At 68.0% G+C, this 54,419-nt stretch carries 41 protein-coding genes (1 of these 41 only partly in view); 24 read left to right on the top strand and 17 right to left on the bottom strand.

The features are described 5' to 3' along the window. Both nagE and VGD28_RS18220 read left to right on the top strand, forming a co-directional pair. Nucleotides 1-1,670: N-acetylglucosamine-specific PTS transporter subunit IIBC (gene nagE / locus VGD28_RS18225; protein WP_331029779.1), on the top strand; the 1,670-nt coding region annotated here is incomplete at its 5' end. Next, nucleotides 1,663-2,694 carry an SGNH/GDSL hydrolase family protein gene (locus tag VGD28_RS18220; RefSeq protein ID WP_331029778.1) on the top strand — a complete coding sequence of 344 codons (1,032 nt, stop codon included), beginning with the start codon at nucleotides 1,663-1,665 and terminating at the stop codon, nucleotides 2,692-2,694. The genes nagE and VGD28_RS18220, both read left to right, overlap by 8 nt. A 6-nt stretch (nucleotides 2,695-2,700) precedes the next feature. Here the strand turns inward: VGD28_RS18220 and VGD28_RS18215 are convergent, their stop codons facing one another. The 5 genes from VGD28_RS18215 to dgcN all read right to left on the bottom strand — a co-directional run bounded on the left by VGD28_RS18215 (nucleotide 2,701) and on the right by dgcN (nucleotide 10,721). After that, nucleotides 2,701-4,278, bottom strand: a complete 1,578-nt coding sequence (locus VGD28_RS18215) for an N-acyl-D-amino-acid deacylase family protein (RefSeq protein ID WP_331029777.1) — start codon at nucleotides 4,276-4,278, stop codon at nucleotides 2,701-2,703. Between the two features lie 38 nt (nucleotides 4,279-4,316). Then, a complete protein-coding gene (locus tag VGD28_RS18210; RefSeq protein WP_331029776.1) occupies nucleotides 4,317-5,675 on the bottom strand; it encodes a serine hydrolase domain-containing protein in 1,359 nt (452 codons plus the stop codon). 24 nt (nucleotides 5,676-5,699) lie between these two features. Beyond that, complete coding sequence (locus VGD28_RS18205; protein WP_331029775.1) at nucleotides 5,700-8,558, bottom strand: TonB-dependent receptor plug domain-containing protein; 2,859 nt, start codon at nucleotides 8,556-8,558, stop codon at nucleotides 5,700-5,702. 193 nt (nucleotides 8,559-8,751) lie between these two features. Continuing rightward, nucleotides 8,752-9,726, bottom strand: coding sequence for an N-acetyl-D-Glu racemase DgcA (gene dgcA, locus VGD28_RS18200; protein WP_331029774.1), 975 nt, complete (start codon nucleotides 9,724-9,726; stop codon nucleotides 8,752-8,754). Next, nucleotides 9,711-10,721, bottom strand: a complete 1,011-nt coding sequence (gene dgcN, locus VGD28_RS18195; protein WP_331029773.1) for an N-acetyltransferase DgcN — start codon at nucleotides 10,719-10,721, stop codon at nucleotides 9,711-9,713. The genes dgcA and dgcN overlap by 16 nt, the downstream gene beginning before the upstream one ends. 210 nt (nucleotides 10,722-10,931) lie before the next feature. Here dgcN and VGD28_RS18190 point away from each other — a divergent pair, with 210 nt between their 5' ends. Next, entirely contained in the window at nucleotides 10,932-12,239 is a 1,308-nt protein-coding gene (locus VGD28_RS18190; protein WP_331029772.1) for a dicarboxylate/amino acid:cation symporter, read from the top strand. Here the strand turns inward: VGD28_RS18190 and VGD28_RS18185 are convergent. The 4 genes from VGD28_RS18185 to VGD28_RS18170 form a co-directional block, all read right to left on the bottom strand. After that, nucleotides 12,236-13,333: a hypothetical protein gene (locus VGD28_RS18185; protein WP_331029771.1), complete on the bottom strand. Its 1,098-nt coding sequence runs from the start codon at nucleotides 13,331-13,333 to the stop codon at nucleotides 12,236-12,238. The genes VGD28_RS18190 and VGD28_RS18185 overlap by 4 nt on opposite strands. Next, nucleotides 13,330-15,591, bottom strand: a complete 2,262-nt coding sequence (locus VGD28_RS18180) for a serine hydrolase (protein WP_331029770.1) — start codon at nucleotides 15,589-15,591, stop codon at nucleotides 13,330-13,332. Before VGD28_RS18180 ends, VGD28_RS18185 begins: the two co-directional genes overlap by 4 nt. Before the next feature lie 218 nt (nucleotides 15,592-15,809). Then, nucleotides 15,810-16,823 carry a class A beta-lactamase gene (gene bla / locus VGD28_RS18175; protein ID WP_331029769.1) on the bottom strand — a complete coding sequence of 338 codons (1,014 nt, stop codon included), beginning with the start codon at nucleotides 16,821-16,823 and terminating at the stop codon, nucleotides 15,810-15,812. Between the two features lie 66 nt (nucleotides 16,824-16,889). Further along, entirely contained in the window at nucleotides 16,890-19,739 is a 2,850-nt protein-coding gene (locus VGD28_RS18170) for a TonB-dependent receptor domain-containing protein (RefSeq protein WP_331029768.1), read from the bottom strand. Between the two features lie 228 nt (nucleotides 19,740-19,967). Here VGD28_RS18170 and VGD28_RS18165 point away from each other — a divergent pair, with 228 nt between their 5' ends. From VGD28_RS18165 to VGD28_RS18115, 11 genes are all read left to right on the top strand, one after another. Beyond that, nucleotides 19,968-20,639 carry an XRE family transcriptional regulator gene (locus tag VGD28_RS18165; protein ID WP_331029767.1) on the top strand — a complete coding sequence of 224 codons (672 nt, stop codon included), beginning with the start codon at nucleotides 19,968-19,970 and terminating at the stop codon, nucleotides 20,637-20,639. Between the two features lie 106 nt (nucleotides 20,640-20,745). After that, the gene (locus VGD28_RS18160; RefSeq protein WP_331029766.1) at nucleotides 20,746-22,398 is read left to right on the top strand and encodes an N-acyl-D-amino-acid deacylase family protein; all 1,653 of its coding nucleotides are present in this window, start codon (nucleotides 20,746-20,748) and stop codon (nucleotides 22,396-22,398) included. After that, nucleotides 22,395-23,405 (top strand): dipeptide epimerase, encoded by a 1,011-nt coding sequence (locus tag VGD28_RS18155; protein WP_331029765.1) that lies wholly within the window; start codon nucleotides 22,395-22,397, stop codon nucleotides 23,403-23,405. Before VGD28_RS18160 ends, VGD28_RS18155 begins: the two co-directional genes overlap by 4 nt. Further along, nucleotides 23,386-24,408, top strand: coding sequence for a DUF1611 domain-containing protein (locus tag VGD28_RS18150; protein WP_331029764.1), 1,023 nt, complete (start codon nucleotides 23,386-23,388; stop codon nucleotides 24,406-24,408). Before VGD28_RS18155 ends, VGD28_RS18150 begins: the two co-directional genes overlap by 20 nt. Nucleotides 24,409-24,440: 32 nt before the next feature. Then, a complete protein-coding gene (locus VGD28_RS18145) occupies nucleotides 24,441-26,198 on the top strand; it encodes a D-aminoacylase (protein WP_331029763.1) in 1,758 nt (585 codons plus the stop codon). A gap of 260 nt (nucleotides 26,199-26,458) precedes the next feature. Next, the gene (rfbF, locus tag VGD28_RS18140; RefSeq protein ID WP_331029762.1) at nucleotides 26,459-27,280 is read left to right on the top strand and encodes a glucose-1-phosphate cytidylyltransferase; all 822 of its coding nucleotides are present in this window, start codon (nucleotides 26,459-26,461) and stop codon (nucleotides 27,278-27,280) included. Next, the gene (gene rfbG / locus VGD28_RS18135; protein WP_331029761.1) at nucleotides 27,273-28,433 is read left to right on the top strand and encodes a CDP-glucose 4,6-dehydratase; all 1,161 of its coding nucleotides are present in this window, start codon (nucleotides 27,273-27,275) and stop codon (nucleotides 28,431-28,433) included. The genes rfbF and rfbG overlap by 8 nt, the downstream gene beginning before the upstream one ends. Next, nucleotides 28,424-29,635 carry a DegT/DnrJ/EryC1/StrS family aminotransferase gene (locus tag VGD28_RS18130; protein WP_331029760.1) on the top strand — a complete coding sequence of 404 codons (1,212 nt, stop codon included), beginning with the start codon at nucleotides 28,424-28,426 and terminating at the stop codon, nucleotides 29,633-29,635. The genes rfbG and VGD28_RS18130 overlap by 10 nt, the downstream gene beginning before the upstream one ends. A gap of 16 nt (nucleotides 29,636-29,651) precedes the next feature. Next, complete coding sequence (locus tag VGD28_RS18125; protein WP_331029759.1) at nucleotides 29,652-30,872, top strand: class I SAM-dependent methyltransferase; 1,221 nt, start codon at nucleotides 29,652-29,654, stop codon at nucleotides 30,870-30,872. 14 nt (nucleotides 30,873-30,886) lie between these two features. After that, nucleotides 30,887-31,828: an NAD(P)-dependent oxidoreductase gene (locus VGD28_RS18120; protein ID WP_331029758.1), complete on the top strand. Its 942-nt coding sequence runs from the start codon at nucleotides 30,887-30,889 to the stop codon at nucleotides 31,826-31,828. Continuing rightward, a complete protein-coding gene (locus VGD28_RS18115) occupies nucleotides 31,825-32,868 on the top strand; it encodes a glycosyltransferase family 2 protein (RefSeq protein ID WP_331029757.1) in 1,044 nt (347 codons plus the stop codon). Before VGD28_RS18120 ends, VGD28_RS18115 begins: the two co-directional genes overlap by 4 nt. Here VGD28_RS18115 and VGD28_RS18110 read toward each other — a convergent pair. Further along, the gene (locus VGD28_RS18110) at nucleotides 32,796-34,406 is read right to left on the bottom strand and encodes a hypothetical protein (RefSeq protein ID WP_331029756.1); all 1,611 of its coding nucleotides are present in this window, start codon (nucleotides 34,404-34,406) and stop codon (nucleotides 32,796-32,798) included. The genes VGD28_RS18115 and VGD28_RS18110 overlap by 73 nt on opposite strands. A 166-nt stretch (nucleotides 34,407-34,572) precedes the next feature. Here VGD28_RS18110 and VGD28_RS18105 point away from each other — a divergent pair, with 166 nt between their 5' ends. Then, nucleotides 34,573-35,418 carry a hypothetical protein gene (locus tag VGD28_RS18105; protein ID WP_331029755.1) on the top strand — a complete coding sequence of 282 codons (846 nt, stop codon included), beginning with the start codon at nucleotides 34,573-34,575 and terminating at the stop codon, nucleotides 35,416-35,418. A gap of 3 nt (nucleotides 35,419-35,421) precedes the next feature. Here the strand turns inward: VGD28_RS18105 and VGD28_RS18100 are convergent, their stop codons facing one another. From VGD28_RS18100 to VGD28_RS18070, 7 genes are all read right to left on the bottom strand, one after another. Then, nucleotides 35,422-36,777, bottom strand: coding sequence for a pectate lyase (locus tag VGD28_RS18100; protein ID WP_331029754.1), 1,356 nt, complete (start codon nucleotides 36,775-36,777; stop codon nucleotides 35,422-35,424). Nucleotides 36,778-36,845: 68 nt separating this feature from the next. Continuing rightward, a complete protein-coding gene (locus VGD28_RS18095) occupies nucleotides 36,846-38,111 on the bottom strand; it encodes an outer membrane beta-barrel protein (protein WP_331029753.1) in 1,266 nt (421 codons plus the stop codon). Between the two features lie 11 nt (nucleotides 38,112-38,122). Continuing rightward, nucleotides 38,123-38,683, bottom strand: coding sequence for a polysaccharide biosynthesis/export family protein (locus VGD28_RS18090; RefSeq protein WP_331029752.1), 561 nt, complete (start codon nucleotides 38,681-38,683; stop codon nucleotides 38,123-38,125). An 88-nt stretch (nucleotides 38,684-38,771) separates the two neighbouring features. After that, complete coding sequence (locus VGD28_RS18085; RefSeq protein WP_331029751.1) at nucleotides 38,772-40,058, bottom strand: O-antigen ligase family protein; 1,287 nt, start codon at nucleotides 40,056-40,058, stop codon at nucleotides 38,772-38,774. After that, nucleotides 40,055-40,897 carry a sulfotransferase gene (locus VGD28_RS18080; protein WP_331029750.1) on the bottom strand — a complete coding sequence of 281 codons (843 nt, stop codon included), beginning with the start codon at nucleotides 40,895-40,897 and terminating at the stop codon, nucleotides 40,055-40,057. The genes VGD28_RS18085 and VGD28_RS18080 overlap by 4 nt, the downstream gene beginning before the upstream one ends. 13 nt (nucleotides 40,898-40,910) lie before the next feature. Beyond that, on the bottom strand, nucleotides 40,911-42,146 hold the full coding sequence (locus tag VGD28_RS18075) for a DegT/DnrJ/EryC1/StrS aminotransferase family protein (RefSeq protein WP_331029749.1): 1,236 nt from the start codon (nucleotides 42,144-42,146) through the stop codon (nucleotides 40,911-40,913). A 1-nt stretch (nucleotide 42,147) separates the two neighbouring features. Next, the gene (locus VGD28_RS18070) at nucleotides 42,148-44,127 is read right to left on the bottom strand and encodes a nucleoside-diphosphate sugar epimerase/dehydratase (RefSeq protein WP_331029748.1); all 1,980 of its coding nucleotides are present in this window, start codon (nucleotides 44,125-44,127) and stop codon (nucleotides 42,148-42,150) included. Nucleotides 44,128-44,485: 358 nt separating this feature from the next. Here VGD28_RS18070 and VGD28_RS18065 point away from each other — a divergent pair, with 358 nt between their 5' ends. The 9 genes from VGD28_RS18065 to VGD28_RS18025 all read left to right on the top strand — a co-directional run. Next, nucleotides 44,486-45,739 carry a glycosyltransferase family 4 protein gene (locus VGD28_RS18065; RefSeq protein ID WP_331029747.1) on the top strand — a complete coding sequence of 418 codons (1,254 nt, stop codon included), beginning with the start codon at nucleotides 44,486-44,488 and terminating at the stop codon, nucleotides 45,737-45,739. Then, entirely contained in the window at nucleotides 45,736-46,980 is a 1,245-nt protein-coding gene (locus tag VGD28_RS18060; RefSeq protein ID WP_331029746.1) for a glycosyltransferase, read from the top strand. Before VGD28_RS18065 ends, VGD28_RS18060 begins: the two co-directional genes overlap by 4 nt. Continuing rightward, a complete protein-coding gene (locus tag VGD28_RS18055; protein WP_331029745.1) occupies nucleotides 46,977-48,728 on the top strand; it encodes a sugar transferase in 1,752 nt (583 codons plus the stop codon). The genes VGD28_RS18060 and VGD28_RS18055 overlap by 4 nt, the downstream gene beginning before the upstream one ends. Continuing rightward, nucleotides 48,700-49,608 (top strand): formyltransferase family protein, encoded by a 909-nt coding sequence (locus VGD28_RS18050; protein ID WP_331029744.1) that lies wholly within the window; start codon nucleotides 48,700-48,702, stop codon nucleotides 49,606-49,608. Before VGD28_RS18055 ends, VGD28_RS18050 begins: the two co-directional genes overlap by 29 nt. Next, nucleotides 49,605-50,291, top strand: a complete 687-nt coding sequence (locus tag VGD28_RS18045; RefSeq protein WP_331029743.1) for a PIG-L deacetylase family protein — start codon at nucleotides 49,605-49,607, stop codon at nucleotides 50,289-50,291. Before VGD28_RS18050 ends, VGD28_RS18045 begins: the two co-directional genes overlap by 4 nt. Then, nucleotides 50,291-51,307 (top strand): ATP-grasp domain-containing protein, encoded by a 1,017-nt coding sequence (locus VGD28_RS18040; RefSeq protein WP_331029742.1) that lies wholly within the window; start codon nucleotides 50,291-50,293, stop codon nucleotides 51,305-51,307. The genes VGD28_RS18045 and VGD28_RS18040 overlap by 1 nt, the downstream gene beginning before the upstream one ends. Continuing rightward, entirely contained in the window at nucleotides 51,304-52,011 is a 708-nt protein-coding gene (locus tag VGD28_RS18035; RefSeq protein ID WP_331029741.1) for an HAD family hydrolase, read from the top strand. The genes VGD28_RS18040 and VGD28_RS18035 overlap by 4 nt, the downstream gene beginning before the upstream one ends. Beyond that, nucleotides 52,008-53,270: a glycosyltransferase family 4 protein gene (locus VGD28_RS18030; protein ID WP_331029740.1), complete on the top strand. Its 1,263-nt coding sequence runs from the start codon at nucleotides 52,008-52,010 to the stop codon at nucleotides 53,268-53,270. The genes VGD28_RS18035 and VGD28_RS18030 overlap by 4 nt, the downstream gene beginning before the upstream one ends. 456 nt (nucleotides 53,271-53,726) lie before the next feature. Further along, on the top strand, nucleotides 53,727-54,419 hold the 5' portion of the coding sequence (locus VGD28_RS18025; protein WP_331029739.1) for a response regulator transcription factor. It continues 60 nt past the right edge of the window; 693 of the gene's 753 nt are visible here — the first part of the coding sequence; it begins with the start codon at nucleotides 53,727-53,729; the stop codon falls past the right edge of the window.

Here is a 54,419-nt window from a genome sequence, read left to right as displayed (position 1 = left end):
TGCCGGTGGCGGCGCTGATGCTGCGGCTGGGGCAACCCGACCTGCTGGGGGCGCCGGGTCTCGCCGACCTCGGCGGCGGCGCCTTCGGCGTCATGGCCCAGGCCTTCGCCGCGGCCGGCGGCGCCGTTTTCGGCAACCTCGGCCTGATCTTCGCGGTGGGCGTCGCCGTCGGCCTGGCCCGCGAGAACCACGGCGCCTCGGGCCTGGCGGGCCTCGTCTGCTTCCTGGTCGCCACCGAGGGCGCCAAGGCCCTGCTGGTCGTGCCGCCCGACGTCCTGGCCGCGGCGGCCGAGGGGGCGAAGGACCTCGCCGGCGCCGCCTGGAAGGAGAAGGAGATCGGCAAGCTGTCGATCCCGGCCGGCATCCTCTCGGGCGTCGTGGCCGGCGTGCTCTACAACCGGTTCTCGGACATCCGCCTGCCCGAGTACCTCGCGTTCTTCGGCGGCCGCCGCTTCGTGCCGATCGTCTGCGGCCTGGCCGGCGTGGTGCTGGCCCTGGCGTTCGGCTTCTCATGGCCGACGCTGGAGCGGGGCATGGATGCCCTGAGCGCCGGCATCCTCGGCCTCGGGCCGCTGGGCCTGTTCCTCTACGGCTTCCTGAACCGGCTGCTGATCGTCACCGGCCTGCACCACATCCTGAACAACCTCGCCTGGTTCCTGCTGGGCGACTTCAACGGCGTGACCGGCGACCTGAACCGCTTCGCCGCCGGCGACCCGACCGCCGGGGCGTTCATGTCGGGCTTCTTCCCGGTGATGATGTTCGGCCTGCCCGCCGCCTGCCTCGCCATGTATCACGAGGCACGGCCCGAGCGGCGCAGGGCGGTGGGCGGCATGTTCTTCAGCCTGGCCTTCACCAGCTTCCTGACCGGCGTGACCGAGCCGATCGAGTTCACCTTCATGTTTCTCGCGCCGTTCCTCTACGCGATCCATGCGGTGCTGACGGGCCTTTCGATGGCGCTGATGGACATTCTGGGGATCAAGCTCGGATTCGGCTTCTCGGCCGGGCTGTTCGACTATGTGCTGAACTTCAAGCTCTCGTCCCGCCCCTGGATGCTGCTGCCGGTCGGGGCGGGCTATGCGCTGATCTATTACGGCCTGTTCCGCTTCTTCATCCGCAAGCTCGACCTGGCGACGCCCGGGCGCGAGAAGGGCGAGGCAGCGGCGACGGCCCCGGCCGGCGAGGTGGCCGCCGGCAATGCGCGCGGCGAGGCGTTCGTCCAGGCGCTGGGCGGGGCCGCCAACCTGACCAGCGTCGATGCCTGCACGACGCGGCTGCGGCTGATCGTCGCCGATCAGGGCGCAGTCGACGATGCGGCGCTGACCGCGCTCGGCGCACGCGGCATCATCCGCCCGTCCGCCAATGCGACGCAGGTGGTGCTTGGCCCGATCGCCGATCTCGTGGCGGAAGAAATCCGCGCGGCGATCGGCGGCGGCGCCGCGCCGGCTCCGCGGGCCGCGCCCGCCTCGATGCCCGAGCCGGGCGACGCGCTTCCGGCCGCGATCCTCGCGGCGCTGGGCGGCGGCGACAATATCCGCTCGCTCCGCGCGCTGCATGGCCGGTTCCGCGTCGAGCTGGCCGACGCCGGCAAGGCGAACGAGGCCGGTCTGCTCACCGCCGCGCACGGCGTTGTCTCGCCGCAGCCGGGCGTCTACCACATCCTGCGTGACTAACCTGATCCTCCTTGCCGGGGCAGCGTTGCTGCTTGGCGCCGCGCAGTCCGCCCCACTCCTTCCGGTACATAACGGCGGCCGGATGGTTCTGGAGCCGACTGGTGCAACGCGCTTCGGCTGGCCCGGCGTCTATGTCGAGGCTCGCTTTCGCGGCAGCGCGGTCCGCGTACGGTTCGACGCACCGACCGACCATATCCGCCTATCGATCGACGGTGCGGAGCACCGTTTGTTTCGCGGCGCGGGAGCGGTTGACGTTACCATCACCGGCCTGTCGCCGGACGTGCATGTCGTCCGGCTTGAGAAGCTGACCGAGACTCAGTCGGGGTCGAGCCGCTTCATCGGCTTCGAGGTTCCGGGCGGCATCGATCTGGCGCCGCGCGCACGCAAGCGCCAGATCGAGTTCATCGGCGACAGTTTCACCGTGGGATACGGCAACACCGCGCCCGGCCCCGAGTGCACACAGCAGCAGGTGCACGACCTGACCGACACCAGTCAGGCGTTCGGGCCGCTGGTGGCCAAGGCCATCGGGGCAGACTACCGAATCCATGCCTTTTCGGGCTTCGGCATGGTCCGCAATTACAATGGCGGCTCACCGGACCAGAGCTTGCCCGCCATCTATCCCCGCGCGATCCCCGGCGAGCCGGCCACCGCGGGACCGGACCGCGGCTGGCAGCCGGACACGATCGTCATCAACCTCGGCATAAACGACTTCTCGACCCCGTTAAGGCCGGGCGAGGCATGGCGCGATGCGGGGATGCTGCGCACGGCCTATCGCGACCGCTATGTCGCGTTTGTGACCGAGCTTGCCGCGCGCGACCCGCAGGCGCGGTTCGTGCTGATGGGATCGGACCTGTTCTTCTCCGATGTCGAGGCGGTCGCGAAGCGGCTCCCTCCCAACTTTAGCAAGCGCGTGCGGACGGTGCGCTTCACCGGCCTTGCGCTGACCGGCTGTCACGGGCACCCCTCGCTCGCCGATCACCGGCGGCTTGCAGCGCTGGTCGGCGGCACGATCACCGCAGACTGAGCCACCTCAGGCGGGGCAGGCCCCCGCCGGCGGGCGGTGGCGGATCGCCTTGCCGCCCGCCTTGCCGGTGAGCTTGCCTCCGTCGATCACCGCGGTGCCGTTGACGATCAGCGTGCGCACGCCCTCGCTGGTAAGCTCGGGCTCGAGATAGGTCGCGCGGGGCCTATAGGCCTTGGGGTCGAACACCACGATATCGGCAAAATAGCCGGCCCTGAGATGCCCGCGCCGGTCGAGCTTGTAGAAATCCGCCGTGCGGCCGGTGCTCGAATTGATGAAGGTCGCGAGATCGATCGTCTTCTCCGTCACGACATATTTGGCATATTTGGTCGGGAAGGTGCCGTACATGCGCGGATGCCCCGCCGAGCCGTCCGAGCCGGTCATCACCCAGGGCTGCTGCATCAGCAGCTTGATGTCGGGCTCGATCATGTTGAACGAGACAATCGGCGACCCGCGGCCCTGGTCGGCAAGGATGATGCGGATCGCGGCCTCGATCGGGTCGACCTTCCAGCCCGCGGCCACCACGTCGAGCCGCTTGCCCGCCCAGGGCTGGCCCGCGCCGCGCAGCAGCACCGCATTGGCACCGCCGCGGCGGACGAGGTTGGGCGCCATCTCCGCGACGATGCGCGCGCGATCAGTGGGCGTCTCGAGCCGCTTGACCAGCGCCGCCGCGCCGCCGTCCTGCGCCCAGCGCGGCACGAGCGATGCGACCAGGCTCGAGCCGGATGCCTCATAGGGATATTGATCGGCGGTGACGTTCTGGCCCTTGGCGCGAGCCGCTTCGACCGCGGCGACGATCTCGCCCGCCTTGCCGTGCACGTCCGCACCCAGCGCCTTGATGTGCGCGAAGTGGACCGGAAGGCCCGCGGCGCGGCCGATCTCGATCGCCTCGGCGACCGAGTTCATCAGGCCGATCGAATAGGAGGATTCGTCGCGCTGATGCGTGTCGTAGATGCCGCCGCGCTTGGCCGCTTCCTGCGCGAGCGCGATCACCTCGGGCGTCCTGGAGAAGCTCTGCGGGGCGTAGAACAGCCCCGTCGAAAGGCCGAACGCGCCCTCGCACATGCCCTGCGCGGTCAGCGCCTTCATCTGGTCGAGCTCGGCGGGGGTCGGCGCGCGGTCGTCGTTCCTGAGCACCTTCACCCGCACCGCGCCGAAGCCGACGAACGTCGCGACGTTGGGGCCGATCCCGCCGCTATCGGCATGGTCGAGCAGCGCCTTCACCGTGCCCGCGCCCTGGCCATAGCCGTCGACGCCGGTGAAGATCGTGGTCACGCCCTGCATCAACCACGGCGCGACCAGCCGCTCCTGCGGGGTCTTGCCCCAGATCAGCGCGTCCGAATGGGTATGCGGATCGATGAAGCCCGGAGCGATCACCAGCCCCCTGGCATCGATCACCTTTGCACCGGGATATCTCTTCCCCGCGCCCGGCCCCACCGCGACGATCGCATCGCCGATCACGACGACATCACCGGTGACGGGCGTGGCGGAGCTGCCGTCATAGATGGTGCCGCCGGCGATCACGGTCGCCTGAGGCTCGGCCCCCTGAGGAGTGGGCGCGGGGGCCACCGCGGCACCGGGAAGCATGGCCGCGGCGGCGAGGAGGAGAGGAGCTTTGCGCATCATCAGTTCGTCCGGCTGAAGTGGAGCGTGACGCGGGGGATCTCGAGCGTGAAGCCGCGCGCATCGTCGTCGGGGGTGAGGGTCAGCATGTCGTCCTTGAAGCTGCCGTCCGGCGCGCGCTTGAGTAACCGGGCCGGTGCGTGGCTGCCGTCGGCACGCGTCACGGAGACCTCCAGCGCATCGCCCTTCATCGCCAGCGAATAGGTCGCGGCGAGATTGGGATTGCGATAGGCGCCGTTGATCGCGCTGCCGTCCGAGCTCGGCGCGCCGATCGCGGGCAGGCCCTCATTCAGCGCGGCGATCACCTTGTCGGCGTGCGGCGCAGGATCGACCGCGCCGTTGTTGCAAAGCAGGGCGATGCCCATGCGCTTCTCGCGCAGATGGCCGTAGAGCGTCTTGAAGCCCGCGGCACCGCCGGTGTGGTGAAACCAGTGATCGCCCACCAGCAACGCGTTGCCATAGGCGATCCCGCGCCCGGTGCGCAGCGCTGGCGCGCCGTTGAGGAACCTGCCCGGTTCGGCCATCCACTTGCTGATCTGCGGCGTCCACACCTTGTGCCCGGTGTCGATGTCGTGATCCCATTTGGCGAGATCGCCGACCGTGGTGATGAGGCCGCCCGATCCGCCGAACAGGGGATATTCGTCGGCATCGGTGACCTTGCCGTCCTTCACCACATACCCCCTGGCGACGTCGGGATCGGTGGTGCGACTGCCCAGCATGACGAAGCTGCGCGTCATTCCGAGCGGTTTCAGCACCTTTTCGTTGACATAGATCTCGAAGGACTGGCCCGCGGCGCGCTCGACGATCTCCGACAGCAGCAGATAGCCGCCATTGGTATAGTCGTACTGCGTGCCCGGTTCGAACTTGGCGTCCTGTTGGCGGTACACCGCCTCCAGCGCCTGTTTGCGGGTCGGGCCGGAGATGCGGTCATAGCCCTCGAGTCCCAGCAGCGAGAGCGAATCGCGCACCCCGCCGGTCATGTTGAGCAGCATCTGCACCGTCACCTTGTCGGCATAGGGTGCGAGCTCGGGAATGTATTTGCGGACGCTGTCGGTGAGCTTCACCTTACCCGCCGCGACCTGCTGCAGCAACGCAACCGCGGTGAACTGCTTCGACACCGACGCGGCATAGAATTGCGTGTCCGTCCCGATCGCGCGACCGGACGCGACGTCGGCGAGGCCCGCATTGACCAGCTCAGCCGGCTTGCCGCTCCGGAAGATGCCGACCGCACAGCCCGGCTGCGCCCCGTCCGCCACCCCAAGCACAGCGCGGATGCGGCCGGGTGCAGCCGGGTCGGCGGCGCCTGCAGGCCATGCCGCGAGCGCCGCCAGGGGAAGCATCGTCAGTCCAAACCTCATCATCCCTCTCCCCTCATTTCATGCCGCTCAGAAGTTCAGCCGGACCCCGCCGATGAACTGGCGGCCGATCGTGTCGAACAGCCCCCGCGTGGTGCCATAGCCGCCCGCGCCGGTAATCGGCGGATCGGTGTCGAGTAGGTTCTGCACCGCGGCGAACAGCGCGACCTTGCTCCCCTCGCCTTTCGGCTTGAACAGCGTCACTTCGCCCGACAGGTCGAAATAGACGCGGCCCTTCACCGTCAGCTTGTCGAGGTCCTTCGCCGTCATCGTCCGGTCGATATAGCCGCCGCCGACATAGCGCGCCGTGCCGCTCAGCCGGAAATCCTCCGCGACGTAGCTCGCGTTGACGTTCGCCTTCCAGCGCGGGTTGCCGCCGAGCGCCGCCACCGTCGACTGCGCCATGCTGTTGTCGAGCCGCACCGCCGCGATGCCGTCGTCCAGCTCGGTCTTGATAAGGTAGTTGACCAGCGCCTGGAAGGTGATCCTGTCCACCCCGACCGGCAACGAATATTGCAGCTCGACATCGACGCCGCGGGTCATTGCGCTGGCGAGGTTCACCGGCCCGCTGAACACGCTGGTGATACGGCCGGCGGCATCGCGCGTGATGAACGTGCAGGCGGCGGGGTTGACGGTGAAGCATTGCTGCACCGTTGCGGCGGGCGTGATCTGGATGATCGCGTCCTTGATCTGGATGTCATAGTAATCGACCGAAAGGCGCAGCCCGGGAACCGCGGTCGGCGTGAGCACTAGGCCTGCCGTGAAGGTATCCGCGATTTCGGGCTTGAGGTTCGGGTTGCCGGCGGTCAGCGCGGTGACGAGATAGCTCTGCCCCAGATAGCGCGGATCGAAATCGGTGACGTTGAGGTTGGAGCTGCCGCTCCGCTGGAACAGCTCTGCGAGCGAGGGCGCGCGGATGTCGCGCGATCGTGTGGCGCGCAGCCGGATCGAGTCAGTGAGCGAATAGTCGAGACCTGCCTTCCACGTCTCGACCGTACCCGAGGTGCTGTAATCGGTGATGCGGCCCGCGAGGTCGAGGCTCAACCGCTTGCCGACAGGGGAATCCTTGAGCAGCGGCACCATCAGCTCGCCGAACAACTCCTTGACGTGCACCTGCCCCGAATAGGGCAGGCTGGGCGCGCCGAAAGCCCCGGCCTGTGAGCGGACATCATAGTCGACCGCCAGATCCTGGTCGCGATATTCGGCGCCGATCGCGAACGCGACCGGCCCCGCCCAGGTCGAGAAGGGCTTGCCGCGTATCGTGGCTGCGATCGTGTTCTGGCGAATGTCGCTGGTGAAGCGCTGGACGCCATTCACGTAGAGCAGGGCCGGATCACCGGGATTGACGATGCCGAGCAGGTTCAGCGGCACGCAGCCATTGCCGGGATTGGCGATGGTCGAGCGGCAGATCGGATCGACGATACCGGGCGTGCGCGGATCATCGATCGCATCGAGCGCAAGCGTGTAGTTGCCGGTGACGCGGACGTTGCGCCCGATATTCTCGGTATAGTTGCGGCCATAGGCGTAATAGGCGTCGACCTTCCACCCCGGCGCGAACTCGCCGCTCAGGCCCACCGCGGCCTGGAGCGTGTCGGTGTCGAACCGGGTGCGGATGCGCGAATGATCGAGATTGTTCTTGCCGACGGTGATCGTCGCGACATTGTTGTCGGTCATCGTCTGGCGCAATGCCGCAGGCAGGAAGACATAGTCGGATCGCAGCGAATACTGGAAGCTGGACGGGATGTTGTCCTGCTCCGAATTGAACTTGTGATAGGACAGTTCGGCGAACAGCTCGAAGCTGCTGCCGACCTCCCAGGTCAGGCGCCCAAAGCCGCTGTATCGGGTGATCGGCGTCGCGCCGACCTGCTCGCCGACGCCGTTGAGGCCGTCGCCGCCGAGCATCGATCCCGAGCTGACCTGGGTGCCGAAGTTGAACGGGATCGGCTGGCCGCTGTCCGAGAACTGGATGCCCTTGAGGTAGCCCGGCAGGTTGACGATGCTGGTGATGGGCGAACCGTTGCCCGGGGTGAAGGTCGCACCCGTGATCACGCCGGCATGAGTCACGTTGCTGCTGCGCACGCCGCATTCGGTGACGAAGAAGCGCGGCTGCTCGGGCGTGCCGCGGCCGCCATCGCCCGCGTTGGGATTGGCAAGCAGGCCAGGGCCGCATGCGCTCCAGTCGCGATCGAACAGCCGGCCGATGCCGTTATTGTCGGAGAACTCGCCACCGACGACGAGGTGGAGCCGTTCGGTCACTTTGGTGCCCGCCGCGACCGAAGCGAGGATTTGGCGATAGTCGCCCTCCTCCGCTGCGCCGCCCTGAAGCGTCGCGCGGACGCCCTGCATGCGCGAGTTGATGCGCAGGTTCACCACGCCGGCTACCGCGTCCGCGCCATAGGCGGCCGAAGCACCGCCGGTGACGATGTCGACGCGGTCGATCAGCGATTGCGGAATGTTGTTGATGCTGACCGCGCCGGTCGGGTTGGTCGGCACGTAGCGACGCCCATCGAGCAGCACCATGGTGCGCGCATAGCCAAGCCCGCGCAGGTCGAGAAAGTTGCCGCCGGTCTGGGTGTTGCCGCCCGCATTGACCGCGCTGGTCGGGGTGAGCGACGGACGCACCGCCGGCATCTGGTTGATCACGTCGGCGATGCTAGGGGCAGCGACGCGCTCGATCGCGTCCATGCCGATCACGGTGACAGGCGTCGGCGTGTCGAAGCCGCTGCGCTCGACCAGCGAGCCCGTGATGACGATGTCCTGCGGCTCCTCGGCCGGTTCGGCGGGCGCGGTCTGCGCGAAGGCAGGCACCGCAACGAAGACGGTGGCGAGGAAGGACAGGTGCGCGCGCCGCGCGGCGCTCCTTTGGATGCGTTGCGTGGCGAGCGTCATGATCTGTCCCCCGATTATGTCGCGACGCAACATCCATGGGAGGAACGCCACAAATCTAGAACAAATATTTCGTGGCGCTATAGCTGCAGGTTATAGCGCTTTTCCGGGATTTGAGGGCCAGAGCGATCACACGCAAACGTGCGCACGCAGCCATGCCGCGGCGCAGCAAAATTGCCCGGCAATGACGGGAGCCTCAGTGCCCCCAGAATCCCGGCTCGGGCGGGTACATCAATCCATGCTCGCCCATATGGATGCCCCCCGGCCGATCCTCGGCCAGCCACAACGGCCCGTCGAGATCGGCGCAATCGGCCTGCACCGCGACCCTGAACGCCGCAGCGATCGCAAGCGAGGTCGAGATCATGCAGCCGACCATCACGCCAAGGCCGCGCCCCCGCGCGCCGGCCAGCAGGTCGAGCGCCTCGGTCAGCCCACCGGTCTTGTCGAGCTTGATGTTGACCATCTGATAGCGCGCCGCCAGCCGATCGAGATCGGCGGTTACATGACAGGATTCGTCGGCGCAGGTCGGCACCAGCCCACGGAAGCCTTCGAGCGCCGCATCCTCCGCGGCGGGCAAGGGCTGTTCGAGGAATTCGACATCGAGCTCGGCGAGCAGCGGCTGCAATGCCTCGACCTGCGCCATCGACCATGCCTCGTTGGCATCGACCACCAGCCGCGATCCCGGCACTTCGGGCCGGATCGCTCGCAGGCATGCCTCAGGCTCGTTGCCGTCGACCTTGACCTTGACGATCGCCGCCCCGCGTATCTTCCGGGCGGCAGCAGCCATCGCCTCGGGCGTGTCGATCCCAAGCGTGAGCGCGGTGTGGACCGGTCGGATCGCGACGGGCTGCGCGACGGTGCCGAGCTTCGCCTCCAGATCCCACAGAGCGCAATCGACCGCATTGCGCGCCGACCCGGGCGCCATCAGTGCGCGCAGTTCATCCCGGCCAGCGCCCTGCGCGATCGCGTCCTCGGCCGCGTGGAGCTGCTCCGTCACGCTCTCGACGCTTTCGCCGTAGCGCCCCGTCACCGACCCTTCGCCGCGCCCCACAGCGCCGTTCTGGCGGATGGTCACCACCGCCAGGTCGATCGCGGTGCGCGCGCCCCGCGAGATGCGGAAGGGCGTATGCAGCCCGCGCTGCTCGATGCCGGCGGTTACAGCTCGAAGCATTGGCCGAGCCGGTCGATGATGCGTCCGACGCCGTGCCGGACGGGATCGGAGCAAGGCAAGCCCAGCGCGTCCTCGGCGGCCTTGCACGCCGCGATCGCCGCTGCGTCGTCCAGCCCCTGGGTGTTGAGCGCGATGCCCACCGCGATCACGTCCGGGTTGGTCAGCCGCGCCGCCTCCAGATTGCGTTCGAGGCAGAGCTTCAGGTCGGGCACCGGATGGGTCTTCATATGCCGCATGATTGTGCGCCCCGCCTCGTGGCACAGCACCAGCGCGTCGGGCTGCGCACCGTGCAACAGGCCGAGCGAAACCCCGGCATAGGAGGGGTGGAAGAGCGATCCCTGCCCCTCGATCACGTCCCAGCCGCCATCCGCGCGCGCGGGCGAGAGCTGCTCGACCGAGCCCGAGATGAAGTCCGCGACCACCGCATCGACCGGCATGCCCGATCCGGCGATCAGGATACCGGTCTGGCCGGTCCCGCGGAAATCGGCCGCGATGCCGCGTGCACGCATTTCGCGTTCCAGCGCCAGCGTGGTGTACATCTTGCCGACCGAGCAGTCGGTGCCGACGGTGAGCACACGCTTGCCCGCGCGCGGGGCGCCGTTGCCGACCTTGAGGTCCTTTGGCGGCTCGCGCACGTCCCACAGGGTGCGGCCCAGCTCGGCGGCGCGCGCGGCGATCTCGGGCTGGTCGGACAGGCGCTGGTGCAGGCCGCTCGCGATGTCGAGCCCCGCCTCCATCGCCGCGATCACATCGGCGACCGTCGCGGGCGCCATGAAGCCGCCGGCGTTGGCGACTCCCAGCACCATCGTCCGCGCACCCGCCGCCACCGCCTCGGCGAAGCCCATGTCGGGCACGCTAAGGTCGATCGGCGATCCGGGCGAGCGCACTTGCCCGACTGCCCATTCGGGGCGCCACACCGCGATCCCCCGCGCCGTCTTGGCAGAGATCGGATCGGTCGCCTGGGCGATGTAAAGCAGATAGGGCGGCTGGCTCATAGGTGATTGGGTTCCCCGAAAGATGATCGGGTTGAACGGGAAACCGCCGGTTTCGCCAATAGAAAATTGGGAGCCGGGCCATAGCCCCGGGCTATGCCGGCCCGCCATATATGCACAGGTTCGGCTGCGCCCCGGCCTTGCCTGACGAGACGCAGTTCGTTCTACTGCAGCAACATTCCATGAACGCGCTCCCTACATCCTGACATGAAGGTGACCCGAGATGATCGCACGCCCGGCCAACGCGATGTGCCGCGCATGAGCGTGGTGCGTGCATGGTTCGCGATCGCGCTGTGGAAGCGCGTCGTGCTGGGCATGGCGTGCGGGCTGCTGCTCGCCTTGCTGTGGCCCGCGGCCGCGCCCAAGGTCGCAATCCTGGGCGAGCTGTTCGTGCGGCTGATCCGGATGCTGGTGGTGCCGATCGTGTTCATCAGCATCGCGTCGGGCATCACCGCGCTCGGCGATACCAGGAGGCTAGGATCGGTGGGCCTACGCACCGTGGGCTTGTTCGCGCTGACCACCTTCGCGGCGGTCGCCATCGGCATGACGATCGGCATCCTGCTCGAGCCGGGCGCCGGTGCCAATGTCGGTGGCGCCGCGCCACGCGACCTGGGGGCCGCCAAGACCGTCTATGAGCAGCTGGTCGGGATCGTGCCGCTCAACATCCTGCAGGCGATGGTCGATGGCGACATGCTGGCGATCCTGTTCGCTGCGACCTTGCTGGGCGCAGGCGTGATCGCGGCGGGCGATGCGGGCAAGCCGGTCGCGGGATTCCTCCAGTCGCTCTCCGCGGTGCTGTTCCAGGTCATCCGCATCGTGATGGAGGTGACGCCCTTCGGCGTGTTCGCGCTGATCGCGGGCGCGGTCGCCGCCAACGGCCTTGCCGTGTTCACCCATATCGGCCTGCTTGCGGCGGCGGTGGCGATCGCCTCGCTGCTTCAGATGCTGCTGGTCCATGCGCCGCTGATCCGCTGGGGCGCGGGCATGCCGGTCCCGCGCTTCTTCCGTAGCATCGCCGATGCGCTCGCGGTCGCCTTCTCGACCGCCTCCTCCTCGGCCACCCTGCCCGTCGCGCTGCGCGTCGCGTGCGACCGGCTGCGGATCGACCGCGCGATCGCCTCGACGACGCTGCCGCTGGGCGCGAGCATCGGCAAGGACGGCACGGCGATGTATGTCGGGCTTCTCAGCGTCTTCGCGCTGCAGGCGTTCGGCGTGCAGATCGATGCGGGCGTGTTCCTGACCTTGCTGTTCGTCGGGGCGCTGACCGCGTTCGGCACCGCGCCGATCCCCTCGGCGTCGTTGTTCATGCTGACCGCCGTCCTGCCAACCGTCGGCGTCACGCCCGAGCAGACGGCGCTGCTGGTCGGCTTTATCCTGCCGTTCGACCGGCTGCTCGACATGACCCGCACCGTGCCCAGCGCCTGCGCGAACCTGACCGTCTGCACGATCGTCGCGCGGATGGAAGGGGCGGTCGGGCGTGAGCCGACGCCCGTCGCGGAACCGGCGGAAGCTGCGGCCTAGTCTGCGCCCCGCCGGTGCCGCAGCCGCCAGACACCTAGCGTCAGCAGCGGCAACACGAACACGATGAGCGTAGCGATCGCCATCGCGCGATAGCCGTTGGCAATCAACGCGACGAGGCCGATGGCGCTGGCGATGAACACCGATCCGATCGTGACCGCCGCGGGGACAGCGACACGCACCGATCGCGGCATCGCCCTCCCGCGCCGTTGATAGGCGGCATCGATCCGGGCGTTGAATGCTTGCACAAATCCGACGCTACACTCCAGCAAAGCGAAGAATACCATCGCCTGGAAGGCGAAGTGGAAGAGCGGGCTGCCGAGCGCGTCGAGGACGTGGTTCGAGGGCAGTTCCTCGTTCACGATGCGGGGATAGAAGCCGGTGAGGCAGACGAAGAAGGCGATCGCCGGCGCCATCGCCAGCGGCCCCGCGAGCAGACCCGACACGACCGCGTCGCGCCTGCTGCGCAGATGCCGCAGCACGGGAAGGATCAGCACCGCGCCGATGACGTTGTAGGAGGCATAGGTGACGCCGCCCATAAACCAGCCGTCGGTCGGCACCGGCATGGCGAAGCCCGCGCGGATCTGCGGCGTGTAGAACCACAGCACCAGCACGAGGAAGATCGCATAGACGCCGTAGAGCAGGACGGAGACATATTTGAACACCGCCTCCGCGGCGCTCTGGCCTGCCGCGCACACTGCCAGCACCGACACGACTAGGGCGAGCGTGCCGGCGATGTGCGGCAGCCCGAACAGCGCCGCGCCGATCGCGCCCGCCGCCGATCCGAACACCGACAGGACGAGGATCAGGAAGCCGAAATAGATGATCTCGAACGCGACGTCGAAGCGGCCGAGCAAGGGCCGGAAGAAGCTCTGATAGTCGGTCGCGCCAACCGCATAGGCGAAGCGGAAGGTGATCGCGCAGATCACGCTCCACATCACCATCGCGAGCAGCATGCCCCACAGCCCGCCCACCGGCCCCGCGGGCATGAAGAATTCGACCAGCTCGCGCCCGGTCGCATAGCCGCCACCGATCACCACCGCCTTGAACGCAAAGCCGGGGAGGAGGAAGCGGTTGATCGCCGACACCGCGCTCACTTCGCCAACTCCTCGAAGCTTGCGTTGCCGATCGGGTATCGCTGCCAGCCGTCCCGGTCGAAATGCCACCATTCCTGCGGATAGACGGTGAAGCCGTCGGCCTCCATCGCGCGGCGCAGCACTTCGCGCAGCCAGCGCTGCTCGTCGCTGCCGCCGACATAGTTGGAATAGGAGCGGCTGGAGAATTCGTCGTAGCGCCCGGTGGTGACGATCGGCTTACCGGTCGCGAGCTCGACCATCGTCAGGTCGATCGCCGCGCCGCGATTGTGGCGCGAGCCCTGGCTGGGGTCGGCGACGAACACGCGATTGGCGGGCGGGGTCGCGTCCCAGAACATCTTGGTGACGTACCAGGGACGATAGGCGTCATGGACCAGCAGGCCGAAACCCTGCGGCGCGAGGGACTTATTGATCCGCGCCAATGCTTCGGCCGCCGGACGCTGAAGGAACGCGCCCGACCGCTCGTAGATCTGCTGGCCGAGGAAGTTGTTGGTCCCGGCATAACGGACGTCGAGCCGGATCGCGGGATCGAGCGACTGTATCGCTACGAGATCGGATTTGGCCTTGGGTTCCGGCTCGACGGGGGGCGTCGCATGTCGAGCCGCTTCGCGCACGCCTGCGATGCCGGTCGCCATCAACTTGCGGATCGCAGCCTCGCTCTCGGCGCCGAAGTCGCGGCGGGGGAAACGGATCGCGCCAAGCTTTGCGGCGGTGACCTTGCCGGCGGCATCGCGCTCGAAGGTCAGCGCCTCGAGCGGATAGAGGCCGCGACCCTGCGGGAAGGCATAGTGATCCGCGCCGACGCGGGTGAGCGGAAGCCAGTCGACCCATTCGATGCGGACATAGGGTTTGCCGTCGCGCTGGTAGATGCGCAGCACATTATAGTCCCAGCCATATTCGCCGATCAGCGCGGCGAGTTCGGCATCGGGCGGCGGCGGGCGGCGCCATTGCGCGCGGGTGAAGCGGCGGCCGTCGAGCTCGACCCAGCTGGCGTCGGGCGCAACCGCGACGCCCTCGCGCCAGAGCTGCGCATCGTCGAGCACATAGCGGTTGCCGATGCGGCGCAGCTCGCCGGCCAGCTCGGGCGCATCGAGCACTAGCCGGCCGTCGAACACGCGCAGGTTGAGGCTGTCGCCGCCATTTTCGAAGCGGCCGCTCAGACGAGACGCTTCATCGCCGATGATCGCGGTGCTGCGCTGCCAGGCGGGGAGCGGGCGGCCTTCGCGCGCGGCGAGCCAGCTGCGCAGCGCGTGCGTGCCGATCCGTTGCGCCGCGGTGCCGGAATCGACCGTCGCGAAGAGGACGACGCCAATCCCGGCATCGGGCATCAGCTGCAGGCTGGCGACATGGCCATAGACCGCGCCGCCATGGCCGACGGTGCGCTGGCCATCGAGCGTGCCGAGCACGAAGCCGAGCCCGAAGGCGCGGGGTCCAGTCTTGCCATATTGCTTGCGCCACATCTCGGCGAGGCTCGCCGGGCGCAACACCTTGCCGCCGTCATTGAGCATCGCGCGAGCGAAGGCGCCGAGGTCGATGGTGTTGGTGTAGAGGCTGCCCGCGGCAGGCGTGCCGAGCTCGAGCGGCGGCGCAGGCCAGCGCCCGCCGTCGAAGCTTGCCATCTGCGAGAAGGCCACCGGGGTAGGCAGCGTGGCGCGATCGAACCCGCTCGAAGCCATGCCGAGCGGACGCAGCACCAGATCGACGACCGCCTGCGCGTAGGGCTTGCCGGTGACGCGCGCGACGACCTCACCCACCACGGCGATGCCGGCGTTGGAATATTTGGTGATCGCGCCGGGGGCGGCGACCAGCCGCGTCGCGTTGAGGCTGGCGACCGCGTCGGCCTGCCCTTTCGCGTCGTCGTCGAAATAATGGCCGCGCGGCGATTCGCGCACCAGTCCGCTGCGATGCGTCATCAGCTGGCGCAGCGTGATCGCGCCGCCGAACGGATTCTGCGGGCGGAAGTCGGGAAGGTAGCGCGTCACCGGCGCGTCCAGATCGAGCTTGCTCTGCTCGGCCAGCCGCATCACCGCGACATCGGCGAACAGCTTGCTGACCGATCCGGCGCGGTAGAGCGTCGCGGGGGTGGCGGGTACCGTGCCCTCCGCATCGGCATTGCCCCAGGCGCGCGACCAGACCACCCCGCTACGATCGATCAGCGCGACCGCGATCGAGGGGATTTCCTTGTCCGCAAGCTCGGCCTGCGCCGCCGCCTCGATCGAGGCAGTGACCGGAGCCGGGGCGGATAGAGTTTCACTTCTCAATCCTCCCCCGCCAGGGGGAGGTGTCAGCCGCAGGCTGACGGAGGGGGAGGAAACCCCACGCACGTGGCCGTGTCCTCCCCCTCCGTCACGCTTCGCGTGCCACCTCCCCCTAGCGGGGGAGGATTGAGAATTTGGCTGGATGTCGATTGCTCCCAGCGGGGCGGGCTGCGCAGCGGCGGGCGCGGCGCAGATCAGCGCCGCCGCCATCAGGGCGCGGATCACTGGCCGCCCAGAAGGTAATAATCGTAAGCGGTGCGCGCGATCTCGGCGATCACGCGTTCCTGCGTGTCGACGCCCTTGGTATCGCCCTTCACGAACACCGCAATGGCGAACTTGCCGCCGTCGGGCAGGGTGACGATGCCGACATCGTTGGCGATGCTCATCAGCGTGCCGGTCTTGTGCGCAACCACGGTGCCGGGCGGGAGCAGGCCCTTCAAGCGCTTCTCACCGGTGATGCAGCGTTCCATGATCGCGATCAGCTCTCTGGTGCTCGATGCGCTGAGCGCCTTGCCCGACTGGATGATCGTCAGCAGCTGAAGCATCGCTTCGGGGGTCGAGGCATCGCGCGGATCGGCATTGAACGGCGCATTGGGGATTCGCTTCTGGTCCATGTCGCGCTTCGCCGGATCGGCGGCGAAGGCGCGGTCGATACTCTCGCGGAAGGTGCCCGGCCCCGGGGTGATGTCGAGCGCGCGATAGATCAGCCGCGCGGTATCGGCATCGACACGCTGGCCGCTGGTCACGCCCACCTTGCGCAGCCAGGCCGTCACTGCCGCCGGCCCGCCCGCCTGGGCGACCATCACGTCGGTCGCGGTATTGTCGCTGCGCGTCAGCATCAGCTCGAGCAGATTGTGTACCGACAATGCGACGCCGGGATGCTTCATCTGCTCGGCGATCCCCGCCGAGTTGACGATCACAGCGGGGTCGACGGTGACCATCGTGTCGAGCTTCAGCTCGCCCCGGTCGATCCGGTCGAAGATCGCACCGGCGACCGCGATCTTGAAGGTGCTCGCCATCGGGAAGGTCTGCCCGGCATTGAGCGTGAGCAACGGCCCGCCGCCGATCCGCTGCACCGCCACCCCGACGGTGCCGTCGGTCTGCTTGGCGAGCGCCGCGAAGGCGGTTTCGAGCTTTGTCTGAATGGGTGCCGCCGGCGCCTGTGTGGCCTGGGCGCCGGCGGCGGGGATCAGCGGTGGCGCGGCAAGGCACAGCAGCGAAAGGGGAGCCAGCATCCGGCCTGTCCGAAAGTTCACGCGCACACGCAGTCTCCCCTTTTCGATCTGTCTTCTTGTCGTCCGTCAGAAGCTGAAGCGCACCCCCGCGGTGAATTGCCGGCCGATCACGTCGTAGAGGTGCCGCGCAGTGGCCCAGTCATAGCCGAGGATCGGCGGATCGGTGTTGAGCAGGTTGAGGATCGAGCCATAGGCCGCGACCTTGCTCTTGCCGCCGGTGGGACGGAACAGCGTCACCTCACCCGACAGGTCGAGATAGAAGCGGCCATTGCCGTGCATCTTGTCGCTGATCGGGGTGCCGTATGGCTTGGTGACGGTGGTGTCGCGGGTGATCAGGCCGCCGCCGATCCAGCGGCCGGTCAAGTTCACGCGATAGGTGTCGGTGCTGTAGCTGGCCGAGCTGGTGACGCGCAGGTTGGGCGACCCGTTCACGCCGTCGATGAAGGTCTGCGACAGCGTGCCCGCGAGGATCGTCTTCACCCCGCCATCGCCGATCAACTCGAGCTTGTTGATGTAGTTGGCGAGCACGCGCAGATCGAGGCTGCCGTTCCACAGATCGGTCCGGTAGGAAGCCTCGAAGTCGATACCTGCGGTCATGATCGACTGGAAGTTCGCGGGAGCTAGGCGGATGCCCGAGATCAGGCCGGGAGTACCGCCGGCTGCAGGCTCGCGCGTGATGAGCGCGCAGGTCGCGGCGTCGCCATTGTTGCAGCGGGTGACGATCTGCTGCGCGCTGAGAGCGGCGATCGCGCCCTCGATCTTGATGTCGTAATAGTCGATCGAGAAGCGCAGGTCGCGGGTCGGCGACACGATCATGCCGAGCGTCAGCGTATCGGCGATCTCGGGCTTGAGGAACGGGTTGCCGCCCTGGGTGGTCGAGACCGTGTAATTCTCGTTCGCACGCGCGCTGTCGGTGATGGGATAGATCAGCGTCTGCCCCGCCGCGAACAGCTCCTGGATGTTGGGCGCGCGGATGTCGCGCGAGCGCGTGGCGCGGAAGCGCAGGAAGTCGGTCATCGCATAGTTGACGCCGATCTTCCACGTCTCGACCTGACCCGACGTCTCATAGTCGGTGATGCGGCCGGCGAGATTGAGCTCGAGATTCTTGGCATAGTCCTGATCGGCGAGGATCGGGATCAGCAGCTCGCCGAACGCCTCCTTGACCTCCTCGGCACCCGAGAAGGGGATGGTGTTGCCGACGCGGAACACCGTCGCGCCGCCCGGACGGCTGGCCGAGAGCGGATCGGCGAGGACATCGACCTCGAACTTGCGCCAGTGGACGCCGCCCGCGAAGCCGACGGGACCGGCGGGAAGCGAGAAGAGGTTGCCGCGAACGATCAGGTCCGCGGTCTGCTGCTTCATCTGCCAGTCGCGGATCGAATCGCCGGTGATATAGTCGAGCGCGGCCGTCTGCGCGCCCGGCGCAACCACGCCGAACAGGTTGAGCGGGACGCAGCCATTGCCGGGATTGGCGATGGTCGAGCGGCAGATCGGATCGACCACGCCCGGCGTCGCGGGATTGTCGACCGCATCGAGCGCGTTGCGCCAGTTGGCGGTGATCCGCGCCCCGGCGAAGTCGGTATAGTCGCGCGCCTTGCCATAGGTGTAGGAGACGTCGTAGCTCCACGACCCGCCGAGCTTGCCGCGCAGCCCGGCGATGGCCTGCCAGTTCCACGTCATCTTGTTGATATAGCCGCGCGCATAATCGTTGATCGCGCGGCCCATCACGAAGCTGGTGATGTCCGGATTGGCATCGAGGATCGTGCGGATCGAGCCCGGCAGGAAGACATTGTCACGCTGGATCGTGATCTGGTCGTTGGCGGTGATCGACGGCGCGTTCTCGATGTCCGAGCGGGCATAGCCGAAGCTGGCGTAGAGCGTCGCGGCGGTATCGAACTCGAACTCGCCCGCGCCATAGGCGGCCCAGCGCTTGTAGGGCTGTTTCAGCACGGCGTCGCAGATGCCGCAAACGCCGTCGCCGCCCTGGTGCGCGTTGGCGGTCTGGTTGGTGCCATAGTTGAACGGCCCGGTCTGGCCGTTGCCCAGGAACTGGATGCCGCGCAGCAGCGCGGTGCCGTTGGCGCCGGTCGCGCTGTTGATCAGGCCGCCATAGGAAGTGTTCGAACTGCGCGGCTGGTTGACCAGGATATAGGTCGGCGCGGTGTTGGTCGGCGTGCTCGCGGGGTTGGCGATGACGGCATAGTCGCCCCATTCGCGCGCGCCATAGTCGAGGATGCCCTTGCTCCCCGCCGCCTCGGCGCCGACGATGATGTGACCGCGGCCCTGGGCGAACTTGGTGCCCGCGGCGATCGAGGCGAGATAGCTCTTGTTGTCGCCATAGTCGCTGATGCCGTATTGCGCGTTGCCGCGCACGCCCTGAAGCTTGTGGTCGATCTTGAAATTGACCACGCCGGCAACCGCGTCCGAGCCATAGGCGGCCGACGCGCCGCCCGTCACCACCTCGGCGCCCGAGATCATCGCCTGGGGGATGTTGTTGACGTTCACCACGCCTTCCGGCGACGACGGCGTCGGGCGCTTGCCGTCGACCAGCGTCAGCGTGCGCAGATAGGTGAGGCCGCGCAGGTCGAGATAATTGCCCGCCGACAGCTTGGACAGGTTGGTCGTGGCTTCCGGCGTGACGCTGGGCTTGAGCGCGGGGAACTGGTTGAGCGCATCGGCGATGTTGGGCGCCGCGACGCGATCGAGATCGGCGATGCCGACGACGGTGACGGGCGTCGGCGTGTCAAAGCCGGTGCGCGCGATCTGCGATCCGGTGACGATCACCTCTTCGGGCTCTTCCTCGGAGGCCGCCTGCGCCAAGGCGAAGCTCGGGAGAACCAGCGGCAGGCCGAACGCCGCGCCCGCCATGATCCGGCGCTTCCAGCTGCCGCGCCGCATGCCCATCGTCTCCGCCATTGCGTGTCCCCTATTTTCGATTCGTGAAAACCGTATCCCTGTGCGGCAATGGAGCCGCTCGTTCCGCGACTCTCTGAGTTCTGGGCTGGTAGTTGTTCTCTTATCGGAGAATTTCGTCAAGACAGAAAATGACATGGCGTGCAGGTGGCCGTGAAACTTCCATTCCCGATGCAGCAGCCCCACCGGAACCGATTTCAAATCCGCAAATCTGTGCTAAATAGCTGACAAATGACACCAAGCCTTGGAACCATCGTCAAACGCCTGCGCCAGGAGCGCGGATGGAAATTGTCGGATATGAGCAATGCCGTCGGCATACCGCTGTCGACCTTGTCGAAGATCGAGAACGACAAGCTCACGCTGAGCTACGACAAGCTCCAGCAGTTCGCGCGCTCGCTCAACATCCCGCTGACGGCCCTGTTCGCCGAGCCGGCGCCGAAGCAGGGCGCGCCGGTCGTCACCGGGCGGCGCAGCCTGGCGACGCTCGACCGCGCGATCCGCATCACCACTAACAATTACGAGTACAGCTATTTCTCCGGCGAGCTGCGCAACCGCCGGATGATCCCGATCCATGCGCGCGTGACCTCGAGGACGCTCGAGGAATTCGGAGAGCTGGTGCGGCACAGCGGCGAGGAATTCGCCTATGTCATCAAGGGCGCGGCCGTGCTCCACACCGAATTCTACGAGCCGGTGACGCTGCATGAAGGCGAGGGTGTCTATATCGACAGCACCATGGGCCATGCCTATCTGGTGGCGCCTGGCCATGACGAAGCGGTCATGCTGGTGGTATGCGCATCGGGCGACGAGCATCTTCAGGACGAGCTGATCGCGGAAGCCGCCGCGCGGAAGGGCGAGGATCCCTCGGCGGACGGCAGCGCGCCGCGCTGGTCACGGCCGAGCTGAGCCGCGAGTTTCTCAAAGTAGAATACTTTCCAAAATGAAAATCAGCGGCTAGCAATGCTTTCGTGGCGATTCGGGCTGACGCGAATCGCGAACAGGGGAGTGGCGCATGAAGCTGCACATTTTCGCCGCGGCGGCCGCGGCAGCCATCGCGGTCGCGCCGGTGCACGGGCAGGAACCGGCACCCGAATATGACATCGTGATCCGCGGCGGGCGCGTCCTCGACGGCGCCGGCAATCCCTGGGTCTCCGCCGACGTGGCGATCAAGGACGGCCGCATCGCTCGGATCGGCAAGGTCGCCGGCAAGGGCAGGCAGGAGGTCGATGCGCGCGGCCGCTATGTCTCGCCGGGCTGGATCGACATGATGGACCAGTCGGGCCGCGTGCTGCGCACCAACGGCATCGCCGAGAACAAGCTGCGCACCGGCGTCACCACGCTGATCGCGGGCGAAGGCGGCACTCCCGTTCCCGCCGATCAGGTCACGGCCTATTTCAAGGAGCTGGAGACCAAGGGGATCGCGGTCAATTTCGGCACCTATTATTCGCCGACGCAGGCGCGGCGCGAGGTGATGGGCGATGCCGCGGGCGCGCCGACCCCCGAGCAGATGACGCAGATCAAGGCCAAGGTGCGCACCGCGATGAATGCGGGCACGCTGGGCCTCGCCACCGCGCTGATCTACCCGCCCGGCAGCTTCCAGACCACGGACGAGCTGGTCGAGATCGTCAAGACCGCAGCCCCGTGTAACGCGGTCTATGCGACGCATATGCGCGACGAGAGCGAAGGGCTGCTCGACGGCATCAAGGAAGCGATCGCGATCGGCGAGCGCGCCGGGGTGAAGGTCGAGATCTTTCACCTCAAGGCGGCCTGGGCGCCCAAATTCGGCCAGCTGATGCCGCAGGCGGTGAAGCTGATCGCCGATGCGCGCGCCCGCGGCGTCGATGTCGCGGCGGACATGTATCTCTATCCCTTTGCCGGCACGGGTCTTGAGATCATCGCGCCCAACTGGGTGTATGAGAAGGGCTTTGCCGAGGCGGTGAAGCTGCTCAATGACCCGGCGCAGCGCGCGAAGATGAAGCGCGACATCGCCGCCGGTCCGCAGCCGGGCTGGACCAACATGGTCGTCTCGGCCGGCGGTTGGGACAAGATCGTACTGGGCAACGCGCACAATCCGCGCTGGGACAAATACCGGTTCAAGTCGCTCGCCGAGATCGCCAAGGCCGAGGGCAATGCCGATCCCGCCGACATCGCGTGGGACATCATGTTGGCCGCGCTGCCCAAGCGTGCGGTCGCGCTCTATTTCATGATGGACGAGCGCGACATCGAGCTGGCGCTCAAGCAGCCCTGGGTCTCGATCGGCAGCGATGCCGGCGCGGCCGAGGTGTTCGGCCAGATCGATGGCCTCGGCCTGCCCCACCCGCGCGCCTATGGCAACGCCGCGCGCGCCATCGCCGAATATGTGAAGCGCCGCCCGGTGCTGACGCTGGAGGATGCGGTGCGCAAGATGACCTCCTGGCCCGCGCACCGCATGGGCCTCACCGATCGCGGCGTGCTGCGCGAGGGGCTGCGGGCGGACGTCACGGTCTTCGACTATGACAAGCTCGACGACCGGGCGGCATTCGACCAGCCCACCGTTTCGCCGGTCGGAATCGACGATGTGATCGTCAACGGCCAGCTGGTGCTGGCCGGCGGCAAGGTGACCGGCGCCAGGCCGGGTTCGGTTCTGAAGGGTGCCTGCGCGGCGCCGGGAGCGCAACTCAAGTGACCAGATTGAAACTGACGACGAGGCTGGAGGAATGGGCGACGCACAGCCCGTTCCGTATCACCGGCAAGGTATGGACGAGCGTGCCGCTCCTGATCGTCGAACTTTCCGACGGCGAGCACATCGGCCGCGGCGAGGGTGCGGGCGTCTATTATTGCGACGATACCCCGGCAAAGATGATCCATGAGGTCGAGGCGGTGCGCGACGCGATCGAGGCGGGGATCACCCGCGCCGAGCTCGCCCAACTGCTGCCCCCGGGCGGCGCGCGCAACGCGGTCGATTGCGCGCTGTGGGAGCTGGAGGCGCGGCAGCAGGGCACGACGGTGATGGCGCTGGCGGGGATCAGCGATCCGCGCCCGCTGGTCACCGTGTGCACCGTCGGCGCCGACACGCCTGAGGCGATGGCGCAGCAGGCGCTCGCTTACGGCCCGGTTCCTGCGCTCAAGCTCAAGCTGACCGAAGACCCGTCCAATGCCGATCGGGTGCGCGCGGTGCGCGCGGCCTGCCCCAAGGCATGGATCGGGGTGGATGCCAACCAGGGCCTCAACCGCGCGACGACCGAGGCGCTGCTTCCCGTGCTCCTGGAGGCTGACGTGGCGCTGCTCGAACAGCCGGTGCCGGTGGGCCTCGACGCGACGCTAGACGGTCTCAAGTCGCGCATCCCGCTCGCCGCGGACGAGAGCGCGCAGAGCCTTGCCGATCTGCCCTCGCTGATCGGCCGCTATCAGATGGTCAACATCAAGCTCGACAAGTGCGGCGGGCTGACCGAGGCGCTGGAGATCGCGAAGCAGGCATCGGTGCTGGGCCTCAAGGTCATGGTCGGCAACATGCTCGGCACCTCCTGGTCGATGGCACCGGCCTATGTCGTCGGGCAATATTGCGACGTCGTCGATCTCGACGGCCCGCTGCTGCTCGGCCGGGACCGTGACGTCGCCGCGCACTATCGCCACGGCCACGTCGAGATTTCACCCCTGGTGTGGGGAGGCAAGGATGCAGCCGCCTTCGCTTGAACTGCCTGCCCCGTATCTGTTGTTCCTCGGCGACCTCCCCGAGCCAGGCTATGCCAAGACGGGTCTTGGCCTCGCCGAATGGGCGCGCGACCGCTGTGTCGGCGAGCTTGCCTTTGCCGGGACGGTGGTGAGCGCCGGCCTGCCGCGGATGACCGCCGCAGACGCCGTCGCCGCTGGCGCGCGTTCGGTGGTGATCGGGGTCGCCAATCCCGGCGGCGCGATCGCCGACAGCTGGGTCGCGCCGCTGGTCGAAGCGATGGGCGCCGGGCTCGATCTGGTGAGCGGGATGCATGGCCGCCTCGCCGATCATCCCGCCATGGCTGCGGCAGCCGAGCGCTATGGCGTGAAGCTGCACGATGTGCGCGTCCCGCCCGCGGGCATTCCGGTCGGCACCGGCGACAAGCGCAGCGGCAAGCGGCTGCTGACCGTCGGCACCGATTGCGCGCTCGGCAAGAAGTACACCGCGTTGGCGCTGGCCCGCGCCTTTGCCGCGCGCGGCGTGCCGAGCGATTTCCGCGCGACAGGGCAGACCGGCATCCTGATCGCCGGCGGCGGCATCCCGATCGACGCTGTCGTCTCCGATTTCGTGTCGGGCGCGGCCGAGCTGCTCAGTCCCGCGGCGGCGGCAGATCATTGGGACCTGATCGAGGGACAGGGGTCGCTGTTCCACCCGAGTTACGCCGCGGTCACGCTGGGCTTGGTTCATGGCAGCCAGCCCGATGTGATCGTGCTGTGCCACATGCCGGGGCGCACGGCGATCCTCGGGCGGCCCAGCTACCCGCTGCCCGCGCTCGATGTGGCGATCGACGCCTATCTGGGCGCGGCACGGCTGACCAACCCGGACGTGCGCTGCGCCGGAATCAGCCTCAACACCGCGGCGATGGATGCAGCCGCCGCCGCGGACGAGATCGCGCGCGTGGCGGATCGTTACGGCCTGCCCGCCGCCGACCCGATCCGCGGCGGCGCGGCTTTTGAGGCTCTGGTGGAGGCATGCCTGCGCTGACAGGATGAACTGACGACAATCGGGGAGTGACGATGATGCGGAAACGGTTCGGACTGGCACTTGTATCGCTTGCCGCGCTGGCCGGCGCTCCGGTCACCGCCACCCCCGTGCCGGCGCCGGCGGCAAGCGCACCCCGCCAGTCGGCGCCGGCCTATGACGTCATGCTGCGCGGCGGCACCATCTATGACGGCAGCGGCAAGCCCGGCGTGAAAGGCGACGTGGCGATCCGCGGCGAGCGCATCGTCTATGTCGGCCCCAGGGCGCCCGGCAAGGCTAGAACGGTGATCGATGCCAGCGGCATGGCGATCGCGCCGGGCTTCATCAACATGCTGAGCTGGGGGATCGAATCGCTGATCGCCGACGGCCGGGGCCTGAGCGAGCTCAAGCAGGGCGTGACGCTGCAGGTGTTCGGCGAGGGCGAGAGCATGGGGCCGCTCACCCCGGCGATGAAAGCGGACATGGTCCGCCGCCAGAGCGACCTGCGCTTCAACGTCGAATGGACCAGCCTCGGCGAGTATCTCGACTGGCTGGCGAAGCGCGGCGTATCGCAGAATGTCGCCTCTTACGTGGGCGCGGCGACGGTGCGCACCAACGTGCTGGGCGAGGGTGATGTCGATCCCGACGCAGGCCAGCTCGCGCGGATGCGCGCACTGGTCGCGGCGGAGATGCGGCAGGGCGCGCTCGGGGTCGGATCGTCGCTGATCTACGCCCCCGCCAGCTATGCCGAGACGCCCGAGCTGATCGCGCTGGTCGAGGAGGCCGCGCGCTGCGACGGCGGCTATATCAGCCACATGCGCTCCGAGGGCGACCGGCTGCTCGAGGCGATCGACGAGCTGATCGCAATCGCCCGCGCCACCGGCGCGCGCGCCGAGATCTATCACTTCAAGCAAGCCGGGCGCGACAACTGGCACAAGATCGACGCGGCGATCGCGCGCGTCGAGGCGGCGCGGCGCGAGGGGCTGAAGGTCACCGCCGACATGTACCCCTATGACATCGCGGGCACGGGGCTCGACGCGGCGATGCCGACCTGGGTCCAGTCGGGCGGGCTGGAGGCATGGATCGAGCAGCTGCGCAAGCCTGAGATCCGCGCGCGCGTCATCGCCGAGATGAAGGCGCCCGGCGTAGGCTGGGAGAATATGTACCGTGCCGCGGGCGGCGCCGGGGGGATGATCGCTGTCGGCTTCAAGAACGAGAAGCTGAAGCCGCTGTCGGGCAAGACGATCGCGCAGATCGCGGCGATGCGCGGCACCACGCCCGAGGACACGATCCTCGATCTGGTGATCGAGGACGGCAGCCGCGTCGGCACGCTCTATCGGCTGATGGACGAGAAGAACGTCGCGCGCGCCACGTCGCTGCCGTGGATGAGCTTCGGCTCCGATGCGGGTGCGCAGGCGCCCGAAGGCGCGTTCCTCAAATCCCGCCCGCACCCGCGCGCCTATGGCACCTTCGCCCGCGTGCTCGGAAAGTACAGCCGCGACGAGAAGCGGCTCTCGCTCGCCGAGGCGGTGCGGCGGATGAGCGCGCTGCCCGCCGCCAACCTCGCGCTGCGCGAGCGCGGCTCGCTCAAGCCCGGCTATTATGCCGATGTCGTCGTGTTCGATCCGAAGACGGTCGCCGATCGCGCGACGGTCGAGAACCCCTGGGCGCTCGCCACCGGAGTGCGCGACGTGTTCGTCAACGGCACCGCGGCGCTGCGCGGCGGCGAGCCGACGCAGGCGCGGCCCGGGCAGGTGCTGCGCGGACCGGGCTGGACCGGCTGGCCCGGCGGCGGAGCGTGCAAGCCCAGATAGCCGCCCGGCCCGAACCGCGCCGCGCCCGACCCTTGGATGGCGGTGGTTGCGCTGGCGGAGCGCATATGAAGCGCCGCGAGAATGGCCCGGCTTGCCATGCGCGCCAACGGGACGCGGCCCGCGCGGCACCTTTGGCATAGGCGCGGCTACTACGATTGGGTGGTGGGTAATCCCGATGCCCGAATCGCTTCCCGCCGCAGCTTCCCTACTCTGCGCAAACCAGTCCGGCATGCCCGGTCTGGCACGGGAGGAGCGGTGCGATGCAGGTCGTATTGTTGGCGGGCGGGCTGGGCTCGCGCCTGTCGGAAGAAACCGTCCGCGTGCCCAAGCCGATGGTGGAAGTCGGCGGCAAGCCGATCATCCTGCATGTCATGGACATCTATGCGCAGCATGGCGTCACCGATTTCGTCGTCGCGTGCGGCTACAAGATGATGCTGCTGAAGCAGTTCTTCCACGACCTCCACTTCATGAGCAACGACTTCACGGTCGCGATCGGAAACGGCCATATCGCGCTGCGGCAATGCCGCTCGCTCGACTGGAACGTGTCGGTGGTCGACACCGGCGAGCACACCATGACCGGCGGGCGTCTGCGCCGGCTGCGCGACTGGCTCGAGGGCGGCACCTTCATGGTCACCTATTCCGACGGCGTGGGCGACATCGACATCTCAGCGCTGCTGGCGTTCCACCGCGCGCACGGCAAGCTCGCGACGGTGACCGCGGTGCAGCCGCCGGCGCGGTTCGGCAATCTCGAGCTCGAAGGGTCACGCGTCGCCGAATTCACCGAGAAGGTGCGCAAGCACGAGACCTGGATCAACGGCGGGTTCTTCGTGTTCGAGCCGGGGGTCCTCGATTATCTGAGCGGGGACGAGGAGCCGCTCGAGCAGGCGCCGCTGAGCCGTCTTGCGCAGGACGGAGAGCTGTTCGCCTACAAGCATACCGGGTTCTGGCACCCGATGGACACCGTCCGCGATCGGGACCACCTCAATCAACTCTGTGTAGCCGGTTCGCCGCCATGGGCCACCAGCCCCCCCGCTCCATGGCAGCTCGCCGTACCGTCGGCGGGAGCGCATGCCCATGCGTGACCCGCGGTTCGACGAAAGCCGGCTGAGCCACGCGCTGGCTGGCCGCCGGATCCTCTTGACCGGTCATACCGGATTCAAGGGCGGCTGGCTGGCACTGTGGCTACGGCGGCTGGGCGCCGACACGACCGCGGTCGCCTTGCTCCCGCACGGCCGCGAACCCAGCTTCTTCGATGCCGCCGGCGTTGCGGACCTGGTAGATCACCGGGTGTGCGACATTCGCGACGAGGCGGCCTTTCAGCGAACGATCGAGGATTGCGACCCGCACCTCATCATCCACATGGCGGCGCAGGCGCTGGTCCGCCCATCCTATGCCGCGCCTGTCGAGACGCTGCAGACCAATGTCGTCGGCACCGCGATCGTGCTGGAAGCGGCACGGCGGTTCCCGTCGCTCAGGGGCGTGATCGTCGTGACCAGCGACAAATGCTACGAGAATCGCGGCTGGCCCTGGGGCTATCGCGAGGCCGACCGGCTCGGGGGAAGCGATCCCTACAGCATGTCGAAGGGTTGCGCCGAGCTGGTGGTCGAGGCGTATCGCCGCTCCTTCTTCCGCGAGCCGGACAGCCCGGTCCTCACCACGGTGCGCGCCGGAAATGTCTTTGGCGGTGGCGACTGGGCCGCCGACCGGCTGGTGCCCGACATCGTCCGCGCGATCGCGGCGGGCAAGCCCGTGCAGATCCGCAACCCGCTGAGCGTGCGGCCGTGGCAGCATGTGCTTGAGCCGCTTGCGGGCTACCTGATGCTTGCCGCCGGGCTCGCTGAGGGCGACCGCAGCCTCGAGGGCGCATGGAATTTCGGGCCGAATCCCGAGGCGACGGTCGATGTCGCGACGCTCGCCGCGCTGCTGGCAAGCGGCTGGGGCCGCAAAAGCCCGGAATTCCTGTTCGGCGATGCGGCCGATGCGCCGCCCGAGGCGCGCGTCCTTCATCTCGACAGCGCCAAGGCGCGATCGGTGCTGGGCTGGCAGCCGCGCCTCACGCTCGAGGACGCGGTCGAGATGACCGTCGAATGGTATGCGGCGGCGCTCGACGGCAATCGCGAGCTGCGGACGCTCAGCGAGCGCCAGATCGACCGCTATGTGCGCGGCGCCCGCCCCCTGCAACCCATCGGATCGTCGTTCGATCCGGTATTCGGAGTGGCTGCCGCATGCGCGTGAACTATGGCCAGAGCGTCCATGGCGAGGAGGAGATCGCCGCCGTCGTCAACGTGCTGCGCACCTCCACGCAAATGGGCGCGCACGTCCGCGCGATGGAGGCGCGCGTCGCCGCGTTGTTCGCGAAGCGGCACGGGATCATGGTGAATTCGGGATCGTCGGCGAACTATCTCGCGGTCGAGCTGCTTCGCCTTCCCGTCGGCAGCGAGGTGATCACGCCCGCGCTGACCTTCGCCACCACCGTCGCGCCGATCGTCCGCAACGGGCTGGTGCCGGCGTTCGTCGATGTTCGCGAGGGAACCTACAATATCGACGAGGACCTGATCGAATCGATGATCACCCCGCGCACCCGCGCGATGATGATCCCGTCGCTGATCGGCAACCTTCCCGATTGGGACCGGCTCCGCGAGATTGCCGACTGGCACAATCTGGTGCTGGTCGAGGACAGCGCGGACACGCTGGGCGCGACGCTGCGCGGCGAGAGCACGGGCGCGCGATCCGACATCAGCACGACCAGCTTCTACGGCTCGCACGTGGTCAACGCCGCCGGCAATGGCGGCATGCTGTGCGTGAACGACGAAGCGCTGGCCCGGCGCGCGCTGCTGATGCGGTCGTGGGGCCGGTCGTCGTCGCTGTTCGTCGAGTCCGAAGCGATCGAGCGCCGGTTCGACGTCACGCTGGGCGACATCCCCTATGACGCGAAGTTCCTGTTCGAGGAGCTGGGCTATAATCTGGAGCCGTCGGAGATGGGCGCGGCCTTCGGGCTGGTCCAGCTCGACAAGCTGGCGCGCAACATCGATCTGCGCACGCGAAACTTCGCGCGGCACTGCGAATTCTTCGGCGGCTATCCGGACTGGTTCATCCTCCCGCACCAGCTGCCCCGGACGCGCACGGGCTGGCTCGCCTTCCCGCTCACGATCCGGCCCGAAGCGCCGTTCGACCGGCGCGAGCTCCAGATCTGGCTCGAGCACGCCGATATCCAGACGCGCGTGGTCTTCACCGGCAACATCCTGCGCCAGCCGGCGATGGCGAACCTGAAAGTCAGCGCCGACCCGCAAGGCTATCCGGTGGCCGACACGGTCACACGCGGCGGCATCCTGATCGCCTGCCACCACGGCCTCAATGACGACCAGATCGATCATATCCACGCAACCTTCCGCCGCTTCGCCGAGCGCTACGCATCGCCCACGTCGCGCGTGGCATGAATTGAAAGGACCTGAAATGGAACGACTGCAGCACTGCCGCGCGTGCCTCGCACCGGTGCCTTATCTGTTCCTGCCGATGGGCCAGCATCCGCCGGCCAACATGTTCGTCCGGCCCGAGGAGTATGACGCGGATCAGCCGACCTTCTCGCTGAACACCGAGGTGTGCCTGAATTGCGGCCTGATTGAGATCGCCGACCAGATCCCGCCCGACTTCTTCCGCCATTATCTGTACGTCCCCTCCGGCGCGGCGACGATGCACGCACATTTCGGCGCACTCGCCGATGTGCTCGGCGAGGTGGCCGCGGGCGGGCTGATCGTCGATATCGGCTGCAACGACGGGCTGCTGCTCGCCGCATGCAACGCGCGTGGCGAGAAGACGCTGGGGATCGACCCCGCCGCCAACCTGGCCGAGACCGCGGCGGAACGCGGCGTCGAGGTGCATGTCGCCTATTTCGACCCTGACACCGCGGATGCGGTGCGCAAGGCCCATGGACGCGCAAAGGTGATCGTGACCACCAACACCTTCAACCATATCGGCGACCTGCACGATTTCATGGAAGGCGTCACGCGCCTGCTCGCCGACGATGGCGCCTTCGTGGTCGAGGTGCCCTGGGCCAAGGAGCTGCTCGACCGCAACGAGTTCGACACCGTCTATCAGGAGCATGTCTCCGAATTCAGCCTGTTGTCGATGAAGAAGCTCGGCGCGTTCTTCGATCTCGACGTGGTCGACGTCCATCGCCTGCCCGTTCACGGCGGCTCGATGCGCGTGTTCTTCCGCAGGAGCGGCACGGCCGAGCCCACAGCCGAGGTCCAGGCGATGCTCGACGAGGAGCTTGCTGGCGGCATGCTTGATCTGGAGACCTATGAGCGGTTCGCGGAACGGGTAGAGGCCGTGCGGGTGCGCCTGCTCGCGATGCTCGACGAGCTGAAGGCGCAGGGCAAGAAGATCGCCGGCTATGGCGCGCCGGCCAAGGGCAACACACTGCTCAACTATTTCGGGATCGGCCCCGACAGGCTCGACTTCCTGGTCGACCGTAACCCGCTGAAGCACGGCCTCTATTCGCCCGGCATGAAGATCTCGGTCAAACCGGTCGACGCGATCGCCCACGAGAAGCCCGATGTCCTGATGGTGCTCGCCTGGAACTTCTTCGACGAGATCCGCGAGCAGCAGTCCGACTTCGTGGCGCGGGGCGGCCGCTTCCTGGTGCCGCTGCCCGAACCCGTGCTCGTCAGCTGAAGCGAGGCCGGCCGATGCCCGAGCGCGTGCTGATCACTGGCGGGGCCGGCTTCATCGGTTCCCATCTCGCCGCAAGCCATCTCGATAGCGGCGACGAAGTGCACCTGCTCGTGCGCCCGGAAGGCGCCGCCCGTGCCGAGCGCATTCCTTCCGGCGCGATCGTGCACAGAGTGGATCTGGGGGATCTGCCGCAGGTATGCGCGTGTCTTGCCGAGGCCAGCCCTACGATCCTCTATCATCTGGCGAGCGGCACCGGCCGCGACCCGGGCATTCCCGATCCCGCCGAATGGCCGGCGATGACGTGCGATCTGGACCATCTCCTGATCCTGCTGGCCGCCGCCGCCGACAGTCCGGGCCTGCGGGTCATGGTCCGCGCCGGCTCGCTCGCGGAATATGGGAATCAGCCGACGCCTTCGCCCGAGACCCGCCGCGAGCAGCCACGCACCGTCTACACTGCGGCGATGGTCGCCGGCGCGCATTATTGCGCGATGCTGCAGCCGCGGCTCGCCTTTCCGGTACTGACGGCCCGCTTCGCGCTCACCTATGGCCCAGGCCAATCGGAGGATTACCTGCTGCCGGCCCTGCTGCGCCGGTGCCTGGCGGACGACATGACGACCATCCGTCAACCGGACAACCGCCGCGACATGGTGTTCATCGACGACATCGTCGCGGGCCTTCGGGCGATGGCGAGATCCGACCTTCCGGGGGGGACGATCATCAACCTGTCGAGCGGGCAGGCCAGGAAGATCCGCGAGATCGTGGGGCTCGTGCTCCACGTGACCGGCACGCCGGGCGATCACGTCACGATGGAAGCCGGCGAACCGCAGAACGCGCGCGTCGATACGGTCTGCGGCGTGCCCGATCTCGCGGCGCTCAATCTCGACTGGCGCGCCCGCACCTCGCTGGAGGATGGCATCGCCAGAACCGCCCGCTCGCTCGCGGAGGCGATCGCATGACCACGCTGGTCTCGGTGATCGTGCCGGCCTTCAACGAAGAGGCCACGGTCGAGCGCGCCTATCGCAGCATCGCCGCGGTTTTCGAGGGCCTGCCGGGCTACGCGCCCGAGTTGATCTTCATGGACAATCACTCGACCGACGCGACCTTCCCGATCCTGCGAGCGATCGCCGCCTCGGACCCGCGCGTGCGCGTGGTGCGTCTCTCACGCAACAATGGCTATCAGCGCTCACTGCTGGTCGGCTACCAGCGCGCACGCGGCGCCTGCGCCGTCCAGATCGACTGCGACCTTCAGGATCCCCCCGAACTGATCCCCGAGATGCTCGCGCACTGGCGCCAGGGTCATCAGGTCGTCTACGGCATCCGCCGCTCGCTGCCCGACGGGCCGGTCACGGCCCGGCTCCGCAAGGTCTTCTACGCGGGAATGCGGGCGCTGAGCGATGACGACCTGCCACGCGACGCGGGGGAGTTCCGCCTGGTCGATGCCTGCATCCTGGCCGAGCTGCGCAAGGTCAACGACACCAGCCCTTATCTGCGCGGGCTGATCAGCGCGATGGGGTTCTCGCAGGTAGGACTGCCCTATGATCGCGACGCGCGCATCGCGGGGCGAAGCAAGTTCCCGCTCAGCAAGATGCTCGGCCTCGCGCTCGACGCGGTGCTCAACCATTCGCTGGTTCCATTGCGGATCGCCTCGATCACCGGGCTGGTGGTGGGCGCCGGCACCTTTCTTCTGACCCTGGCGTATCTCGCCGGGCGGCTGATCTTCGGCCAGGACTGGCCCGCAGGCTTCGCGACGACGACCATGCTACTCCTGCTGGGGATCACGCTCAACGCGCTGTTCCTCGGCATCATCGGCGAGTATCTCGGCCGCATCTTCCGGCAGGTCAAGGCGCGCCCGACGCCGATCGTCGAGACCGAGATTTGCCATGCCGGAGCGCGCCCGCCCCGTCCGGCGGGCAAGGCGGGCGATCAGCGCGCCAAATACAGCCGGACCCGCTCCGCATCCTCGGCCTTCTTCAGCGAAAGCGGCACCACCCGATAGCCGCGCGCCCTGGCGAACGCGTCCAGTGCCGCGTCGGTATCGCCCTCCATCCCGGTCAGGATCGCGGCGGGAGGGCGGGCACTCAGCAGCGCAGGCATGCCATTGGGCGTGACGAAATTGGCATAGTGGCGCCGTTCGTCCTCCGGCACCCAGGGCGCGGCGCGCACCATGAATTGCCCGAGCGCGAAGTGCGGATAGATCGGCAAATGCCCCTCCAGCGCGTGGATCGGCGAAAGCGTCGCCACCGGGCCGCCGCTCGCTCGCTCGTGGACCAGCGCCGCGATCGCGCGCCCGTCGCGCGCCACCTGCGCGCCCGTCCATCCGCCGGGCTTGGCGAGTCCGGCGAGTGAGGGCAGCAGCAACGGCGTCCCCGTGACCACCGTCAGCGCCAGCACGGCTGCCATCACCGGCCGGGCGAACTCCCGGCCCGCCGCGTCGAGGGATCCGAACAACAGGCAGGCCAAAATGATGGCGAAGGGCAGCGGCGGGGTGAAATATTGCGGGAAGGCGGGACTTGGCACGAAGGAGATGGCCGCGCCGATCGCAGCAAGGCCGCCGACGAGCAGCAGCGGCCAGCGCAGGACGAATGTCCGCCGCCGCATGAATGCGATCGCGACAAGGGTCAGCAGCAGAACGAGCGTGAGCATCGACACGCCCGACAGCCACAGGCGGTGCGCCAGCAGCAGCTTGTCGCCCATGCCGATCACCTTCGGATCGGCAGGATCGGGATTCGCCGCCCAATAGGCGAGCTGCGGCCCGCGATGCGCACTGAAGACATGGGCGATGAATCCCTGCGGATCGCCGAGCGCGTACAGGAGCGAGGGCAGACCACCGACGATCCCGCCCCCCAGCAGTGGCAGCGCAATACGCAGCAGGCGGGTACGCAACGGCAATGCCGGCGGCACCAGCAGCGCGGCAGCCGCGAACGGGATCAACAGCAGCAGATAATTGGCCTTGAAGCCCGCCGCCACCGCGAGAAGGACGCCGCTCGTGAAGGCAAGCGCCGGCGAAGGCCGGCTCCGGTCCGTCGCGCGGAGAAACAGGTAGAGGCCGAACAGCATGAAGGGCACCGGGAAGAAATTGTTGGTCGCGGTCATCCCCGTCGCGTTGAGAAACATCGGATTGAGCGCGAGCAACGCGATCATCAGCCCGCCGATCAGCGTGCCGCGCGCATGGCGGCGCGCGATCAGCAGCAGCGCGGCGAAGGTCGCGATCCACGCAGCGAATGCCAGCAGGCGGCCGATGAGCAGGTAGTGCGCGTCCCCGAGCAACGCGAACGCCCCCGCAAAAAGCAGCGCGATGTTGGGAAGGTGGCTGAAACCGAGTCCCGAATAGAGCGGGTAGCGATCGAACAGGACCCCGGCGGAAATGTAGAATTGCTCGTCATGCTGCATCGGATAGGTCATGATGCGCGCGAACAGCGCGATCGCGCACAGGGCGCAGGCAATGATCGCAGCGATGCGCCAGGATCGTCTCACCGCATCGGACCGTGGCGCTTCACGCGTGCCGGATGCTTCCCCGAGATCGGTCTTGAGCATCGTCCTTCCCCGCCTGGTGTGACACCATGGATAGCGCGATGCAGCCGCAAAGGCCGGTGGGCAGGAGGAGTACCCCGAGCGTTCCGCCCAACGCCGCCGCATCCGGTGCTAAACCGGAGCACGCCCGGCAGGATCGGCCGGGTGCCATGCGGGAGCAAAAGCCGATATGCACTGCGCCAGCGCATTCTTCTCCGCCGCGCCGGAAGATATCACCGCCCGCGACGAGGCCCGCTTCTTCGGGCGCCTCAAGACCGCGAACGATACCTTCAAACGCACCGAGCCGTGCCGGCTGGTGGAGATCGATGCCGCGCTGATCGCCACGCTGGCGCGGCATGGCGGCCGGATCGACGCGGCGCTCGACCTCGGCATTTCCTCCGGCATCACCACGCTCGAACTGATGCAGGCGCTGCGTGCCGCGGGCCATCCGGCACGGGTGACGGGCACCGACCGGTCGATGCGCGCGCGGCTCGTCGCGCTTCCGTTCGGATGCCGCGCGCTTGTCGAGCGCGGCGGCCATGTGCTGCAATATGAAGTGCTGACGCGCGCGATACGGCCGTGGGAGCGGCGGCTCGACCGCTGGACCGGGATGGCTGCGTTGCGTGCCTTGGTCGAATGGCAGCTGCGCAAGCCCGCGATCGCGCGCGCCGCGTCCGGCGAAGGGCAGGAAGTAGCTCTGCTTACCCCGCGCCTGCGGCGGTCCGACGCCTTCCGATGGCAGGAGGACGACATCACGCGCCACAACCCCGCCTTCACCGCGCGGTTCGACCTGGTACGCGCAGCCAACCTCCTCAACCGGCACTATTTCGAGCCGAAGGCGCTGCGCGACGCGGTCGCCAACACGATCACCTATCTTTCCGGACCCGGCGCATGGCTGCTCGTCCTGCGCACGCATGGGGCGTCCGAGCATCGCGGCACGCTGTTCCGGATGGGCACGGACGGTCGGCTGTCGGTCATCGATCGCTATGGCCCGGGATCCGAGGTCGAGGACCTCTTTCTCGAGCTGGCCGGCTGATCGCTATCGCACCGGCCGTCCCGCCAGCCGCGATTCGTGCGCATGGTTCAGAAACTCCTCTAGATTGGCCCAGCCATTGCCGTCCGCATCGCCCCAAGCGTCGTTGCGCGCGGGATCGAGACCGCGGCGGCGCTCCCAGGCGTCGGACATACCGTCGCCGTCCGCATCGGCATAAGGCTCGCCATCCCGCAGCGCGGGCAGCACGCGATTGTCGCGGCCGATCTTGCCGGTGCGCGACCGGACTTCGTCGACGATCCGCGCATCGATCGCATCGCGCGGAAAGGCTCCTGCCCCGTCCAGCACCCGCGCATAGGCGGCGCGCGCATCCAGCACCGCGCTTTCGAGCGGGCAGACCGGCGCACCGACGAACGCCTCCGCGGCGATCGGCGCGAAGATCACGCGGTCCCCGTCGATCACATTCCTCGTCTGATAGATACGCGCCGGGCCGCTCGAGCCGACCAGCGGCCGGTCGATGGCATAGGCGCGTCCGGCAGTGCTCGGGCCCTGGCGGTAATAATTGCCGACGATGTTCACGGGGGTGCCGCCATAGCTTTCCCACACTTCGGTGAACTGGGAGCTGGCATTGTAAAGCACGTTGTTGATCACCTCGACGCAGGAGCCAGGGGGGAAGTTCACGTCCGGATTGCGGTCGCCATTATGCGCGCAGAGGTTCCGGACGAAGCTCAGCCGTTGCGGGCCCTTGGGATCGCTCGACAGCAGCGCGCATTTGTCGTGCCGCGGCACGCCCTCGGCAAAGATCGACCAGGAAATGGTGATCGTGTCGTTGCCGCCATAGCCGCCGACATTCTCGTCCAGCGCCCAGGACGCGCTGACATGGTCGAGGATCACGTTGCGGCTGTTCTCGATGATGAACGCGCTGTTGGCGCCGCGCTGCTCGCCCGGCCGGTCGGTGCGCACGCGGATGTGGCGGACGACGACGTCGTGGGTGTTCTTCGCGACGAAGGGCGTGAAGGCATTCTCCCCGCCCGAATGGGTGATCAGGATGCCGTCCCCCGGCGCGGTCTCGCCGGCGATGGTGATGTCCGGGTTGACGATGATCGGGCGTTCGCGGGCATAGCGGATGATACCGGCCACCCGGAAGACGCAGACGCGCGGACCCGCCGCCTCGATGCACGCGCGCAGCGAGCCGGCGCCTTCATCGGCCAGCGTGGTGACCTGGATGATCCGCCCGTCGCGGCCGCCGCGGGCAAAGCGGCCATGTCCCTCCGCACCAGGGAATGCCGGCCGGTCCCGCTGCGCGATCGGCGCGAGCCGCCGCTCGGCGATCGGCTCGTCCTCGGCCGCCTCCTGGCACGCCGCGGTGGTCGAGCAGGACAGAGCGATTGCCAGCATCGCCATGCCCCTGCGCCTGTGGCCCGGGATATGAGGGCGGCGATCCTGGTTATGCATGAGCTTTCCTATGGTCTTCAAAAGCGGGCGCGGATCCCGGCCTGCAGCTGGGCGCGGGAGAATCGATCGAGGCGATCGCGGGCGGTGCGCCGCGCATAGTTCGCGCCGACGAAGAGCGAGAAGGCGCGGTTGACCAGATACTCCCCCTCCGCCGCCAGGCTCCATGTATTCAACGTGTCCGCGCCCACACCGCGATACTTGCTCTGCGTCCATCCGGCACGGCCGCTGAGCAGGACGTTGTGATAGGCTTCCTGATCGATGCGCAGCGCGATGCGCGTGTCGGTCCGCCCGGTCGCGCCAGCGCGCGCAGTGGCGACGTCGCCACGGAAGAGCTGCGCGGTCACCGCGGTGCGCGCGCGCGGATTCCAGGTGACGTCGCCGCTCAGCGCAAAGCCGGTATAGCCGTCGAGCGCCGCGTCCTCGGGATCGAAGCGGAAGACGCCGGCGCCGACCCGGCCGCGCAGCCGCGGGCTCACCTCGCGGCTCACGCCGGCGAGAAACCCGTAGGTGGTGGCGTCGCGGTTGACGCCGCTCAGATCAACCGCGGTGCGGAAGTTGCGGCGGTTGACATAGGCTTCGGCGAAGAACGCAACCGGCGCGGCCGGCCGCCAGGTGGCGCGCGCCGAACCGCGCCACATCATGAAGTCGCGATCCTGCTCATTGGGATCGAGAAAATCGAGCTTCTGGACGCCGCCGGTCAGATTGAGGCGCAGGCGCGAGCCGTTCAGCGCATAGCCGAGTTCGCCCATTAGGATGTTGATCTTGCGCGGCCGGAGCAACAGGCTCGCCCGCGCCTCGGGGTCTGCCCGGCTCTCGATATCGCGATCGAACCGCATCTCGCCGGACAGGACATGCTCGCGCGCCGGCGCGATCCGTCCCGACACCGCAGCGCCGAAGCTAGTCGCGCTTTCCCGCCCCTGGTCGAGATAGCGCCGCGTATCGGCATAGGCCTCGCCATGCAGCTCGGCATTGGCGCCGCGCCAGTCGATCTCGACGCGCGGTCGCGCTATCACCGCCGCGTCCCCGGTCGCGGCCGTCGAGGTCGCATAGACATTGCTGTCGTACAGCGCCGCGACTTCGACATCGATCCGGATTTCCGCGGGGCCAACGTGGGTGCTGCGGCGTTCATATCCCGGCCGCGGCAGATCGAGCGGCGATGCGCCACGCCGGGCCTGCTGCGCGCCGGCAAGCGGAGTCCCCGCCAGCAGGATCGCGATCAGCGGCAGCGCCCGGAAACGTGCCCGTCCCGCCCGCCCGATCGAAGCGGATCGACGCTTCGCCATCATCCGCCCCCTCAGAACCAGGCTTCGGGAATTTCGATGGTGTCGCCGGGCATGATCACCGAATCGGCGTTCAGCCTCGCCTTTGACGTTGCGCCGCCGTTCGACCGGTTGACGAGGACGACGCCCTTTTCGGCACGGAAGGTGTACCCGCCGGCGATCGCGACGGCGGTGAGCACGGTCATCCCGGGCACATAGGGATATTGGCCGGGCCGCTGGACCTGCCCGAGGATGAAGAAGGGCCTGTATTTCTCGACCTGCACGCTGACATTGGCGTTAGGCGCCAGATCGCGCGTGCGCAGCACGCCGGCGATTTCGGTCTCGAGCTCCGGCGCGGACTTGCCGACGACGCGCAGCGTGCTCAGCATCGGGAGCGAGATGGTTCCGGCGTCGCTGACCGTGTAGCTTCCGGCCATCGCGTCGAAGCCATAGACCGCGACCTTGATCGAATCCCCCGGCCCCAATGTGTAGCGGTCGGTCGACCCCGCGGTGGCGATCGGCAGATCGGAATAGCTGTTCGAGCATGCCGCCAATGGCAGCGCGAGCACCCCACTCAATAGCGTTCGGCGGTTCACGTCAGTTCCCCTTCAGATGCGACGCCAGTTTACCGGGACAACCTGTCCATTGGTGAACGCATGGTGGGCAGCGCTCGCCCCAAAAGGGTTAGCTCCGCCGGGCCGATACGCGACTGGCCGGGGGACGCGTCAGCGCGATTCCGAGTGCCAGGATCAACGGCACCACCCAACTGCGCGCATACATGTGCGGCGCGGCGTTGGAGAAGATCAGGAACGGCAGCGTCACCGCGATGACCAGCGCCCCCGCAGCGCGGTCGGCGGCGAAGCGCCGCACGGCGATCGACAGCGGTACGAACATCATGATCAGCCAGCCGAGCAACGAAAGCACCCCACCCTCCGCCCATGCGAGCAGATAGATGTTGTGAACGGGCGCACGATCGACGCTGACGACGCGGTACTGATCCACGCCGAGTCCCACCAGCGTCGTATCACCGACGATCTCCCATGCCTCCTTCACCAGCTCCATCCGGCCCGAGAAGGTGCCGGCCCGATTGATGTCCCCCTGCTCGAGCGCAACCGCGACGCGGTTCTGGAACGCCGTCGGAAGGCCGACGCCGGTCGCGAGCATCACACTGGCCAGCGCAACGATGCCGAGCAGCATGCCGATCGATCGCTTACCCCAGTCGAGGAACAGGAAGGCGAGGATGCCGATCGCAGCGCTGGCAAAGCCGGTGAACGATCCCGACAGCAACAGGCCGGAGCAGAGGATGCCCAGAATGGCAAAGGCGGCGATCGTACTCATCCGCCGGATCCGCGCGAGATAGAGCACGAACGGCGTGGTCATCGCGATCATCGCCGCGTTCCAGTTCGCATCGGCCATGAACGCGCCCAGCCGGTGCGCGCCGGTGACGAATTCGAAGCCGAACTGCTTCGCCTGCGCATAGGATCCGCCAGTCGAATAATAGACGATCGAACCGAACAGCTCCATTGCGGCAACGCCCGCAACCAGCGCGATCGCGGCAAGGACGAGCGATCGCCGGCGCTCGCGCAGCAGCAATGCCGGCAGCAGCGCGAAGGCGAAACCGTACTGGCCGGCGACAATGACCCAGCGTAGCGGATCGCCGTTGACGAGGCTGCCGATGAAGAAACCGAGCAGCAGACCGGATAGTCCCAGCATCCAGATCGCCCACCAGCCCTGCAGCGGACGGACCGCGATCCCGCGCCCGGCGAGCAGCAGCACCGCGGCGAGGCAGAACAACGCGTCGCTGAAGGTGAACAGATAGGGCGGCAGCACGCGCCAGACGACGTAGGGCGCAAGGAAGACGGCGAGCAGCAGCACAGGCCCGGCCAGCCGGAGCATCGCATGGTGATAGGGCGTGCGATCCTGATCCTCGGCGACCCAGGCGGGCGACGCGATGCCGCTATGGCTCGTCATCGCACGGCCGGTGCCGGGTCCGTCCAGGCGCCGAGGTCGCGCCCCAGCGTCCGTGCGAGCTGATCGATGTCGTCGCGGTAGAAATCGGCAAGCCGCTTGCGCGTGTCTTCGGACAAGGGCGGATAGTCGATCGGGCGTGCGACCAGACTCCGCGCGCCCTCGAAGAGGCGATTGCCACGCAGCGGCGCGGCAAGCCGCTTCACCGGCGCAGGCAGCCGCCGCAGCGCGAGCGGGAGCAGCGCTGACGCCCCATCGTTCACCCGCTGCTCGGTCGGTGCGGCATGCTCGTCCGGCGGAAGGCCCAGCATCCGCAGCACGTCGGCCGTCACCGCCGCCGGATCGCGCCTGATCTCGTCATGCAGGATGACCTTCATCTGCTCGGCGGGAAAATAATCGAGGAAGCGGCGAATGTGCCGGCCGTACAGCCCGCCCTCGAGGAAACGCCGCTCCGGCGCGCGCGCGCCGTCGAGATGGCGGTCCACATCGCCATCGACCTGGCCGCGGCGAAACAGCATGCAATAGTCGGAATAGGCGCGCTCGACCGGGTTGCGCAGCTGGGCGATCAGCTGGACGGAGGGAAGCAGCGCGGCGATCCGCGCAGGCGTCTCCGGGCAGGCGAGATAGTCCGCGGACTTCTCCGCCACCAGCTGACCCGGGCGTGCATCGGCGAACAGCGAGCGATACCATATTTCTCCCCGGTGGAACTCGCGGCTGAAATAGTGCGGCTCGGGCCCCGGCATGCAGACATCGGGGCGCGTGCGGAGCTGCTGGGCGATCCATGTCGTCGCCGCCTTGATGGCCCCGATGACGATCAGTTGCGGTAGCGGCGATGAGTCCATGATTGCCCCCTCGTCAGGCGGTGGCGCGTTCGATCACCGATGCGACGATCGCCCCCATCCGCTCGACCGTCTCGTTGTCGAGCGTCGGATCGACCGGCAGCATCATGCTGGTCTCGCCCAGGTTTCGGGAAACGGGCAGCGGATTCAACGGTACGGACGGGCTACCGACAAAGGCCTGCTCGCGGTAGATTTCGGGGCAGCTCCCGGTGCCGCACGGCACCCCGGCGGCGATGCACTCGCCGACGATGCGATCGCGCGTCCAGCCCGGCCTGAGCCGATCGGGGCGCACAAAGGCATAATATTTGTAATAGGCGTGACGGACGTTCGACGGCGGCAGCGTGAGCCGCACCGCCGCGAACGGCGCCAGCGCGGCGTTGAGGATTCGCGCATTGCGCTGGCGCGCCTCGATCCACCCGTCGAGCTTGCCGAGCTGGCACAGCCCGATCGCGGACTGCATCTCGGTCGAGCGATAGTTGCTGCCGAGGCTGCCGTGCAGCCAGCGGAAGGTGCCGGGCGCGCCGATCGCCGCGCCGGCATGCGGCGACTTGCCGTGATCCTTATAGGCCCAGGCCCGCTCCCACACCGCCTGGTCGTGCAGCACGAGCATGCCGCCCTCGCCGCCGGTCGAGATGATCTTGTCGGTGCAGAAGGAGAAGGCGGCGGCATCGCTGCACGACCCCACCGGAAAGCCGTCATGCATCGCGCCATGCGCCTGTGCGCAATCCTCGATCACCACCAGCCCCAGCGCGCGGGCAAGGACCATGATTTCCGGCATCGCGACGGGCCAGCCGGCGAGATGCACCACGATGATCGCGCGAGTCTGCGGCGAGAGCGCGCTCGCGATCGTGTTCGCGGTCAGAGTCTGCGAATCCGGGTCGATATCGGCAAAGACGGGAACCGCGCCCACCGCGGCAACGCAGCTTGCGGAAGCCATGAAGCTTCGCGCGGGCACGACGACCTCGTCGCCCGCCCCGATGCCGAGCGCACGCAGCGCAAGCTCCAGCGCCAGCGTGCCGTTCGCCACCGCGATCGCGTGGGGGGCTTGCACGCGCTCGGCAAAGGCCTGCTCGAATGCGCGGGTCTGCTCGCCATGATGCAGCGCGTTCACCTTGCCGCTGCGCAGCACCGCGGTGACGGCGGCGATCTCGTCCTCGCCATGGACCGGCCAGCGCGAGCGGATATGGCCGCCGGGAACGGGTGCGGGATGGCGCGGCCCCAGACCTGCGGGGCGGGCATGGGCGGTGGCCATCTCAGCCGGCCTGCGCCATGAGCGCCGGCCGGTCCGCCACGACCGCCGCCATTTCGCCTGCCGGCGCAGGCTTGCGGTCGAGCAGGCGCGTCGCGATCGTGAAGCACGCGTCGTCATCGCCCTCCTCGCTGGCCCGCTCGAGCGCATCGAACGCCTTGTTCAGGATCCGCAGGGGGATCGGGCGCGGCTCCGCCTCGAACACGCCCGGGATCGAGGAGGGCAATCGTGCCTCCTCGATATCGAACAGCTCCTCGTAGAGCTTCTCCCCCGGCCGCAGCCCGATGATGTCGATGCCGACGTCGATCTCCGGGTCCAGCCCCGCGAGCCGGATCATGCGGCGCGCGATGTCGATCACCCGGATCGGCTCGCCCATGTCGAGCACGAAGATCCGGCCGTGGCGCACGCCGTCGCGCAGCCCGCGCGCCGCGCTTTGCAGGACGAGTTGAACCGCCTCGTGCACGGTCATGAAGAAGCGCTCGATCTCGGGATGGGTGACGGTCAGTGGCCCGCCGCGGCTCAGCTGGCGCTGGAACAACGGGATCAGCGACCCGCTCGACCCGAGCACGTTGCCGAAGCGAACGGTGATGAACCGCGGCGCATCGGGATCGTCGCGACTCGCGAGGTCGAGCGCCTGGCAATAGAGCTCGCCCAGCCGCTTGGTGACGCCCATGAAGCCGACCGGATTGACCGCCTTGTCGGTCGATACCTGCACCATCGCCCGGACGCCGTGGCTGCGCGCGGCGTCGGCGACGTTGCGCGTGCCCAGCACGTTGGTCTGGATGCCGGCGGCCGGGTGCATCTCGACGAGCGGCACATGCTTCAGCGCGGCGGCATGGAAGACCAGCTCGGGACGATGCTCGGCGAACACCTGCATCAGCTGGCGGCGCTGGCGGATCGAGCAGAGCACCGGCGTGCACGGCACCTGAGGGTGGCTTTCCCGCACCTCGAGATCGACGTCGTAGAGGTTGAACTCGTTCGCATCGAGCAGGACGAGCCGGGCGGGCGCGAAGTCGGCGATCTGCCGCACCAGCTCGCGCCCGATCGTGCCGCCCGCGCCGGTGACCAGGACGCGCCGCCCGGGGATCATGCTCGCCACCGCGGGACTGTCGAGCACCGCCTGCGGCCGCCCGAGCAGGTCAGCGACGTTGAGGAAGCGGAAGTCGAGGCTGGCGCCCGGCTCGGGCGCGAAGCCGATGAACCCGGGACGATAGGCGATCTCCAGCTCCAGGCTCTGCGCCTGCGCGATGATGTCGACCATCGCCATCCGCTGCAGGCGCTCGACCGGGCCGGCGAAGATCAGGCACGCGGGACGCGCACCCTTGGCGGTGAGGCTGCCGACCACGCGGGCGAGGTCCGCAGGGCGCCCGACCACCGGAACGCCGCGCACGCGCGCGCCGGTATGCGCGCCGGTCTCGTCGAGGATCCCGACCGGGCGGAAGGCCGCGTCGGCATCCCCTTCGAGCTGCCGCAGGAGCTGCACGACATCGTCGCTCGATCCGAACAGCAGCGCGGCAGGTTTCGCATGCTCCGGGTTCGCAGCCGCCGCAGGCGGGTGGAAGCGCCCGCCCAGATACTCGGCGGCAAGGCGCCGCCCCATCCGCGCGCCCCCCATCAGCACGACCAGCACGAGCCATTGGATGACCGGGATCGAGCGGGGCAGCCACCCCGCTCCGCCGATGACGACAAGGAGCAGGACATAGCCGAGGACCGCAATGGTCGCCGCCTTGACGACCTCGAACACCTCGTCGGTCGACGAATAGCGCCAGACCCGCCGGTGCAGCCGCATCGCGGCAAAGGTCGCGAGCGCGACGGCGACGAACAGCGGCAGCGCGGCCCGGTGCTCCTCCAGCGCCTCTCCGGCGCGCAGCGAACCGACGCGAAGGCTGATCGCGGCCACCAGCGAGATGGCCGCGATCGTCCCGTCGATCAGGTAGATGAGTGCCGCACGGATCAAGGACGAGGATCGGTGTTCCAGGGTCATGGCCATTGTTCCGTCGCGAGGCGGGTGCCGGCTGCGGGATTGCGCCCGACCCCCTTGGTCAGGAAAAGCTAACGCTGAAGCGAGGGAGCAATAAGCCGGGCATAGAGATTGCGTTCTAAAGGACAGGGCCATCGCCTTTTGGTCCGCCGGCTACCCCTTCGCGATCCTGTGCAGGCAAAAGAGGGGCATCGTCCGGTCGCTCCCCTAGCCCGGGCGCGTGCCGCGATCAGTCTTGGGGGTTAGCCGAACCTTTCGGCCAGCGGCGGTGATTCCTTTGGGCAGTGTCCGAAGTTGCCGTAGTGAGCATGCCCACGATGCGCGACATTCCCTGCTTGCTTGAACAGGGGCCACCCGATCGATGCAGATCGAGCGACGAACCAGCGCCATCGCCAGCACCACCCGCGCGCAAGGCGCCGCCACGCTTCAGACGCGGAGCGGCGGCCACCCATTCCATCCGCCGCATCCGCGGCGCACGCGGATCTGCTTCCCCTTTGCCGGCGGGCTGATCGGGGGCAGCCACGTCTCGGCGCTGAAGCTCGTCCAGTCGCTCGAAGGGACCGAGTTCGAGCCGATCGTTCTGCTGCACAACCTCGAGGGGCCGCTACGCGGCTTCGTCGAGAGCGCCGGCATCCGCTTCGAGCTTGCGCCGCCGGTCCATGTCTGGCGGCCGGGCGATGGCCTCGCGATGCGCAGAATCGCCCGGACGCTTCCCGATACGCTGCGCATGCGCGCATTCCTGAGGGCGCGCGACATCCGCATCGTGCACACGAACGAAGGCCCGATGCACGCGACCTGGGCATTGCCCGCGCGGCTCGCGGGCGCGGGGCACATCTGGCACCACCGCGGCAATCCCCGTGCTCGCGCGCTGCGCGTGCAGGCGCCGCTGCTGGCGAGCCGCGTTCTGTGCGTCTCGAACTTCGCGGCACCCGCGCCGGGGCTTTGGTCGGCGTTGCGCAAGTCCTCTACCGTCTACAGCCCCTTCGATACCGCGATTGCGCAGACCGACCGTGAGCGCGCGCGCGCGGCGCTCAATGCGCGGCTGGGCATCGGCGCGGAGACGGTCGTGCTCGCCTTTCTCGGCCAGTTTGCCGAGCGCAAGCGCCCGCTCGTCTTCGTCGAGACGATCGCAGCGCTGCGCCGCGCGCGGCCCGAGCTTCGCCTGGCCGCCCTCATGTTCGGCGAGGAGTTCGAGCCGGGGATCGAGGCACGGATTCGCGCGCGGATCGACGCGCTGGGCGTGGCAGATCTGGTCCGCATGATGGGCTTCCTCCGCCCGATCGAGCCCTGGCTCGCAGCCAGCGACATGCTCGTGGTCCCGGCCGTGGAGGAACCGTTCGGGCGCACCTTGATCGAAGCGATGCTGCTCGGCACGCCGGTCGTGGCGGCGGCGTCGGGAGGAAATCTCGAGGCGATCCGCAATCGCGGCACCGGGCTTCTCGCGCGCGCCGACGACCCCGCCGACCTCGCCGCGCACGCGCTGGAGCTGATCGATCATCCGCAGCTGGCGGACACGATCGCGCATCGCGCCCGGCAGGAGGCGTTGGCGAAGTTCAGCGTCGAGCAACACGTCAAAAGGGTCACTGCCATCTATCGGGAGGTGCTCGCAGCATGATTGAGACCGCTTGCCACACCGGCTCTGCGATGCCCGGCCTCGTGCAGCACGTCACCACCAGCCTCGACGTCGGCGGTGCGCAAGCGATGCTCGTGAAGCTGCTCGAGGCCAATGCCGCCAAGCGCCGGTGCGCGCGGCCGGCCGTGCTTTCGCTGATGCGGCCCGGCACCTTCGCGCAACGCCTGCGTCAGACCGGCTGCCCGACCTATACGCTGGGCATGGCGCGCGGGATTCCCGGGCCGGTCGCGACGCTCCGCCTGCTGCGGATCACGGCGATGCTGCAGCCCGACATTCTCCAGGGCTGGATGTACCACGGCAATCTCGCCGCGAGCGTCGCCAGCCTCGCCGCCGGGCGGAAGGTCCCGGTGTTCTGGAACGTGCGCCACTCGCTGGCCGACCCGATGGTGGAGAAACGCAGCAGCCGCGCGCTGTTCGCGCTCAGCGCGCGCCTCTCCCGATCGGTGCAGGGCATCATCTACAATTCGCGCACGGCCGCCAGGGAGCATGCGGCGATCGGCTTCGATCCGTCGCGCGCGATTCACATCCCCAACGGGTTCGATCTATCGAGCTATCACCCGCATCCGGTCGCGCGCGCGCGGCTGGAGATGCTGTTCGGCCTCCCCGCAGGGGGCATCCTGGTGGGCATGGTCGCGCGCAATCATCCGATGAAGGATCACGCGATGCTGGTCCGCGCGATCGCCCGCGCGCGCTCCGCCGGGCACGACCTTCGCCTGCTCCTGGTCGGGCCGGGAATGGACCGGCCCGATGCCGGGCTGGCGCGAGCGATCGCGGAGTGCCTGCCCGAGGGGACCGTGACGCTTGCCGGGGAACGGACCGACGTCGCCGACTGGCTGCCCGGGCTCGACCTGCTGGCGCTTTCCTCCGCCTGGGGCGAGGCGTTCCCCAACATCCTGGGCGAAGCGATGGCGTGCGGGGTGCCGTGCATCGCCACCGATGTCGGCGACAGCGCCTGGGTGGTCGGCGAGAGCGGACTGATCGTCCCGCCGCGCGATACCGAGGCGATGGCGGCCGCGCTGGAGCAGCTGGCCGGGCTCGACAACGACGCCCGGCGAAGCCTGGGCGCCGCGGGCCGCGCGCGCGCGGTCGCCAATTTCGATATCAACGACATCGCCGTCCAGTATCGCCGGCTCTATGCCAGCGCGGTCCAGCGGGCGACGCGCGACACCGCGCCCGCCAGCGCGAGCACGCTGGCCCGCGACGCCGGGATGAGCCAGCTATGAAGGTCCTCGTCCTTGCCAGCCTGGCCTATTCGCTGGTCAACTTCCGCGCGGCGCTGCTCCGCCAGATGGTGGCCGAGGGGCATGAGGTGGTCGCCTGCGCGCCGGACGAGGACGCGGCCACGATCGCCGAGCTGTCGGCGATGGGCGTCCGCTTCACCCCCGTGCCGATGGATCGGGCGGGAACCAACCCGTTCCGCGATCTTGCGACGCTGCGCGCGCTGATCCGGACGATCCGGCGCGAGGCCCCCGACATCTGCCTCGCCTATACCCAGAAGCCGATCATCTATGGCGGCATCGCCGCGCGGATCGCCGGCCGCGGCACCCGGTTCTTCGCGATGGTGAGCGGATTGGGGCATGTCTATTCGGAAGACCGCCCCGCCAGCTGGCCGCGCCGGATGCTGCGCCGGGTGACCTCCGCGCTCTATCGCGTGGCGGTCGCGCGCGCGGCCGGGATCTTCGTCTTCAATGCCGACGACGCTGGCGAGATGTGCCGGCAAAGGATCGTCGGCCGCGGCCGCAGGATCGTCCAGGTTCCCGGCTCCGGCATCGACACGGGCAAATTCCCCCACGTCCCGATCCCCGACGGCCCGCCCGTCTTCCTCCTGGTCGCGCGGCTGATGCGCAACAAGGGGATCGGCGAGTTCATTGAGGCAGCGGCTTGCGTCCGGGGCCGCTATCCCGAAGCACGCTTCCGGATCCTCGGTCCGCAGGAATCGGGGCCGGCCGGCTTCACCGCGGCGGAGATCGACGCGTGGCGCGCGCAGGGAATCGAGTATCTCGGCGCGACCCGCGATGTGCGCCCGCATCTCGCGCAATCGAGCGTGTTCGTGCTCCCCAGCTGCTACCGCGAGGGGCTGCCGCGCACGATCCTCGAGGCGCTGGCGACCGGCCGGCCGATCGTCACAACGGACACGCCGGGCTGCCGCGAGACGATCGTGCCGGGCGAGAACGGGCTGCTCGTCCCCCCGCGCGACGTTCCGGCGCTTGCGGACGCGATGGAGCAGCTCGCCGGGGATCCGGAGCGGGTCCGGTCGATGGGCGCGCATTCGCGGCAGCTGGCGCAGCAGCGTTTTCGCGTCGATCGGGTCAACGAGCAGCTGCTTTCGGAAATGGGCCTGCTCGGCACGCCGCCCGAGCCGGGCCAGCGGCACGCGTTGAGCGACCATCGGCTTGCCGAGCGCGTGCTCGCGGCGGTCGCGCTGGCGGCCCTGACGCCGCTCATGCTGCTCGTCGCCGGCGCGGTCGCGATCATGCTCGGGCGCCCGGTGCTGTTCCGCCAGCGCCGCGCCGGTCATGGCGGGCGGGCGTTCGAGCTGGTCAAGTTCCGCTCGATGGCCGCTGCGCCTGGGCAGCCGCTGCCTGACGAAGCGCGCCTCTCGGCCTTCGGCAGGCTGCTGCGGCGCACCCGGCTCGACGAGCTGCCCGAGCTGTGGAACATCGCGCGCGGCGAGATGAGCTTCGTCGGTCCGCGGCCGCTGCTTCCCGAAACGGTGGCGGCGATGGGACGGGCCGGGGCGCGGCGCGGGCTGGTGCGGCCGGGACTGACCGGGTGGGCGCAGGTGAACGGCAACGCCCTGCTGAACGATGCCGACAAGCTCGCGCTGGACCTCTGGTACGTCGACAACCGCTCGTTCGCGCTGGACGGCAAGATCGTCCTGCGCACCTTCACCATGCTCACGCGCGGCGAGCGCATCAGCACCCACAATATCGGAAAAGCCTATGCGCGCGTTGCTGATCGGCGCGGTTGAGGGCACGCGCGTCGCCGCCGACGCGATCGCCGGGACGCCAGGCTGGCAGCTCGCCGCCATCGCCACGCTGACGCCCGAGCTGGCCGCGCGCCACTCCGATTTCGTCGATCTCGCACCGGTCGCCGCGCGCCACGGCGCGTCGCTGCTGCAGGTCGCCCAATGCAATGCGCCCGCCTTTCTCGAGCAGATGCGCGCCGTCGCTGCAGACATCGTCTTCGTCATCGGCTGGTCGCAGATCTGCGGTCCCGAATTCCGTGCCGCCGCGGGGGCGCGGGTGGTCGGCTATCACCCGGCGCCCCTGCCCCGCCTGCGCGGCCGGGCGGTGATTCCATGGACGATCCTGCTCGACGAGAAGATCACCGCATCGAGCCTCTTCTGGATCGATGACGGCGTCGACAGCGGCCCGCTACTGGCCCAACGCTTCTTCCACGTCGCGCCCGGCGAGACCGCGGCAACGCTCTATGCCAAGCATATGGCCGCGCTGGACACGATGCTGCGCGAACTGCTTCCGCGGCTCGCACGCGGCCCGGTTCCCGGAGACCCGCAGGAAGAGGCGATCGCGACCTGGGCAACCCGCCGCCGCCCGAGCGACGGGCGGATCGACTGGCGCGATTCCGCCGAGCAGATCGAGCGGCTGGTGCGCGCGGTCGGCCGCCCCTATCCCGGCGCGTTCACGGACGCCGCCGCCGGCCGCATCACGATCTGGTCCGCGCGCGTCTGCGCCTGTGCCGCACGCCAGCATGCCAACCCCGGTCAGGTCGTCCTGCGCGACGCCGAGGGCTTCGCCGTGCGGTGCGGCGACGGGCGCGCGCTCCATGTGCTCGACTACGAAACGTCGCGCGAACCCGCGCTCCATAGCGTGCTGGGAGCCAATGCATGATCGGGCGGCTGGCATCCATGGGGACCGTACTGGTGATCGCGCCCCACCCGGACGACGAGATTCTGGGATGCGGCGGCACGATCGCGCGGCTCGCCGCGGCGGGCCATGACGTCCATGTCGCGATCGCCACGCGGGGCGCGCCGCCGCGCTATCAGGAGCAAGAGGTCGAACGCGTCCGGCAGGAGGCAGCCGCCGCGCACGCGCTGCTCGGGGTCACGCGGACTCACCATCTCGATCATCCCGCCGCCGAACTCGATCGTGTCCCTCACGCGGAGCTCAACGCGACGATGGCAGCGCTGCTCGAGGCGGTGAAGCCGGACACGCTGTTCCTGCCGTTCGTCGGCGACATCCATCTCGATCATCAGCTGATCTTCCGGTCCGCGCTCGTCGCCGCGCGGCCGCGCGACTGGAGCTATCCCGCCAGGCTCTACGCCTATGAGACGCTGTCGGAGACGAACTGGTCGGCGCCCTATGTCGAGCCCTGCTTCACGCCGAACGTCTATATCGACATCCACGAGACGCTCGAGCGCAAGCTCGAGGCCTTCGCCTGCTATCGATCGCAATGCCGCGCCTTTCCGAACGAACGTTCGCCCGAGGCGCTGCGCGCGCTCGCCATGCTCCGCGGCGCCACCGTGCACCGGCGCGCGGCCGAGGCATTCCTGCTCATCCGGGAGGTCATGTGATGCACCAGCTCGTTGGAGACCATGCGCTGGATATCCCGCCGATTGCGGGCCACGACCGGCAGCTGACGATGCTGCTCTGTTCGGCCGGCCGGCGCGTCGGCCTGTTGCGCGCGTTCCGGCGCGCTGCCGCCGATCTGCAGGTCGATCTGCGGATCATCGCCTGCGACACGCAGCCCGAATGGAGCGCCGCCTGCCGCCTTGCCGACCTGTCGGTGCAGGTCCCCCCGGCGAGCAGCCTAGATTACGTCCCGGCCATCGAGGCGATTTGCCGCGGCCACAATGTCGGGCTGGTCGTGCCCACGATCGACCCCGAGCTGCTGCCGCTCGCCGAAGCGCGCGCGCGGCTCGCGGCATCCGGCACGACCGTCGCGGTGAGCGCGCTTCCGGTGATCGAGATCTGCCGCGACAAGCTGCAAACCGCTACCTTCCTTGCCGAGCACGGGATTCCGGTCCCTCGGACGATGGACATGGCGGAGGCGGATCCGCGGCGCTGGAAGGGTCCCGCGATCGTCAAGCCGCGGCACGGCAGCGCCGGGCGCGCGATCACCCGTATCGACAGCCTCGACGCGCTGACCGGCACCGAAGCCGAGCCGATGATCGTGCAGGAACTGCTCGAGGGCGAGGAATGGACGGTCAACCTCTATTTCGACGGTGAAGGCGCCCTGCGCTCGGTCGTGCCCCATCGCCGGATCCAGGTGCGCGCCGGCGAAGTTGAGAAGGGCGTGACCGGGCGGCCGGAGCAACTGATGGCGATCGCCGAGCGGATGGCTGCCTGCCTGCCAGGGCCGCGCGGCGCACTTTGCTACCAGGCGATCATCGCCGCGGACGGCTCCGCAAGAGTATTCGAGATCAACGCGCGCTTCGGCGGCGGCTATCCCCTCGCCGACTATGCCGGCGCCCGCTTCGCGCAATGGCTGATCGAGGAAAGGCTCGGGCTTCCCAGCACGGCCGCCAACGCATGGACCGCGGGAGTCGCGATGCTGCGGTTCGACGACGCGATCTTCGTCGCGCCATGAGCATCACGATCGCCTTCGATCTCGACGACACGCTGTATCGCGAATGCGATTATGTGCGCAGCGGCATCCGCTCGGTCGATGCGTGGGTGCAATCGCGGATGGGCGTGCGCGGTTTTGGCGCAACGGCAATCCGGCTGTGGAATGCGGGCCGGCGCGATACGCTGTTCGACGCGACGCTGGACGCGATGGGCGTTCCCGGCGATCCGGCGACGATCGCGGCGATGGTTGCCGTCTATCGTGATCATGTCCCGCGCATCCGGCTGACGCCCGATGCCAGCGTCTTCCTCGCGAGCGACCATGGTTTCGCCCTCGCCCTGATCAGCGACGGCTTTGGCACCGCCCAGCGCCGCAAGGTCGCCGCTCTGGAGCTGTCCCGCTACGGCTTCGATCCGATAATCTACACGGATGATTGGGGCGCGGAATATTGGAAGCCGCACCGGCGCGCGTTTGAGGCGGTCGAGGCGGCGCATCGCGGGCGATCGCACCGGTTCGTCTATGTGGCGGACAATCCGGCCAAGGACTTTCTCGCGCCCCGTGCGCTCGGATGGGCGACCGTCCAGATCGATCGGGCCGATGCGGTTCATGCGCGAACGCCGCCCAGCGAACGTCATCGCGCCGACACGCGGATCCGCTCGCTGCGCGAGCTGACCCGGCGGCATGTCGAGGATTTGCTGGAACCCGTTTCCGCAAAGCTCCACGCATGAAGGTGGCATTCGTCCTGTCGGCTCTGGGAGCGGGGGGCGCCGAGCGCATCATCAGCTGGATCGCCGGCACGGCGATCGCCCGCGGATGGGACGTCACCGTCATCACCTTCGACGCACCCGAAGACCCAATCTTCCACCAGCTCGATCCGCGTGTGAAGCTCCTTCGCCTGGCGTTGCCTGCGGGGGGGCGTGGGCTGACGCCTTTCGTCACCGCCGCCCGCCGGCTGCTCGCGCTGCGGCGTGCACTTTCCGGCAAGCGGTTCGACGTCGTGGTGTCGTTTCTGATCAAGATCAACGTGCTGACGCTACTGGCCATGCTCGGCAGGCGCACCCCTGTCATCGTCTCTGAACGCAACAATCCCGATCTTCAGCCGGCGCACGCCCTTTGGCACGCCCTGCTGCGCCGCCTCTATCCCCGTGCCGCGGCGATCGTGATGTTGACCGCACGCGGCAAGGCGCGGCTGCCGATCGCAGACAAGTCGCGGGTGAGGGTCATCCCCAATCCCATCCCCTCGCTCGCCTTCCACCCGCGGCAGGAGGGGCCGCCGCAACTGGTGGCGGTGGGCCGCCTGACCGATCAGAAGGGTTTCGACCTGCTGATCGAGGCGTTTGCCCGCATCGCCGGCCGCTTTCCCGATTGGAACCTCCTGATTTTCGGCGAGGGCCCGGAGCGGCCGCGATTGGAGGCGATGGTCCCGGAGCATGGCCTGCTGGACCGCGTCTTCCTCCCCGGCAACACCGAACGGCACGGCGAATGGATCAGCGCCGCCAGCCTGTTCGTGCTCTCGTCGCGCTACGAGGGCTTCGCCAATGTCGTTGGAGAAGCCATGCGGGCCGGGTTGGCGGTGGTGGCCAGCGATTGCGACTTCGGCCCCGCCGACATGATCGAACCGGGCGTGAGCGGCATCTTGGTTCCACCAGGGGATGTTGCGCAGCTCGCCGCCGCACTGGAAGAGGTCATGTCCTCGGGGACAAGGCGCCGGCAACTGGGTGCCAACGCCATCCGGCGTGCCCAACTCTTCGACGAGCACATCATTCTCGACTCCTGGCTGCGTCTGATTGCCGACCCGCACGCCGCACCGATCGACGGAATGGTTGAAGGCGTGAAAGCGGAGCACCGGCAATGCCTGGACAATGCCTCGCCCCTTTCGGACCGGCTGCTAGCGGCTGCTTCTTTTCAAGACATTCCGGGGAGCACCCGAGGGTCCAATGGCTCGGCATCGCTGCAGGATGCAAAAAGGAATGGCGGCTCATGGTAAAGCCGCCATCCGAGTGCCGAACACCGCGGCGCGCAGTGTTCAGGTCGCACTCAAGGCTAAGCTTTGCCTGAAGTGAATCAAACTGCGGGATTCTACTAACGCAGTTGAGTTTCAGGTTGATTTCCAGGGACAGAAATTCACTCAAAGATATAGGTTAATTCATAGCGCCCGGAGCGGATGTTCGCCTGGCCCCACGCCACCCGGAAACGAAGGGCCGCGTTCCATATCAGCTTGGGAGATATTCCGCCTTGACTGATCTGGAGCCTGCCCCGTTCTGGAATAGGACATACTGTTTACGATAACATCTTCATACATTTTAAACTATGATATTTTCTATTCCGGATTTGAATATATATCCCCACATTAGGGTCGCCCCAATGAATGCGAAGTAGTCCACTCGTCCGAAAGGTCGAGAAGAAATCGACTACCAAAAGGTTCAGCCGGAGGAGGCCTATGTTGAGCGAGCCCATTCACGTCAATATCATTGGCAGGAACGAAATTGTCCGGGAAGGACTCAAACGCATCCTTGCCGATCAGGATTTCTACGTAGATTGCGCCGTATCCTGCGTCGACGACCTGGACACGAAGAACGGGTCGTCCGTCGTTATCGTCGACGTGAATGACATCGATGAAGGTCTGTGCGTATGCGCGGACGTGCGCGAGCGCTGCCCCACATCACGCATTGTGATCATGACCGATGGATACAGCATGGAGGATGTCTCCCGCGCGTTCGCGACCGGGGATGTCGACGGATATCTCGTGAAGGAGATTTCGTGCGATCCGCTGGCGGGTGCCCTGCGCCTGACCGCGCTCGGGGAGAAGGTCCTGCCCTCGCAAATCGCCAGTTCGCTCGCGAGCGGGCCGGCGTCCGCGATGTCGCGCTGCTGGGATACCGGCGCCAGCGGAACCAACCTGTCCGCGCGCGAAGTGGATATCCTGCGATGCCTGGTGGACGGCGAGCCGAACAAGGTCATCTCGCGCCGCCTGAACATCGCCGATGCGACGGTCAAGGTTCACATCAAGGCGATCCTGCGCAAGCTGCGGGTCCGCAATCGTACGCAGGCGGCGATCTGGGCGGTCAGTCGCGGGCTGGCGGCCGACGCACCGGCGGATCCGAATCCGCTTCCCGCTCTGCGGCCATCGCTGCCC

Origin of the sequence: Sphingomonas sp. (assembly GCF_036402235.1) — a bacterium.
Lineage (GTDB): Bacteria > Pseudomonadota > Alphaproteobacteria > Sphingomonadales > Sphingomonadaceae > Sphingomonas.
The sequence above is the reverse complement of the archived record's forward strand: the minus strand, read 5'-3'. Positions and strand labels throughout refer to the sequence as shown.

Bases quoted from the DNA above. Each gene is read 5' to 3' on its own strand.
- VGD28_RS18215 (WP_331029777.1), bottom strand. From the start codon at position 4,278: ATGCTTCCCGGTGCCGCGGTGGCCCCCGCGCCCACTCCTCAGGGGGCC.
- VGD28_RS18210 (WP_331029776.1), bottom strand. From the start codon at position 5,675: ATGATGAGGTTTGGACTGACGATGCTTCCCCTGGCGGCGCTCGCGGCA.
- VGD28_RS18205 (WP_331029775.1), bottom strand. From the start codon at position 8,558: ATGACGCTCGCCACGCAACGCATCCAAAGGAGCGCCGCGCGGCGCGCG.
- dgcA (WP_331029774.1), bottom strand. From the start codon at position 9,726: ATGCTTCGAGCTGTAACCGCCGGCATCGAGCAGCGCGGGCTGCATACG.
- dgcN (WP_331029773.1), bottom strand. From the start codon at position 10,721: ATGAGCCAGCCGCCCTATCTGCTTTACATCGCCCAGGCGACCGATCCG.
- bla (WP_331029769.1), bottom strand. From the start codon at position 16,823: ATGCTGGCTCCCCTTTCGCTGCTGTGCCTTGCCGCGCCACCGCTGATC.
- VGD28_RS18170 (WP_331029768.1), bottom strand. From the start codon at position 19,739: ATGGCGGAGACGATGGGCATGCGGCGCGGCAGCTGGAAGCGCCGGATC.
- VGD28_RS18165 (WP_331029767.1), top strand. From the start codon at position 19,968: ATGACACCAAGCCTTGGAACCATCGTCAAACGCCTGCGCCAGGAGCGC.
- VGD28_RS18160 (WP_331029766.1), top strand. From the start codon at position 20,746: ATGAAGCTGCACATTTTCGCCGCGGCGGCCGCGGCAGCCATCGCGGTC.
- VGD28_RS18150 (WP_331029764.1), top strand. From the start codon at position 23,386: ATGCAGCCGCCTTCGCTTGAACTGCCTGCCCCGTATCTGTTGTTCCTC.
- VGD28_RS18145 (WP_331029763.1), top strand. From the start codon at position 24,441: ATGATGCGGAAACGGTTCGGACTGGCACTTGTATCGCTTGCCGCGCTG.
- rfbF (WP_331029762.1), top strand. From the start codon at position 26,459: ATGCAGGTCGTATTGTTGGCGGGCGGGCTGGGCTCGCGCCTGTCGGAA.
- rfbG (WP_331029761.1), top strand. From the start codon at position 27,273: ATGCGTGACCCGCGGTTCGACGAAAGCCGGCTGAGCCACGCGCTGGCT.
- VGD28_RS18130 (WP_331029760.1), top strand. From the start codon at position 28,424: ATGCGCGTGAACTATGGCCAGAGCGTCCATGGCGAGGAGGAGATCGCC.
- VGD28_RS18125 (WP_331029759.1), top strand. From the start codon at position 29,652: ATGGAACGACTGCAGCACTGCCGCGCGTGCCTCGCACCGGTGCCTTAT.
- VGD28_RS18120 (WP_331029758.1), top strand. From the start codon at position 30,887: ATGCCCGAGCGCGTGCTGATCACTGGCGGGGCCGGCTTCATCGGTTCC.
- VGD28_RS18115 (WP_331029757.1), top strand. From the start codon at position 31,825: ATGACCACGCTGGTCTCGGTGATCGTGCCGGCCTTCAACGAAGAGGCC.
- VGD28_RS18110 (WP_331029756.1), bottom strand. From the start codon at position 34,406: ATGCTCAAGACCGATCTCGGGGAAGCATCCGGCACGCGTGAAGCGCCA.
- VGD28_RS18105 (WP_331029755.1), top strand. From the start codon at position 34,573: ATGCACTGCGCCAGCGCATTCTTCTCCGCCGCGCCGGAAGATATCACC.
- VGD28_RS18100 (WP_331029754.1), bottom strand. From the start codon at position 36,777: ATGGCGATGCTGGCAATCGCTCTGTCCTGCTCGACCACCGCGGCGTGC.
- VGD28_RS18095 (WP_331029753.1), bottom strand. From the start codon at position 38,111: ATGGCGAAGCGTCGATCCGCTTCGATCGGGCGGGCGGGACGGGCACGT.
- VGD28_RS18085 (WP_331029751.1), bottom strand. From the start codon at position 40,058: ATGACGAGCCATAGCGGCATCGCGTCGCCCGCCTGGGTCGCCGAGGAT.
- VGD28_RS18080 (WP_331029750.1), bottom strand. From the start codon at position 40,897: ATGGACTCATCGCCGCTACCGCAACTGATCGTCATCGGGGCCATCAAG.
- VGD28_RS18075 (WP_331029749.1), bottom strand. From the start codon at position 42,146: ATGGCCACCGCCCATGCCCGCCCCGCAGGTCTGGGGCCGCGCCATCCC.
- VGD28_RS18070 (WP_331029748.1), bottom strand. From the start codon at position 44,127: ATGACCCTGGAACACCGATCCTCGTCCTTGATCCGTGCGGCACTCATC.
- VGD28_RS18065 (WP_331029747.1), top strand. From the start codon at position 44,486: ATGCAGATCGAGCGACGAACCAGCGCCATCGCCAGCACCACCCGCGCG.
- VGD28_RS18060 (WP_331029746.1), top strand. From the start codon at position 45,736: ATGATTGAGACCGCTTGCCACACCGGCTCTGCGATGCCCGGCCTCGTG.
- VGD28_RS18055 (WP_331029745.1), top strand. From the start codon at position 46,977: ATGAAGGTCCTCGTCCTTGCCAGCCTGGCCTATTCGCTGGTCAACTTC.
- VGD28_RS18050 (WP_331029744.1), top strand. From the start codon at position 48,700: ATGCGCGCGTTGCTGATCGGCGCGGTTGAGGGCACGCGCGTCGCCGCC.
- VGD28_RS18045 (WP_331029743.1), top strand. From the start codon at position 49,605: ATGATCGGGCGGCTGGCATCCATGGGGACCGTACTGGTGATCGCGCCC.
- VGD28_RS18040 (WP_331029742.1), top strand. From the start codon at position 50,291: ATGCACCAGCTCGTTGGAGACCATGCGCTGGATATCCCGCCGATTGCG.
- VGD28_RS18035 (WP_331029741.1), top strand. From the start codon at position 51,304: ATGAGCATCACGATCGCCTTCGATCTCGACGACACGCTGTATCGCGAA.
- VGD28_RS18030 (WP_331029740.1), top strand. From the start codon at position 52,008: ATGAAGGTGGCATTCGTCCTGTCGGCTCTGGGAGCGGGGGGCGCCGAG.